Source organism: Phenylobacterium sp. (genome assembly GCF_036677185.1).
Lineage (GTDB): Bacteria > Pseudomonadota > Alphaproteobacteria > Caulobacterales > Caulobacteraceae > Phenylobacterium.
Genome location: NZ_JAKFEN010000010.1, coordinates 1 through 51,474, shown reverse-complemented (window position 1 = coordinate 51,474; position 51,474 = coordinate 1). Strand labels below are relative to the sequence as shown.

Sequence of the window (51,474 nt, the reverse complement as noted above, 5' to 3'; positions counted from 1 at the left end):
CCAGCGCGGGGGCGATCTTGGCGATGCTGTCTGAGCGGTTCATGCGGCTTGCCTTTCGGGTTGAGCGTCCGCGAGGGCCTGGCGCAGATAGGCGGCCATCCGGCGGTCGTGGGCTTGGTGGTAGGAAGGCTCGGCGGCGTCAGCTTCCAGGGAGGCCAGCAGGCGCTCGGCGTGGTCGAAACCGAACGGTGCGCCTCGCCAGCGGAACTCGCCGTCTGCGAAGCTGAAGGGGTTCATGACGACACCCACGTCGCTGCGACTGCGAAGCCCGCGCACAGGGCGCAGTCGATGACGAACCACGTCAGATCGAACGGGTGGCCGGGCAGGGTGAGCTGCAGGATGGCGAACGCGCCCCACATCGCAGCGCCGATGAGCATGGGAGCTTTCATCGTCCCATGCTCCACAGCCCGGCATAGAGAACGAACCCCAGGAACCCGAACAGGCTCGTCAGGGCGGCGGTGTGGTAGGCGAGCCAGCCCAGGCTCACCCGGCGAGCGGGGAGGTTCTGGACAAGGTCAGCGGGGTCCTTGCGGAAGGGGGCAAGCGCCCGCTGGTTGGTGATCGAGGTCATTGGACTGACCCCGCTAGGCCGCAGTAGCCGTCCAGCCGCACCTCAACAGGCTGGGTCGTGTCCACCCCGCCGGAATGCCACGCAGGCGGCTCGATGTCGGCCCAGCGCCATTGAGAACGCGTCCGCCACGCCATGCAGGCAGAGGCGATGCAGCGGGCGTGCTCGGGGTTCTCGTTGATACTGAGTTCGCCCGCCTCCTTGATAGCCGCGCGGTTGGCAGGCGGAATGTAGCCGGGTGGCGCTTGATCGTCGTAGCAGACGACCCGCGCGAACGGACACCACTTCGCCTTGGCCTCATCTTCGGTCATGCGTGAATCCCCACCAAAGGAGCGGGCGTTGCGACCTCTTGCCCATCCCAGCCCCACGCCCGGAAGAACTCGCGCGTCAGGTCGGCGTCGATCTCCACGAACTCCCAGTGATAGAACCCGCCGCCATCGTTGATCCTGACGAACCGCGCCCAGACATGCTGACCGACCGCGAAGCCCAAGGCCTCAGCCGCCGTCAGCACCATCTCGGCCTGCTCGGCCAAGTCATCGTCTAGGTCCGGGATGTCGGTCGGAAACGACGCCAGGACGTGCGAGCCGTGCTCGTTGCGCCCGTCGAGGAACACGACCGAGCCGTGCTTGAGGCGTTGCAGCAGCCCCGATCCATCGGCATGGTCGATGCTCATGACGACATAGCCGGGCGGGATGCCGAAGCCCTCGCGCAGCAGGTAGGTCACCAGCACCACTTCGTTCTCGCCGGTGATGCTTCCGGTCGCCGGGTCGAACTCGGACAGCCAGAGCGTGTCGCCGACCTCGTAATCCCGGTCGTCTTTGCGGAACTCAAACCGCTTCATGCGGGCTCGGATCGCCGCGAAGGGTTCCGGCCACGTCTTAAGCATGTGGACCTTGTGAGGCATCAGCCCGTCCCCTTGGCCTTGGCGAGCCCGGCCGCGATCATCAGCGCGCCGCGCACCTGACCGGCCGTGAAGCCGCCGATGGACTTGTTCCAGTGGTAGTGGCGCGCCGGGTTCTGGGTCATCACCAGCAGCCGTGCGTTGTCGGGCAAGCCGGAGAGGTTCAGCGCCTCCAGAAGGCTGGACGGGTCGTGCGAGCGCGTTTGGGCGTCCGCGCCGGGAAGGCTCTGGGACGAGCTATTCATGCGGGAATCTCGACCAAAGGAGCAACAGCAGCCAGGGTGACGGCGGCTATGAAGGCGGCTTCGAAGATGGCGCGGGCGAGGGTCATTGGGCTGCGGCCTCCGCGACTGGCGTGTGATCGGGGCAGTTGGCCGCGAGGTTGGCGACCGCGATGGGTGCGCCGGGCTTTCCCCACCAGCGTCGGGCGTCGGCCCGCACCTGATCGGTCAGCTTGCGATGGCAGTCCGCCGTAGCGCAGTCGGCGGCGCAGAAGGTCTTGTCGCGGAAGCAGATCACGACACGCGCTCCAGCAGCTTCGCCAGCAGGACGGCGGCTTCCTCGGCATCCTCCTGGCTGTCAGTCCAGCCGAGGATTTCGTCGGCCTGATAGACGGCGGTGAACTCGTCGGGTTCGGTGTGGAAGGCGACGGCGCCCGTCCAGGCGAGGTTGTCTTCCCAGAACGTGACGCGCATGGCGCCATCCTCGGTCACCGCCCAAAAGTAGCGGTCGCGCGGGTAGGGCGTGGACAGCGGCGATCCGTTGACGACGTGAAGCTTGCCGTTCCAGTCGAGGGGGGAGGTCACCAGCGGTCCTCCCTGTCGCGAGGGTCCGCCCAGCGGTCTTCGCCTTCCTGGCGGTAGCTCTCGAGGAACCGCACGTCGCAGCACTTGAGGCAGGTGATCTTGAGGAAGCCCTCAGACCGGCCGCCCTCTTGCTCGCTGTCGTACGAGCCGCAGTTGGGGCAAGCGTCCATCACGCGGCCTCAGCGTCATTGGCGCCGCTCAGCGTCACGATGCTGAACGGGCCGTTGGAGGCCATCTCGGTCGCTTGGGCGCAGGCGCTCTCGCCGTACCGGGCGATGTCGGCGGCGTCGAACTCCGCGCGGAGCGCGGCGTCGGTGCATTCGCCCTGGTCGGCGGTGAGGGCGATGATCCTCAGGGCCATTTCGCGGATCAGGTTCGCAGAGTGGGTGTCGGCGAACTCGGCCCACTTAGCTTCGCAGTTGGCGAGGAGGTCGCGCCACGAGGTCCCGTAGATCAGGAACCCAGGCGCGCTGATCCCGCTGCCCTGCGGCTGGAAAAAGGCGTGAACGAGCAGGCCTGCCCGACGATGCGCGCCGAGAGTGGCGTTGCAGGCGGCTTTGGCCCCGACGCTGGCGGCGAAGGTGTCGAAGGCGTCCAGCGCCTCGGCGATGGTGAAGTCCTTGGTCATGACGCCGCGAGCCCAGCCAGACGCTTCATGTCGGCCATCGCCACTTCGTTGCTGTCATGGAAGCGAGCGGGGTTGATCTTGTAGCCGCTGGCCTCGTAGATCAGCCGCGCCGCGAGGTCGGTGTTGTGGAACGCCTCCAGCGCCTTGCCTTCGGGCCCGGCCAAGGTCACGACCCACCCGGCGCGGCAGTGCGTTGTATCGCAGGTATGCCAGGACGACATGTCCAGCGCCTTCGGCTGCGAGACCGCCTCATAGACCAGGGCGTGAATGTCGGGGATGGCGGGAATGGGTGGCGAGCCCATGAAGCCCGGTGTAGACTCTGGATCACCTCGCAGGCCCTCCTTGTTGTACAAGAAGGCGACATGCGAGCAGCGCGAGCAGTCCGAGCAGCCCGAGCAGCGCGAGCAGCGCGAGCAGCGCGAGCAGCCCGAGCAGTCCGAGCAGCCCGAGCAGCGCGAGCAGTCCGAGCAGCCCGAGCAGCGCGAGCAGTCCGAGCAGTCCGAGCAGTCCGAGCAGCCCGAGCAGCGCGAGCAGCGCGAGCAGTCCGAGCAGTCCGAGCAGTCCGAGCAGTCCGAGCAGCCCGAGCAGCGCGAGCAGCCCGAGCAGTCCGAGCAGTCCGAGCAGCCCGAGCAGCCCGAGCAGCGCGAGCAGCCCGAGCAGTCCGAGCAGTCCGAGCAGCCCGAGCAGCCCGAGCAGCGCGAGCAGTCCGAGCAGCGCGAGCAGCGCGAGCAGCCCGAGCAGCGCGAGCAGTCCGAGCAGTTGACGCAATCTCGGCAATCCTGGAGGCTGTCGAGCGCGGCCTGAGCCGCTTCCTCAGAGCCGAAATAGGCGACCGAGCAGCGGTTGCCTTCGGCGTCTTCAATCCATTCGTTCATGCGTCTTCCCATGGGCTTGATGTTGATGGGGTCCGAGGTCAGGCGGCCTCAACCGGGGTGGCGTTGATCGTCACCAGCACCGTGTTGACGGCGGTCCCCGACTCCTTGAAGGAGCCGTCCGGCAGCGCCTCGCAGGCGCCGCCGCTGTTGAGGATCAGGTCGCGAACCTCCCGATAGAGCGGCGTATCGCGGTAGGTGACCGCCGCGCTCATGATCGAGACCAGCCGGCCGCCCGGCTTCAGCATCTTCACGGCGTGCAGGACATGGCGGGCGTCCTGCTGCTTGGAGAAAGGCGGGTTCATCACGGCCCGGTCAAAGGGGCCGCCCAGCTCGATCACATCGGTCCGCAGGAAGTCGGCGCAGACCGCTTCGGGGTCGACCGTTTCGCGCAGCACCTCACAGAGCGACGGATGGATTTCGACGCATCGGACGTCGCCGCCGGCATCCCGCGCCTTCCGCGCCAGAGAGCCCTCGCCTGCGCTGGGTTCCAGAACCGACATGCCGGGCTCGATCATGGCCTTGGCGATGACGACCGGCGCCAAGGCCTCGGGCGTGAAGAACGCCTGGAAGTCCTGCTTGGTCCTGTCCCGCAGGTCAGGGACGACGCCAGTCAGCAGGATCGGATCGAGCACGTCGTCGGCGTCGAACGGGAACAGGTGGGCCTTGGCCTTGCGGTCCCACTTGCCGCCCGCGAACTCGAGGGCCTTGTTCGTGGCCTCGTAGAGCTTGCGGTCGAGTTGGCCGACGAGCCGCAGCGCGGGGCCTTCGGTGGAGGCGCGGTCAAGCACCTCCAGAACGTCTTGGTTCAAGCGCATCTTACGCAGCCTCAGCAGGGGTGGCTTCAAACGCGATGGCGACCAGAGCCAGACACGCCACAGCAGCAGGGTGAGCCGCAGCGCAGTCGTTCGGCGGGACCGAGAGCAGGTCCTTCATCGCCGAGTTGATCTCACGCGGGCAGGGAAGGTTGGCAGCGTTGGAAAAGCCGCGGTCATAGGCCTCGATGGCCCGCTGAGCGGTCGGCCCGTACCCGGCCCGCTGCAGGTCCAGACACGCTCGGTAGTAGCGCCCGCGAGGCGATGCGGCCCAGGCGAGCTGCTTGGCCATCAGGGCGCGGGCGGCTTCCTCGATCTCAGCGTCGGAGCGCGGTTCCGGCGGGCCGGAATAGTCCTGCATCCCGCCGAAGCTGACACCGCTGTTACGGGCCGCGCGGGTCTTGAGGGCGACGACGTTGGTTTCGTCGCGCTGGCGCTCACGGGCGATGTAGGGCGCGAGGTCAGCGGGGGCGGCGTCGAAGGTGAATGAGGTGCTGGTCATGTCTGGCCTCGGTGAGGTGATGACCAGAGTGTGCGATACGCACTCGCGCGCGTCAACAATAAAAGTGCAAGACGCACGCGATTAACCCGCGCGAACTGCGTCAGCGACGGCTCGCCTGGTTAGGCGGCGGTGTTGCGGACTAGGCTGAGGCCCTGGAGTACCTGGCGCTGGCGACGCGCATGGTCGATCCACATTTCCAACAGCGCGGGGGGCACCGCGCCGGGATCTACATCAAGGATCGCGCCGGGCGTGGCGTCCATTATGTCGGCGATCTTGCGCAGCCACTTGTCGGACAGCTCCCGCTTGCCGTCTTCCCAATCTTCGACGGCATCACTAGGAACGCCCAGCGATCCAGAGAGATCAGCTACCGTAAGACCTCGGAAAAGCCGCCAGGGCCGCAGGAAATGCTCGGCAGCGCCAAGCCTCGCCTCTTCACTGTGTTCGATGTCCGACGTCGCCCAGGACGGCGGGTTGCGCCCGTAAAGCAGCCATTCCTCGGCGACGCCGAAAGCTTCAGCGTATTGCTTGACCGCGCGGGAGATCGAGCGCGTGCCGTTTTCGTGCTGGGGGTAGGTATCGACGGAGAAGCCGTGGAACTTAGCGGCCGGCTTCGCCTTCTGGTGGCCAAGGTGTTCGCGAGCGGCCTTTAGCCGCCGTCCTTGCGCCTTCTGCTCAGCCTTCTTTTTCTCGTCGGGGTTCACTGCGGAAGTCTGCCGCAAAGGGCGCGTGCGTGAGGCACTTTTTCCATTGACGACCGCGAGTGCGTACTGCACTCTCTTTGAACATGAGAACCCACACAGAGATCATCGAAGCGGCGGGCGGCTATCGCGCCCTCGCGGAACGGCTGGGACTACCCAAGGACCGCGTGAGGTTCTGGGCGCGGCGCGGCGCGATCCCGCCGACCCAATGGGCGGTCGTCGCAAGCGCTAAGGTCGCCAGCCTCCGAGAACTCGCCGAAGCGGCGAGCGAAGGGCAGGCCGCGTGACCTACTTCGGCCCCAACCTTCCCAGGAACGTCGGCGTCAGCGCCCGAAAGAGCGCAATGGCTCCCCGACGCGCCTTGGATACGGCTGCGGCCTGCGAGGCTCCGCGTATCGGCATCACCGCCGCCAAGCTCTCTTCGTCCCGTAGTATCTCGGCAGCGGCGCGCAGGAAGGCATCGCCCTTCTTGCGTGAGACGGTGGTCAGATATGCTGACGCGAACACCCGCAGCAGCACGATTTCGGCGGACGGCGGGGGCAATTCGCTGGGCGCCGGCGGGTCGGCGATGTGCTGGGGTTCGGACATTGGCGCACGACACGCCATCGCCGGTGAATGGTTCCTGACGAAAGTTTCTAAATGCCTGCTTAACCGTAAGTTGCGGCAATCCGCCCCCCTGGCGTGCGCCTAGCCATGCTGTCGGGGGCTCACACATTCCAATCCACCTCCCAGTGCGCCCCCCCGGTGCTGGGAACGGATGCGCCCCGCGCTGCCGACCGTGGCCGCGCGGGGCTTGCTTCGCGCCTTACGACGCTCCGCGCCAGGGTGTGGAGCGGGCCCCTGGATTTCCATTCCCAACGTTCGGCGAGCTCTCCAGTGCCGCCGACGCGCGCAGCTTTCCCACTGCGCAGAGGCGGCTGGCTACGAGCCCCGGCCGGCCGCCTCACCCCATCCACCGGAGGGCAGGCCTCCATCAGTCGAGGACGCGGTCAAGGCCATCTGAGCCAGAGTCGCGTCCTCGAAAATCTCGTCGGCAAGGGTTGCAGCCCGAGCCGTGTGAGTGGCCGCCATGCGCAGCCATCCTCCTGCGATTGTCGGCGTTTCTCGCGCCGCCAGTCGGTAAGCGCCAGCCAATACGCCGTGCGCGATCATCTCTCTGACCTGTCCAAGGTCCTCGTCCAGCCCGTCTTCGCGTCCTCGCTCCATCTCTGCCCGGGCTCCCGTCCCGCGTCCATCCGTCGTGGTGAAACATGACGGATGTGACGATGCAGAGCATGGGGCGTGACCCGCATATTTTGTCGAAGCGCTTGGCCGCGTTTGTGAAGCGCCAGGGCTCGGCGAAAGAACTCTCCGACCGGATCGGTTGCGACGTCCGCACCGCCGAGAATATCCGCGAGGGGCATTGGCCTATCGCCCGGCACTGGCTTGGCCTGCTGCTGGCCTTCGGTAAGGATCTAACCGACGCTGTCTTTCACCCCGATGAGGCCGCCGCACGCCTCGAACTGGAGGTCGCCGCCCTTGACCAAGCGCTCGCACGAAAGCGGGCCGATCTCCTCCATGCTCAAAGCTATCTCGCTCGCCTGGAGAAAGTTCGTGCTCGGCCTCGCCAGGGGCCCGCCGAAGACCTGACGCGGCATCCCGCGCCCTAGACGCCCACCCCCATCATCCGCGGGGGCAAGGGCGGATGGAACAGGGGAGGGCGGGCCGATGGCCGCTCCGATAGGTCCAGATGACATCGTCGAGTGCATCAGCGGCAAAACGCTGACCATCGGCGCGGTCTATCGCGTGCATGAGGTGGTCGATGGTCCGGCCTGGTGTCCTTGCCACGGCGGATCGCCATTCGGGCTGAAGATCAGCGGCCACGCCAACAGCGACGGCGCCATCGGCTTCTGCGGCCTGAATTTCAAGCCCATCTATCCTGGTGGAGAGCTGACCAAGCTGCTGATGCAGCCCATTCCTGCCGAGCCTGAACGGGTGTCGGCATGATCCGCATCCCCTTCTTCGGCCGCCGCTTCACCGCCAAGGAATGGGCCGAGCGCACCTGCGCCCTGGCCGCTCCGACGCAGGTTGTCGGGCATGTCCGCGCCGCCCGCCGCAAAGCCGTGACCAACGGCCTCCTGGCCTCTGTCTCCCCTGAAACACGTCAAAGGGTAGAGGCCAAGCTGGCGGAAGCGGAGCGGGCGCGATGAGCCCCCTCGCCACCCGCATCCTAGAACTCGACGCCCAAGGCTTCAGCCGCGTCCAGATCGCCGAACGTCTCGGCTGCACCCGGGTCTACGCCTGGATGGTGGTCAAGGCCCATGGCCGCCCGATCCCGCCGAGTGGCCACCACGACCGGCATGGGGTCAGCCCGCGCAAGCGCCGTGTCGGGCGCGCCTCGCAGCCTCGCGATCTTTCGGGAGCCGGCGCATGAGCAGCTACAAGAACGGCAACGACCCCGGCTTCTGGGAACTCGCCACCTTCGACCGCCTCGCCGAGCAATACGGCGGTGCGCGCGCCAAGCGGATCATGCTGGGCGAGGACACCAAGACCAACGCCGACATCGAAGCTTGGCGCCGCCTTGGCCAGCGGAAGGACGCGGCATGAGCGCCGAGCCCTTCTTCGACCTTGCGCCTCCGCCGCGCCTCACCATGCGGACCATCGCCTTCCGAGTCGCCGAGAAGCACGGCTTGACCCTGGACGACCTCCGCTCGCCGAGCCGTCGCCGACCGCTGGTCGTCGCGCGTCAGGAGGCCATGCACGAAATCCGTCAGGCCACCACGCAGAGCCTCCCGGCTATCGGCCGCTTCTTCGACCGCGACCACACGACCGTCATACACGCCCTTGAGCGCCATGCGGCGAGGCTCCAGGCGTGACCGCCTCTCCACTGCTTCACACCCCCTACACCCGCGCCGAGAGCACCCACATGCTCCGCGCCCGGCTCGGCGGCGTCCTAGACCTCCTCTGCGCCGCAGTCGGGTACGACCGGCTGCAGGCTGTCCTGTCGAGCGAGATGCGGTCCTTGGCGGCCCGTGAGCGTGAAGCCGGCCGCGCGCCGAGAGGATGGATCGGATGAGCCGGTTCCTATCCATCAATTTCCCGGCTCCGGCTGAGAGTAGGGCGGTGGCCGCGTGAGCGTTGTGATCCACCATGGCGACAGCTGGGAGGTGCTGAAGGGCATTCCAGACGGAAGCGTGGACTCCTGCTGCACTGACGCGCCCTACGCCTTGGTCGCCACGCTGAAGCGCTTCGGGGCCGACAACGCCGCGCCGGTGAAGGCCGGGAAGACGGGCGTCTACAAGCGCTCGGCCGCTGGATTTATGGGGAAGCGCTGGGACACTGGTGAGGCAGCTCACAATCCTGCGTTCTGGGCTGAAGTCCTGCGGGTCCTGAAGCCCGGCGCCCACCTGATCGCCTTCTCCGGCACGCGCACCCAACACCGACAGGTCTGCGCCATCGAGGATGCCGGTTTCGAAATCCGAGACACCGTCCTCGACCTGATCGCGTCGGACACCCTGGCGATGACCTTCTTCGCCTCGCTCACTGACGAACAGCAGGGCGCCTTCGCCCGTGTCGTGGAAGAGGCCGGCATCGGCGGAATGCTCGCCTGGTGTTTTGGGTCTGGCTTTCCGAAATCGCACAACCAGACCGGCGCGCATGAGGGCTGGGGTTCGGCGCTGAAGCCCGCCTTCGAACCGATCTGCCTCGCCCGCAAGCCGATGATCGGGACCATTGCGCAGAACCTCGCAGCCTTCGGGACCGGGGCGCTGAATATCGACGGGTGCCGGGTCGGCACGGCAGACGACTTGAACGGCGGCGCCTACACCGAGGGCCGCCAGCCGCGAGCAATGGCCCCCGGCGGCGCGGCGAGAAGCGCCCAGCCTGGAGCCTACAGCCCGCCTGCTGGCCGCTGGCCTGCCAACGCCGTCCATGACGGCTCGGATGAGGTGATCGCGGCGTTTCCTGAGAGCGATGGGGCTCAGGGGCGGGTCACTGGTCGCGAGCCCTCGACAGGCGAGCGCTACATTCTGAGCGGACTTGCGGGAAACCACGCGCCGCGCGAGCCGCGCGCCGACTCCGCCTCCCGCTTCTTCTACACCGCCAAGGCCGACGCCACAGACCGCCTCGGCTCCAAGCATCCAACCGTTAAGCCAACCGACCTCATGCGCTGGCTGGTCCGACTAGTCACGCCGCCTGGGGGGACAGTCCTGGACCCGTTCGCTGGCAGCGGGTCGACTGGTGTCGCCTGCATCGCCGAGGGCTTCGACGCCATCCTGATCGAGCGCGAGGCGGAATACGTCGCCGACATCCGCCGCCGCATCGCGTGGGCCCAAGGCGAAGGCCGCTTGACCGCCCAAGAGATGGCGAAGGCCCCTGACCTGACCCACGACGACCTCCCTCTATTCGGGGGCCAAGCCGCATGAACCGCTGTCCCCACTGCAACCAGCCGATGCCGATCAACGCTTCGGCCCGGACCGGCTTCCGAGGCGTTCCGCTCGAGATGAGGCTCCTCGCCTCCTATGAGATCGACAAGGTCTCAGGCTGCTGGAACTGGATCGGCGGGCGTCGCTCTAGGCGATACGGCCAGATCTACGCCTTCGGTCGCCGGATGAGCGCGCACCGCGCCTCGTGGATGCTGAACCGAGGCCCCATCGCGGCGGGCCTGGTTGTTTGCCACCGCTGCGACAACCCGCTCTGCGTCAATCCAGATCATCTTTTCCTCGGCACCCAAGCCGACAACGTCGCCGACATGGATTCAAAAGGGCGGCGAGGGCGGGTGCGCGGTGAAGCGGTGAACACCGCCAAGCTGACCGCAGAGCAGGTCCTAGAGATTCGCGCGCTGTTTGGTCGGTTGCCGCACCGGATGATTGCGGAGCGCTTCGGGGTCACCAAGAGCCAGATCGACAAGATCAGGTCAGGGGTTTGCTGGGCGCATGTCACCGCCGACAACCCTGAGAGCTATCATCCCAAGGGCGCTGATCCAGTCGCGCCCACGCCTCTGTTCGATGAGGCCGCCTAATGCCCGACGGAACCCTCGACCTGCGCAACGTCAAGGCGGTGGCATGAGCAAGCGGCCATCCTTCCAGTTCTATCCGCCCGACTGGCGCAGGGACGCAGACCTTCGGCTCTGCTCCATGGCGGCCCGCGGCCTGTGGATCGACATGCTCTGCCTGATGCACGAGGGGGAGCCCTACGGCCACCTCACGGCCCACGGCCGGCCGATGAAGCCAGAGCAGCTGGCGAAGCTTGTCGGAGAGCCGGCGGCCTCGGTGAAGCGCTGGCTCGCCGAACTGGCGGATCACGAGGTGTTCTCGGTCACCGAGGACGGCCTGGTGTTCAGCCGCCGCATGGTGCGCGACGAGCAGGTCCGCGAGGCGCGTGCGCTGGGTGGTCATGCCGGTGCGGCCCACGGCGCGAAGGGCGCCGAACACGGAGCCAAGGGTGGTCGCCCGAAGAAGGTGGAGGGGGGGGCAGACACCGAAACAAGGGGGGATAATAAACCCCCCTTAGAACCCCCCCCTTCTTCTTCATCTCCGTCTTCTCAAGGTTCCGAAGATGAATCTTCGGGCGTCGATGACGCCGAGCCGGGCTTCGATCCCGACAAGGCGACCTGGGAAATGGGCGTGAAACTGCTCAGGTCGCAGGGCAGGGCCAGCGAGAGCGCCGCCCGCGGCTTCATTGGCAAGCTGCTGAAGGATCGGCCAGGGCTCGTCGCGAAAGACCTGCTGCCGGCGGTGACCGGCGCCCTGGCGAACAAGACCGGCGATCCGCAGGCCTATCTCACACGCGCCGCCGACGGCATCGCCAAACGCCGCGGCGAACACGTCGAACCGAAACGCGTGGGCTTCGTCTGATGGCCAGCAAGGAACAGAAGGCCCGCGAGGTCGGCATCGAGGTCCGCCCGCACATGGCCGACTACCGCACGCCGTGCCCGTCGTGCTCGCCCAACCGCCGCAAGAAAAAAGACCCCTGCCTGCACGTCACGATCACGTCAGAGGCCGTCAAGGCCTTCTGTTTTCACTGCGATTTCAAAGGGACCTACACCGATGACGATCAGCGAAGGGATGCTTTCCGTCCTCGAAGCGCGCGGGATCGACATCGAGCTGGCCAGCCGCCTCGGGTTCAGCAGCGCCAGGCGCGGGGATGGTGAGGCCTTGGTGATCCCCTTCACGCGGAACGGCGACGTCGTGCGCCGCAAGTACCGGCGCTTCGACATCATCGAGGGCGGCAAGGGCCCGAAGTGGTCCCAGGATCCCGGTGGCTTGAAGCTGGCCTTCAATGAGGACTGCCTGCGCAACCAGTCCCTGTTCGGCAAGCCCCTGATCATCACCGAGGGCGAGTTCGACGCAGTCGCGGCGATCCAGTCCGGCTTCGAGAAGACCATCAGCGTTCCCGATGGCGCCCCGGCCCCCGGCGATCGGTCGATGGAAGACCTCGAGGCCGCCAAGAAATACGATTGGGTGTTCGACCAGATCGCGCTGTTCCACAAGGAGCAGGTTCCCGAGATCATCATCGCCTCGGACGGCGACGCCAACGGCGCGGCGATGCTGCAGGACCTGTCGGTGATCTTCGGCCGCTACCGCTGTAAGTTCCTGACCTACCCGAAGTCGCGGAAGGACCGCGGCCGGGAGCGCTGCAAGGATCTGAACGAGGTTCTGGAGGACTACGGCCCGAAGGGTGTGGTCGAAACCATCGCGCGCGCCCAATGGCTGGCGGTCCCCGGCGTGTTCAAGATGAGCGAGCTTCCGCCGCTCCCGACAATGGCGATCTATGAGCCGCGCCATGAGCTGCTGCGGGCCAACCTCAAGGTCCGGCTCGGGGACTTCTCCGTCGTCACCGGGACGCCGGGGTTCGGGAAGACCACCTTCGTCAACGACCTGATGTGCGGGATCGCCTACGACAACGGCCTGAAGATCGCATGGGCGTCGTTCGAGCAGGAGCCGCAGCGCGATCACCGCCGCGCCCTCCGTGCCTGGCTGAACGGCCGGCCCGAGCACAACCAGGACCACAACGAACTCCACGTCGCCGACAAGTGGATCGACGCGGCCCACGTTTTCATCGTGCCGAGCGAAGACGAGGACGCGACCCTCGAATGGCTGCTGGAGCGGATGGAGATCGCAGTCGTCCGCCACCACGTCAGCATCATCGTTCTCGACCCCTGGAACGAGATCGAACACAGCCGCCGGCAGTCGGAAACCGAGACCGAGTACATCGGCCGCGCCATCCGCGCCCTGAAACGCTTCGCCAAGGCTTTCCGCGTCCACATAACCGTCGTCGCCCACCCGACCAAGAGCACCAAGGACGGGGAGGGCAACTACAAGATGCCGACCCTCTACGACATCTCGGGAAGCGCCAACTGGTACAACAAGTGCGACCTGGGCGTGATCGTCCACCGGGAGAACGAAGACCACACGATCATCAAGGTCCAGAAGTCCCGCTACCACGAGACCATCGGCGTGCCTGGTGAGGTTCGCATGTCCTACTCCAAGGACGAGCGGCGCTTCATCGAAGTGGAGCGCGCAGCATGACCGCCCCCAACATTCCAGCCGTCGAGACGATCTACAAAGGCAACCGCTACCGTTCACGAACAGAGGCAAAATGGGCCGTGTTCTTCGATCTGGTGAAGGTCCCCTACGAGTACGAAGTGCAGGGCGTTGACCTGCCCAGCGGGCGCTATCTGCCGGACTTCTGGCTTCCAACGCAGGAGGTGTGGTTCGAGGTCAAGGGCAGTTGGGACGCTGTCGGCGGTCTCTCGAAATACGCCGAGCTGTGCGCGATGAGCGGTCACTTCGTGATCGTGGCGGCTGGGGCGCCCAGCGCTGTCGATAACATGCTGGTCCTGCGACCGAAGCCCCTGTTCCACGGCGGTGTCGCGATCACCCTGCCGCTCGAGAACGTGGATGCTCACCTGCACGCTGGCGAGTGCCGGTTCCTGCTGCGAGGCGATGACCTGGCCTTTCGAACCCCCGCCGGCATCCGCTACGGGAGAGGCGGGCATTGGGAGATTTCCCTCATCGACCGCGCCGTTGAGGGCGGCTGCCGGGACTGCGACCGTCAACTCAACGAGGCCGGCTTTTCCCGGTTCGAACACGGCGAGCGCGGCGCGCGGGCCGGATGGGAGCGTCGAGCATGATCCCGATCTGGCGAGCCCTTGCCGACGGCCTGATCAATGCGGCGGAACAACTGCCCAAGCGATCCGCTGGCGCACGACACCTCAGGGACGCCGCGGCCTCGCTTCTGGATGCGGACCAAGCCCTTGAGCGCGAAGGCTCTCCCGCCCCCTCCGAAACCGTGAGAGTAGCATGACCGACTGCCCGAAGCCCGGCGAAATCCGCGTCATCAACGGCCAGCAGTGCCGCTTCATCGAGCGCGAGCTTGAGGGCGACGTCTGGGAGGTTCTGGAGCCCGCAACCATCGCCGTTCGATCCTACTCGATGCCGTTCACCCGCATCCCCTGCACCATGGACGAAGCCGATACGGAGCTGCCGATAGAGGCGCTGCACGACGAGGTGACCGCCAAGTACCCGAATATCCTCGCCGCGCTTCACGCCTCGGAACTCTCTGAGGACGACCGATGATCCGCTTCACCACCTACCTCATCCTCGCCGTTGCGGGGTTCTGCGGTCTCGTCGCGGCCGTCGCCCTTGCTGGGTATCTGCTGGCGGCCCCGGCCCGTGCGGAACCCCGGCTGATCGTGTGCGAGAGCCCGGGCCTGATCGACGGTGACACGATGGTCTGCGCCGGCGAGCGGGTCCGGCTCTGGGGAATCCAGGCGCCGGAACGGGCCGACCCTGGCGGACCCGCTGCAACCCGCGCCTTGGCCGAGATCACCAAAGGTCAGACCGTGATCTGCATCGCCCGGGGCCGATCGTATGAGCGTGTCGTGGCTCAGTGCTTCGTCGGGGACATGGACGTCGCCGGAGAGATGGTGCGCCGCGGGCAGGCGGTGGATTGGCCGAAGTTCAGCCGGGGCCATTACGCGGGGATCGGGCGATGAGCATGGACGACGACTGGTCCGACTTCCCCGTGATCCTTGGGCAGGGCTCCTGCCACACCCTGACCGACGACAGCGGCCGGGTGTTCGGCGACAAGGCCGCCAGAATCCGCGTCAGGCCCAAGCCGCGGCCCATCGGCTTCCACCTGCCGCCGAAGACGAAGGGTTCGGGCCGGTGACCCAGGTCTTCTGCCGCTACGCCACCGCCTCGACAGAGGCCTATGTCGTTCATCCGGGCGGCCAACACGAGCGCGTCACCGACCCGCCGCGCGACCTCTGCGCCTGGGCTCAGTTCCACCCGGCCTCGGCCGAAAAGCTGACCGACACCCCGCCCTGGCTCCAGCGCAACGCCCTCGCCGGCCATCTCATGCGGGCGGCTGACTGCGCCACCTGTCCCTGTTTCGAGCGTGGAGAGCCTGTCGAATGACCGCCGAACTCAAGATCGAGCTGCCCGACGCCGAGCGTGGTCTCTCCCCCGACGAGGAGCAGCGCCTGAACCGCCTTCTGGCCAGGGCCGGGAACAAGCGGCTGACCGGGGACCAGCGGAAAGCCGCGGCTGAAGAGCTCGCCCGGATGGAGGGGAACCTGCGCGCCCGCCGCGACCAAGCCTGGCTCGCAGCTTCGGCCCTGGAGACCATCGCGCTCGCTGAAGGCCGGGGAGAGGACGTGGACCGTGGACGGTCGGGCCAGATTCGGGCGCACAACCGTGACGCCCTGCTGTCGCTTCTGCGCGCAGGCCGGCTGACCCTAGACGAGTTCGACATCGGCCACGCCTGCCGAGAACTCTACGAGCGCCAGTCCGAAGACCTGGGAGCGATGAACTATGGGGACGCCGGCCGCGCAGACCACGACAACGCCCAATTCGTCCACGCTAGGCTCCAGCGCGCGAAAGCCACGCAGCGCGTACCGATGATCGAACGCGCTATCGCCGTCGACTGCCGAGATGAACCCGCCTCGCTCCAGATGTTCCGCGCCGTGATCGGCCGAAACATCCCGCTCAGCGCGTTCGGGCTGCGGGACGCTTTTGATCGCCACGTCGCGGCCTTGAAGCGCGCCCTTGCAGTCGCTGATCGCTTCTCTTCGGCCACAAAAACAGACGCGCGTTAACCCCCTGTTAGTTGACGGAAAAGCGTAACCGTGCAAATACGGCATCAGCGCGATTGCGCCGGAGGGGTTCGACAACCCCCCGGGCCCGCGCAAAGTTCCATTTCAGCCGCAACCCACCGGGCGCTCTGACGAGCAGCGGCGACCAATCGCGCCCAGCCACGTCGCTCAACCTCAGCAAGGCAAGCCAGCAGGCCCAAGGGCCGACAGCCGGGCTTAGCCAGTAACCCTGCGCACTGAGGCTGCGGCGCGAAACCATAGACGGCGAGGTGTCCCTTGATGGCCACGAAGCCTCGCCCCAAGGCCATCACCAAGCCGATCATTCTCGGCATGATCGCCGAGGCCCTTCGATCCGTCGAAGCCCGTCGAAAGACCATGGCCTGGTTCACGCCCTACCTGACACGAGAGACCTAGGGGGCTTTCCAGTCGCCCTTGAGGCGGGACTTGAACGGCTTGCCGCTCTCAACCGCTTCCGCCCTCGCCATGGGCGGCGTCCCGATGGTTGTGAGACCAAGGCTGGTCGCCGCGCTGCGCTCGATCAGGTCGCGAACCGCGTCGGCCTCAGATCGAAGGCCTCGACTGGCCCGGTAGGCTTCCAGCTTCACTCGGTGTTCGTCGGACAGCTTGATATTGAACGGCTTCATACACACAGAGATACACGTGTGTGTACGCGGCTACAACCTCCGATCCGAAAGCCAGGAAGCCGCAAGGTCTGGCAGGAGCGATCCATGACCGATAGCACCGAGACCCGGCGCGTCGAAATCTACGGCCTGACCGACGCCGCCGGCGAAATTCGCTACATCGGCAAGGCCAACAACGCCGCCCAGCGCTTCAAAGGCCACCTTAGGGAGTGCCGCCGCCGCAGCCCTCTGTACGACTGGATCGCCAGTCTGCGGGCTGGGGGAACACTTCCGTCCTGCGTGGTCCTGACGACATGCGACGAAAGCGCGTGGCAGGACGAAGAGCGCAGGCTGATCGCATGGGGCCGCGCGCTCGGATACCGACTACTGAACCTGGCCGACGGCGGCAATCAGCCCAATTGCTCGCCAGCAGCGCGCAGCGCCAACGGACGCCGATTGGCGGAGAAGATCCGCGGCGACGACATGTTCCGGCGCATCTGGAGCCTTAAGCGCGACCTGTCGAGACTGGTCCGCGACGGACTGGTAAGAAACGCCACGCGGGCAAGGCTCCGCGCAGCGGCTGCGGAGAACCCCACGCTCTTCGGGGTCTTCCGGGATTTGCCGGATCGCGCAGAGGACGAGGCTGGAGAGCCCATCGGCGGCTACGGCCGACTTGCAGGAGGACGCTATGGCGCCCCACAGCAAGCCAGGGCCTGACGATCCCGACACCCCGTCAGCGAAGATGGGCCGGCCACCCGAGCGACCCGCTCCGACTGACGCTGGAATGCTGGAGCGCATCTGCGAACGCCTCATCGGCGGTGAGAGCATGAAGACCATCTGTGGCGACGAGAGCATGCCTGCCGCGACGATGGTTTATCTGGAGATGTCCCGGAACGTCGAGTTCCGAACCGCTATCACGTGCGCGAGAGAGGCGCAGCAAGAGGCCTTGATCGACGAGACCGTCGACATGGCGGACAAAGCGACGGTCGAGGATCATCAGGTCGTCAAGCTGCGCATCTGGGCGCGTCAATGGAGAGCGGCCAAGCTCGCCCCGAAGAAGTACGGCGACAAGCTGGAACTCGGCGGCGCGCTCACGGTGAACCACGAGGCGGCGCTTGCCGAGCTCGAATAGCCCAGAGCTCTCAGAGCGCGAGCGGGCGGTTCGCCAGCGCCTGAAGGACGACTTCACCCACTACGCCGCCAAGTGCCTGAAGATCAGGACCAAGAGCGGGGCTATCGAGGCGCTGGAGCTCAACCAGGCGCAGCGCTATCTCCACGAGCGACTAGAGGGCCAGCGGGCCAAGACGGGCAAGGTCCGGGCCCTGGTTCTTAAGGGCCGGCAGCAAGGGATCAGCACATACATCGGCGGCCGGTTCTACTGGCGGGCGAGTCATCGGCGCGGGGCCTGGGTGTTCATCCTCACCCACGAGCAGAGCGCGACGGACAACCTGTTCGGGATGGCCAACCGCTACCACGAGCATTGCCCGGCCTTGGTGAAGCCTGCGACCGGCGCGGCGAACGCCAAGGAACTGGCCTTTCCGGGGCTGGACGCCGGGTATGGCGTCGGCACGGCGGGAACCAAGGCCGTCGGGCGGTCCAAGACGATCCAGATGTTCCACGGCTCGGAGGTGGCGTTCTGGCCTCACGCGGCCTCGCACTTCGCCGCGGTGATCCAGGCCGTCCCGGATCTTCCCGAGACGGAGATCATCTTGGAGTCGACGGCGAACGGTCTCGGCGGCGAGTTCCATGAGCGCTGGCAACAGGCCGAGGCGGGGATTGGCGACTACGAGGCGATCTTCATCCCGTGGTTCTGGCAGGACGAGTATCGCCGGCCGGTTCCGGTTGACTTCGCGCTTGACGACGATGAGCGAGAATACGCCGAGGCGCACGGCCTCGATCACGCCCAGATGGCTTGGCGCCGGGCCAAGGTCGCCGAGCTGAAGGACCCTTTGCTGTTCAAGCAGGAATACCCGGCCACCGCGGCTGAGGCGTTCCAGCTCACCGGCCACGACAGCTTCATCAAGCCTGAAGCGGTGCTGAAGGCGCGCAAGGCCGACCTTGAGGGGATTGGTCCGCTGGTGATCGGGGCAGACCCGGCGCAGATGGGCGATGACCGCTTCTCGCTGGCCTGGCGCAGGGGCCGCAAGGTCGAGAAGATCGAGAGCAAATCCAAACTGGACACCGTGGCCGGCGCCAACTGGCTGCGCACGGTGATCGACACGGACAAGCCCGCGCGCGTCTTCATCGACGTCGGCGGCTCGCCTGGAGTCTACGATCTTCTTCACTCCTGGGGCTACGACAAGATCATCGTCCCGGTAAATTTCGGCTCGACCCCGATGGACCCGGTCGAACTACTGCCGGACGGCACGAAGCGGCCCGGCCCGAAGAACCGCCGCGCCGAGATGTGGCAGCGCTCACGGGACTGGCTGGACGAAGAGGGAGGGGCGGACATCCCCGACCTCGACAGCCTGCAGTCCGACGCCTGCGCGCCGGGCTACTTCTTCGACACCAACCAACGCCTCTTGCTGGAAAGCAAGGAACACATGCGAAGCCGGGGTCTGCGGTCCCCGGATGAGTGGGATGCGGTCGTGCTGACCTTCGCCGAGCCGGTGAGGGTCGAGCAGACCAAGCCCGCCGCGCCCCGCCACCACGTCGCCGGCGGCTGGATGTCATGACCACTCTCCGCGACAACCAACAACTCACCATGGCCGTCGTCGCGATCCTGATCGAGCGCCTGGGCGGCTCCGTGATGATCACCGACGCCGAGCTCCGGGCCACGAAGGTCACCCTGCATTCCCAGGTGATCGACTGTGATCTGCACCTCGAGACCCATCCGCTGACCGAAGACGACGACCTCGCCACGATGCGACCTGCCGGGAGGGCCTGATGAACGCCAAGACCCTCGACCGAGCCGCCTGATGGCCGACAAGCCCAAGTCCGCCGGAAAGCCCGACGACATCCTCGCCGAGGCCATGGACGCCTTCAAGCTGGTCGAGGAGCAGGAGGCCGAGAACCGCCGTGAAGCGCAGGACGACATCAGGTTCGCCAGGCTCGGCGAGCAATGGCCCGACAAGGTCAGGAAGGACCGCGAGCTTGAAGGCCGCCCCTGTCTCACGATCAATCGTCTTCCGGCCTTCATTCGGCAGGTCGTCAATGACGCCCGCCAGAACAAGCCGGCCATCGTCTGCCACCCGGTCGACAGCCAGGCCGACCCTGAAACGGCTGAGATCTTCAACGGGCTGATCCGCAACATCGAGCAGTCCAGCGACGCCGAGGTGGCTTACGACACGGCCCTGGACTTCGCGGTCACCGGCGGGTTCGGCTATTTCCGGATCAACACCCGCTACACCCACGACGACGCCTTCGACCAGGACCTGGTCATAGAGCGTGTCGCCAACCCCTTCAGCGTCTACGGCGATCCCAACTCCACCGCGGCCGACAGCGCCGACTGGAACACCGCCTTCGTCGTCGACACCATGCCGAAAGAGCAGTTCCAGGCCCGCTGGAAGGGCGCTGAAGCCGTCGACTGGTCCACCTCCGACTATGCCGGGCTAAAGGCGCCTTGGTTCGAGGGCGACCGCGTCATGGTCGCGGAATACTGGAAGCGCGAGGAGATCAAGCGCCAGATCGTCGCCCTTTCGGACGGCCAGGTCATGGACCTCAAGGCCTATGAGGGCCAGAAGGCGCTCTTCGACTCGCTCGGCGTCACCATCATCGGCCGGCCGCGCGACGTCGCCGCCCACAAGGTCGTCCAGCGCATCATGACCGGGGCTGAAGTCCTGGAAACCGTCGAGTGGGCCGGGAAGTACATCCCGATCGTCCCGGTCTACGGCGAAGAGCTGCACATCGACGGTCGCCGGGTCCTGCGCTCCCTGGTCCGGGACGCCAAAGACCCGCAGCGGATGTTCAACTACTGGCGCCCTCTGGCGCTGGACACTCCACTTCCGACCCCGAGCGGCTGGACCACGATGGGCGCCGTCGAGATCGGCGATCAACTGTTCGACGAGACGGGCCAGCCCTGCAACGTCATTGGCAAGAGCCCGGTCCACATCAACCGCCGTTGCTTCCGCGTCGAGTTCGACGACGGCTCGCACATCATCGCCGATGCCGAGCATCCGTGGCGCGTCGAGGAGCGCGCCGGGCGCACGGCTGCTGGCTTCACATGGCAGACCCGAGACGTCACGACCGAGGAACTGGTCGCCGCCAAGCACTTCATCCCCGTGGCGCGCCCTGTCGAGTGCGTCGAGGCCGATCTTCCGGTTGATCCCTACGTCTTGGGCCTGTGGCTCGGCGACGGCCACACCATGTCGGGCCGGATCACCCCTGGCGACGAAGACCTTGAGGAGATCGTCGCCAACGTCGAGGCTGCGGGCTACCGCATCGGCACGATGAACCGGAGCGGTGACCGCCACATCACCTTCACGCCGCTCGGCCTCCAGACGGACCTCAAGGCGGCCGGCGTCCTGGGCTTCAAGCACATTCCGGCCGAGTACCTGCGCGCCTCCGAGGCGCAGCGCTGGGCTCTGCTGCAAGGCCTGATGGACAGCGACGGGTCGATAGCGACCGCCACCAAGGCCTGCGACTTCACCACGACGTCCCCCGCGCTGTCCGACGCGTTCGGCGAGTTGCTGCGCACGCTAGGCATCAAGGCGAAGGTGGTCGTCCGCCAAGGTCGCGCTTCCAAGCTCGTCGGTGGCGGCAACCAGCTTCTCCAGGTGCGCCAATTCTACTTCAGCGCCTACGCCGATGAGCCGGTGTTCAAGCTGCGCCGCAAGGCCGCGCTGCTGGGCGGTCGGGTCGAGCATCGCCGCCGCACGAAGCGGCACGGCATTGCCAAGGTCTCGCGGGTCTCCAGTGTCCCGGTCCAATGCGTCGCCATCGACGCGCCGTCGCACCTGTTCTTGGCCGGCGCGGGCATGGTCCCGACCCACAACACGACCTCGACGGAGCTCGTCGCGCTGGCGCCCAAGGCCCCGTTCATCGGCCAGGTCGGCCAGTTCGAGACCGACGGCGCGAAGTGGGCCACGGCGAACACCCAGACCCACGCCTTCATTGAGTATGACGCCAAGGGCGGCGCCCCGGCGCCGCAGCGTCAGCCGTTCGCTGGCGTGCCCGCCGGAGCCCTTCAGGAAGCCCTCAACGCCTCTGACGACATGAAGTCGATCATGGGGATGTACGACGCGTCCCTGGGCGCCAGGAGCAACGAGACCTCGGGCCGCGCCATCATGGCCCGCCAGCGCGAGGGTGATGTCTCCACGTTCCACTACGTCGACAACCTCTCCCGCGCGATCCGCCACGCGGGCCGCATCCTCATCGACCTGATCCCGAAGACCTACGCCGCGCCGCGCGTGCTACGCATCCTGGGCCCCGACGGCAAGCCTGACATGAAGCAGGTCAACCAGGAGCATACCGTCAAGGAGCGTGGCAAGGACGGCCAGGTCAGGGAAATCACCAAGATCTACGACCTGACCACGGGGAAATACGACCTCGTCGTCAAGGCCGGGCCGTCGTTCACCTCGCGGCGCGAGGAAGCCGCCAACCAGATGATCGAGCTTATCCGGGCGCACCCGGCCATGGCTCCGATGATCGGCGACATCCTGGCGGAGAACCTCGATTGGCCCGGCGCCGACCAGATCGCCAAGCGCCTCAAGGCCATGCTGCCGCCGAACCTGCAGGCCGAGGACGACGAAGAGGCCCCGAACCCCCAGGTGGAACAGGCCAAACAGGTGATCCAGCAGTTGGGCGCGGCGCTGAAGCAGGCCAAGGAAGAGGCCGAGGCCGCGCAGAACGACAACGACACGGCGGCGAAAAAGTTGGCCCTCGACGCCACGAAAGAGCAAGTCGCCGCCGCGCTCAACGCGCGCAAGCTGAACCTCGAAGAGCGCCGAGTCGAGATCGACGGATTCAATGCCGAGACCAACCGCATCAAGGCCCTGAACACCAAGGACAACCCGCTCGACGCCGAGGCGACCGCCCAACTGGTCGCCAAGATGGTGCTGGAGACCTTGCTCTCGCCCGACATCCTGGAAGGGAAGGGCGGGGCGGACTTCGACGCCGACAGCGACGGTTGGCAGAACGGCTCGTCGGTCCGGTTCACCCGAGGCCAACCCGAGATCATCGCTGAAGCGCCGTACGCATCCGGTGGCGGCTTCGACGAACCACCCGAACCCCCGCCCGCGCTCTTCGACGAGCCCGAGCCGGAACCCGAGTTCTAACCACCCACCAAGTTATCCACGCCGACCGAACCGGGCCTGACCCGGCGCGGCGTCGTGGCCCATCGCCAGCAAACCCGAAGAGGATTGGCACAATGACCGACCAAGCGACCGAAACCGCCGAAGCCGCCATCGAGGAGGCTCCGGCCGACGTCGCCGCCGGTTCCGAGACCCAGACCGACGACCAAGACCAGAACACCGAAGGCGAGGACGGAGTCGACGGCAAACAGCCGGACGACCAAACCGAAGCCGCCGCGGTCGAGCTGGACGAGTTCGAATGGGAAGGGGCCAAGGTCCAGCTGCCGAAGGAGATCGCCGAGCTGATCAAGCCGGCGCTGCTGCGGACGCAGGACTACACCGTCAAGACCCAAGAGTTGGCCGAGACCCGCCGGGCACTGGAAGCGCGAGACGCCTCGCTCAACCAGCAAGCCGAGGCGATCGAGGCCCTTCGGGTCGACCATGGGCGCGTCGCGTCCCTGGAAGAGCGGGTCGCGGAGTTCGCCAAGCTGCCCTGGGACGAGCTCAGGGAAGCCGACAAGGACACCTACCGCGATCTCAGAGACGAATATGCCGAGGCGAAGGACAAGCTCGCCACGGCCAAGACCGAACTCTCGACCAAGGCTGATGGCCTCCGTTTGGAGCGCGAACGGGCGACCGCGACCGCGCTGCAGGAGACGGGCAAGGAACTCGCCAAGTCGATCAAGGGCTGGAGCCCGCAAGTCGCCCAGCAGATCGTGGAGCACGCCACCACCGAGTACGGTGTCGATCTCCAGGAAATGCGGGAACTCGCCGACCCGCGCATCTGGCGTGCCCTCCACGATGGCATGACCGCGCAGGCCGAACTCGCAGCCCTGAAGGCCAAACAGACCAAGGCGCAAGGCCACCAAGCCGCCCAATCGACCACGCCGGCCGCCAGGGTCGGCGGCGGAACCGCCCCCCACGCGCGCCGCACCACGGACGCCAGCGGGGACGGCCTGTCGACGGCGGAGTGGATGCGTCGCGAAGACGAACGTGAAGCCGCGGCGCGCAAGCGCGCCTGACGGCACTTCCTCACCCTTTGCGGCGCCGCGGGCGCCGGGAGTAGACCACCATGACCAACACGCTGCTGACCTCCACCATGGTCACCCGCAAGGCCCTGAAGATCCTTCACCAGAAGCTGAACTTCGTGGGCTCCATCACTCGGGAATATGACGACAGCTTCGCCAACACCGGCGCCAAGATCGGCGACAGCCTGAAAATCCGCCTGCCCAACCGCTACACCGTGCGGACCGGCAAGACCCTCCAGGCGCAGGACACCGTCGAGGCGAGCGAAACCCTGACGGTCGGCACCCAGAAGGGCGTCGACATGAACTTCAGCTCCGCCGAACTGACCCTGAGCATCGACGACTTCTCGGAACGGGTCATCGAACCCGCGATGAGCGTGCTCGCCGCCGGCATCGAGGCCGATGCGCTCTCGATGTACAAGGACGTCTACAATCAGGTGAACAACCAGGGCTCGGCGGCCACCTTCGCCAAGGTGCTGGCCGGCCGCAAGCAACTGGTCGACAACCTGATCCCGCCCGGCGACCGCCACGTGGTCCTGAACACCCAGGACAACGTCGATATGGTCGATGGCCTCAAGGCCCTGTTCAACGACCAGACCAGCCTCGCCAAGCAGTTCCGTGAGGGCTATCTCGGCCGCACCGCCGGGTTCGACTTCTCGGAAAACACCCTGCTTCCGAGCCATGCCCGGGGCGCGGAGAACACCGCCTATACCACCGACACCACCACGGCGCAGATGCCGTCCAGCGCCACCGCGCTCTCGACCCTGACCTTCGCGTCGGGCTCGGGCGCCGGGGTCAAGGGCGACATCTTCACCATCGCCGGCGTCTATCGCGTCCATCCGGAGACCAAGGTGTCGACGGGCGTGCTGCAACAGTTCGCGCTCACCGCCGACATCGCGTCGGGGGCGACCACGGGCATCGGCATCACGCCGGCCATCGTGACCTCCGGGCCGCGCCAGAACGTCACCGTGACCACGACCTCGGCGACGGCGGCCACCACCTGGGCCGGCACCGCCTCGACCAACTACGGCGTCTCGCTCGCCTACCACAAGAGCGCCTTCGCCCTGGCCACGGCCGACCTCGTGATGCCCAAGGGGGTCGACTTCGGCGCCCGCGAGGTGTTCGACGGCATCAGCCTGCGGATCGTGCGCCAATACGACATCAACAACGACAACCTGCCTTGCCGTGTCGATGTCCTCTACGGCTACAAGACCATCCGTCCGCAACTCGCGACGCGCCTGGCCAACAACTAGGCCTGACGGGGCCGCTCTTCGGGGCGGCCCCTTTCGTCGTTTCCGACACATCTCGAACTCGAAAGGAGACAGCAGATGGCTGTCAATTACATCGGCGACAACGGCCCGGATGGTCACGTCCTCGGCTATTCCACCACCACCAAGATCGGCTTCTACGGCGGCACGCCCATCGTGCAGCGTTCCGGCGCGGCCCAGGCGACCTCCCTGGTCGGCACGGCCTCTTCCACGGCGCTCGACACGGCCACCAAGGCCGCGCTGATCGAGGTGATGAACACCCTGGCCGCGCTCAACCTCTACAAGGGCGCCGCCTGATCCATGCCGAGTGACGAGAAGCCCAGGAAGGTCGTCTTCTGCACGCCGACGGTCACTCGGCCGTTCCCGGAATACCTCGCCGCCTTGGAGGCCTCGCTACCGGCCCTCGAGGCGGCGGGCTGGGAGCATCAGGCGGTCTTCGAGGCCGGATGCCCCTACATCTCCTCGGCCCGCGCCACCCTGCTGCGCAAGGCGCTGGACGCCAAGGCCGACGTCATCGTCTTTCTCGACCACGACCTCTCCTGGCGGCCGACCGATCTGCTGAAGCTGATCGAGACGCCGGGAGAGGTGGTCGCCGGGCTCTACCGCTACCGCAAGGACGAGTTCGAGTTCATGGGCCACCTGGCCGACGCCGGGGGCCGCAAGCCCTACTTCCGCCAGGACGGCGTGTTGGCGGCCGAGCGCGTGCCGGCCGGCTTCCTGAAGATCACCAAGGAGGCGGTCGACCGCTTCATCGGCCATCACCCCGAGCTCTGCTTCGGGGCCCGCTACAGCCCATCGATCGACCTCTTCAACCACGGCGCTTTCGATGGCGTCTGGTGGGGTGAGGATTACGCCTTCTCCCGACGGTGGCGGGCGCTGGGCGGAGATATCTGGGTTGTTCCGGACCTCTCCCTGACCCACCACGATCCCGACAAGTCCTACCCCGGCAACGTCCATGAGTGGCTGACCGCGCAAGAGGCCGCCGAGACCGCCGACCCATCCCAAGCCGACGCCCCGAGCGCGTCCGCAGCAGCCTGAGAGCACCTATGGCCCGCCCCCAAGTCTTCAGCACCGACACCTACCTCTACAACGTCGCCACCGGCGAAAAGCGCCTGTTCCCGCAGGGCGAGACCGACCCTGGCAACGCCTGGTCGGAGAAGAAGGGCGGCGACACCGCCGGCGCCGGGACCACGGCCCAGGCGATGAAGGATCTCATCGCGGCCCAGGACCAGATCGAGGCGCTGCAAGCCAACCTCGCGACCCAGGACGCCTCCATGGCCCAACTCTCCGGAGAGCGCGACGACGCCGTCGGCAGGGTCGCCGGCCTGGAGCAGGACGCCATCGCCGCGGCCAAGGAGCGCGACGAGGCCTTGAGGTCGGCTTCGGACTACATGGCCGAGCGCGATCACGCCCGCAGCGAAGCCGCGACCCGGACCAAGGAGCGCGACGAGGCCAAGGCCTATGCCGCCGAACTCGAAGCCGAACTCGCCAAGTTCGACGCGGCCGACAGCAAGCCGAGCGGCGGCTCGAAATCCAAATCCGACCCGAAGTAGCGCTCACCCCGCCTTCGCCCGTCCCAGCCGCCTCCGGGCGGCTTTTTCATGCCCTGAGGTGACCCATGAAGCCCTTCGCGCCACTACAGGACACGACGGTCGAGCTCTCCGTGACGACCGCCAGCGCCAACGTCAAGCTGGGCGGTCAGCCGATCACCGGCGAGTTCCAGATCCGCCTTTTCAACGCCGGATCGCAGACCGTCTATGTGCAGATCGGGGCGAGCTCCAGCGTCCTGGCCACGGTCAATGACCAGCCCATCGCGGCGGGCGCGGTCGAGGTCCTGACGGTCAACAACCGCGAGCAGGACGGCGGGCCCTGGTATCTCGCCGCGCTCACCGGGGCCAGCACCTCGACGCTGGCGATCACGACCGGGCATGGCGGCCTCGCCGGCTACGGCGGCAGTGCGGCGGCGGGGATCAGCACCGCGGCGCTCGAGGCTGGTATCGGCGGCCCGACCGATGGAGCCGCAGCGGCTGACGACAGCAACGCCAGCCTGATCTCGCTCTTCAAGCGCTACCTCGCCCGCTTCACGACCTTCATGGCCGACACCACTCCGGTTCCGGTGGAAAGCGGGGTCTACTTCGTCAGCGTGACGCCGACCATCGACACGGCGATCTATGCGGCGGCCGACAGCCTGTTCAACTCTACGGTCATCACCAACGCCACACGCCAGAACGACATGGGCGCGGTGCTGCAGAGCGTGACGGTGATCGACAAGGACAAGGAGGCCGCCGCGATCTCGCTGGTGTTCTTCTCGTTCAACGTGACCACCTGGGGCGCGGCCAACGCCGCCGAGGCCCTGACCGACGCCGAGAGCGTCTACATCCTGGGTCAGGTCGATATCGCCGCTGCGGACTACAAGGCCCACGCCAACCAGAGCGTCGCCACCAAGGTCGGGCTCGGCATCTCGCTCATCCCGGCTTCCGGCACCCGCAACGTCTATGTCGCAGCCTATGTGACCAGCGGGACGCCGACCTATACGGCGGCCACCGATCTGCTGTTCCGCTTCGGAATGCTGGGCTAGAGCCGATGTCCCGCCTGCTGATCGGATCTCGCAGGGCGGCCCTGCTGTACGGCGCACCCGCCGCTGCCGCGGCTGCTCCGCTGGCGGCCCCGGTCAGCATCGGCACGGCGTCTCAGAACTCGGGCGTCGGCACGACCCTGGCGAAGACGCTGACCGACAATGTCGCCATCGGCGATCTGGTCGTGGTGTTCGGCAGCTCCAGCGGCTCGCAAAGCATTTCGGCGATCACCGACACTCAGGGCCACACCTACACCCAGGCCACCAGCCAGAGCAACGGCGCCAGCACCTGGCGCAATCGGATCTATTTCACCATCGCCACGGCGGCGATGACGTCGGGCGTCGATAGCGTCACGCTCACCTGGGGCAGCTCCACCGGCTACAAGCAGATCCACATCTTCAAGGCCTCGGGCATCCTCGGCCCGACCGCCTCGGCGCTGGACAAAGCGGCTTCGGCCACCACGGCCAGCGGCAACCCGACGACGACAACGGCGACCCTGGCCCAGGCGCGATGCCTCGCCATGGCCTTCACCATCGTGATCACAGGCGTCGGCGAGACGATCACCGACAACGGGTCGTGGGCGGCTCTCACCGACGGCGCGGCGGGCGGCTCGGCTTTGGCCGCCATCCATGCCGCCTGGTACGAGACCGCCGCGACGACGGCGGTCACCCACGCCCCGACCCTCAGCAACACGGCGCGCGAGACCAACACGCACGTCGCCGTCTTCAAGGGGGCTTAGGATGCGCGCTCGCTTCCGCATGAAGGCCTCCGGCTACGCCAGCGCGACGGCCGCCGCCGCCACGGCCTCCTTCACCGCCTCGCAGATCGAGAACGGCGCCGTTGAAGACGTGCTGATCGGGACCGTCGTCGTCACCGGCTACACCGGGGCCTTCACGGTTGTCTTGGACAGCACCTTCTCCGGCCTGATCAAGGCGGTCGGCGACAAGATCTACACCGGCGCGGTTCCGACCAACGGGCAGGGAACGCTAGCGATCAGCGGTCACGCCCTGCTGACTGACACCGGAGCCACCCCGACCTTCTCCGACACCTGCACGATCATCAGCCCGGCGTTCGAGGCGGTTCCGTTCGGAACCACGGCCTTCGGCTCCTGGGCCGAGACCGACCCCGCCGCGCTTGGCATCGGCCAGCAAGGCGATCCGGCCGCGCCGGGCTATGACGACTACGCCATCGCGGGCTGGGGCTCGCCGTCGATCTTCAACCGCTTGTTCGGCACGGAATATCTGACGATCTGCCCGTGGAAAGACCCCACGGTGGCGCGGCTGGCGACGGGCGATTTCCGGGGCATCAAGGAGGTCTATGTCGGGGCCGACGATCCGGGCGTGCTGGCGAACTGGCTGAAGATCGAGACCACGGCCAACCACCCCGTCTACCAGAACAACGGCTTCATCGCCCCGATCCGTTCCGCCGACAAGCAGACCTCCGGCAAGTCCGAGGTCCGCGCCATCGCGGTTCCGTGGGTCGGTCGGCCCTTCGTCCTGCAGGGCATCCCCGACCCGATCAACGACGACAACAACGGTCTCTCCCGCGTCAACTGGTCAGACAGCATGTGGTCGCTGCAGATCGGCGTCGACAAGACCGGAACCGCCATGCCGCATGGCGTGGTCTATTGGGACCCGACCAGCGGCAGCGACGCGGCCGATGGCCTGACCGACAGCACGCCGGTGCTGACGGGCGATGTCGCGATCACCAAGCTCAAGGCCCAGCACGCGGCACAAGGCTTCTCCGGGACCAATGTCGGCGGCGGGACCATCTATGTCTGCGCTGGCGTCACCCATGCTTTCGGGGTCAACACGCCTCCTGCAACGCCGCATACCTGCGATGGGCTGTGGCTGACCATCCGCCCCGCACCGGGCCTGACCAGCAGCCAGGTCCGCTTCACCTCCTGCACCGCGCAAGGCTTCTATGCTGAGAAGGTGCAGTGCATCGGCTTCGAGCGCACCTGCAAGTTCGTCTACGGCAAGCCCGGCGGCTTCCCCAACACCCAGACCTATGGCGCCTCGCGTGAAATCGATGTGGTGTTCAACGGCGGCGACGGGGTCGACGTCAACGGCCAGACGACCGGGGTCATGTTCGCCGAGTTCGGCAACGGCTTCACCGAGCACGTCAACACCCTGCCGCCGGACCAGCAAGTCACCGCGCCGCAGAAGCACTCCACGCAATGGAACCTGACCCGCACGACGCTGGGCCTGAACTTCGTTCCTGACGGCTTCTGCGACCAGCAGGACGTGTGGGGCAACGCCAAGGTGCTGATCAAGTGCGGAGCCAAGAACGGCTTCGATCTGCCCGGCGGCTCCCACGTCGACACTCTGCAGTATTTCCGCAGCCCCGAGAACGGCTCCTATATCCGCCAGGTCGTCGTCGAGGACTACGACGCCACCGATGGGACCGGCTCGCAACTGCTGCTGGTCAAGGACGGTATCGTCAAGGATGCGGCCTTCGTCCGAACGCATCTGACGCTGGCGGCCACCGCCCCGGCCAACACCAACGCCGCCTACTTCATGTCCGACATCGACGCCCAGACCGGGCCGGACCTGGGCGGCAATGTCCTGTTCATGCACCCCCGGATTTCCGGCGGCGTGCAACTCTGGCCGCAAACCCTCGAAATCCCCAACGTCCGGGTGGTCATGGAGGCGGGCCAAAGCGGCGGGGGGCTGGAGACCACCTTCCGATACGGCAAGATGGTGTTCCACCCCGGCGACACCACGGAGCCGGAAGTGGGCCTGCCCGTGGCCGACGCCATGAACACCCTGTTCGGGTCCAACCTGCTTTCGCGCTGGAACGCGCGGACCCAACAGACGGTGTTGCGTGACTCAGCCGAGAGCGTCAGCGGGTTCCTGAACTCCATCGTCGCCAACTCGACCTTGATCCCGGTCACCGGCCGCGCCGCGCCGATCTTCGATCCGATCGGTCTTGACGGGGTTCTGCCAACCGTCGACCTCAACGGCGACAACACGACATCGACCTCCGGCTCGACCCTCTATCACTCCACGGCGCCCTCCTCGATCCGCGCCAACAACCCGGTCGAGGTCTTCATGCTGATCAACCAGCGTGAGCTTGCGTCCCAGACCTCCAACCGCCGGGTCCTGGCCTATGGGTCATCGACCAACAACGGACGCTCGCTGCTGCGCGTCGTCTCCGGCGGAGTGAACAAGGCGCAATGGGGCATCGGGACCAACGCTGCGCCGGTCTACCTCACCGCGCCGGGCGACTTCTCCAACGTCTGCGTCCTGCACTTCTACTACACCCCGACCGGGCAGGCTTATGGCGTCGGTCTCTTCAACGCCGCGGACTCGGCCTATGGCGAGAACAACTACACCCGAGGAACGGTCGTGGGCACGGTCAACACCGGCTCCACCCGCTTCGTGGTCGGGGGCGATGTCTCCTCGTCCGGCGGCAATCAGAACTCGTGGTGGAAGGGCGGGGTCAACGACATCGTAGTCGTCAACCGGGTCTGCACCGAGGCGGAACGCCAGTCGGCCGTCGAATACCTGTTGAGCCTGGCGGTCCTCTAGAGGTCGTCCGCCATAGCGGCTGGAATGGCGAAGATGTTGTCGCCGGCCACGAACTCGCCGCCGGAGACCAGGGCCAGGGGGGAAACCAGCCCCTTGGTCTTGGTGAGCTGATAGAGCCGGTAGCCGTCCAGGGAGCGGAGGAAGTCGGTCAGGGCCTTGCCGCTGCCGTCATAGACGCCGTACTCGACGCAGATGGCCGGTGGCGCCGGGCCGTGCAGGATGGTTTCGCAGCCCTTGAGGACTTCAAGCTCGAAGCCCTCGACGTCGATCTTGATCATCCTGACCCGGTCGGCGCCTTCGGCCTGCAAGACGGCGTCGAGGCGTTCGACGCGGGAGGGTGAGCCGTCGGTGGACCCGGCCTGTTCAATCATGGACGGGCTGGTGCGGTCGGTGAAAATGGTGGTGGCGCGGCTGTCGACGCCGAGCCCGTGGTTGAAGGTCTTGATATTGGTGAGGCCGTTGACCGCGATGGAGTCGGTCAGCAGCCGGTGACGCAGGGGCAGGGGTTCGAAACTGAGAACGCGGCCGGTCTTGCCGACCAGCGTCGAGGCGTAGAGGCTCATCATTCCGACGCTCGCGCCGGCGTCCACGAAGACGTCACCGGGGCGCAGCAGCTTGCGCATCACGTCCAGGGTTCCGGGCTCGTAGAAGCCGTAGCGGTAGACGCTGGCGCTCTCGCCGTAGTCGAGGAACAGGTCGAAGTCGTAGATCGTCGGGCATTGGATGCGGCCATGAACGTCGGGCAACAGGCGCGTCGAGAGCCACTTGGCAATGCTGGTCCGCTTCGGGATGCGGGTCTTGTTGACCAGCAGATGGGCCAGGGCATGGGTGAAGACCAGGCGCTGCCGGGACGGGCATTGCGGTTGATCCGTCTCGTCGGTCTCGAGCGCTGCGGTCAGATCCATGAACTTCTCCCCGAGGGGGCGGAATCCAACCCCTAGCTGTGAGGCAAGTCAAGCCTGGACGCACGGGCCGCCGCGGGACTATTGTCGGTTGCAATGGGGCGTCAACACTTCCTGACACTGGACGCGCTGCGCGGGGTCGCCGCGCTCGCCGTGCTGGTCTTCCATCGCCGCTGGACGATACCGGGCGGTCCCTACACCCACCTGGAACACGCCAACCTGGCGGTGGACCTGTTCTTCCTGCTCTCCGGCTTCGTGATCGCCTTCGCCTACGAGGACAAGCTTCAACGCGGCCTGGGGTTCTGGGCCTTCAACCGCATCCGGGCGATCCGGCTCTATCCGCTGCTGATCCTGTCGGGCGTCGTCAGCCTGATTTCCGCCCTGGTGGCGGGTCTTAGCGGCGAGGTGGCGTCATCGGCCCTGCTGACTGGCTTGGGGCTTCCCGCGCCATCTGGGCTGGTTTCCGAGCCGTTCTATCTCAATGGCCCGGTGTGGTCGCTGTTCTTCGAGATCATCGCCAACCTGATCTATGCGCTGACGGTGCGGCGTTTGACCGATCGATGGCTGGTCGCGGCCGTTGTCGGGCTCGGCGCGGCCTGGGTCTACATGCTGGCGACCCAGGGCCTCAGCGTCGGGTTCGCGTTCGAAGGCTTCTGGTGGGGCATGGTGCGGGCCTTGTTCCCGTTCTCCGTTGGGATCGGGCTCTACCGGCTGCACAAGCGCGGGATCGGCCGCTGGGTCCGTCTGGGCTTCTGGCCGCTGGCCGGGGTGGTGCTGTTGAGTTTCGCCCCGCCGAGCTTCGTCGGGTCCACCGTCTACGCCGCGCTCTGCATCGCGGGGATCTATCCGCTGGTCATCATGGCCGGCGCCAACTCTGAACCATCAGGCCGGATCGCCGGCATCGCCGCCCTACTCGGCGCGCTGTCCTATCCGGTCTACATCCTGCATTACCCGCTCTACCGCATCGCCGACGTCGCCTTTGCAAGCCTGGGCGCCCACAAGCTGTTCATGGTTCCTGTCGCGGGCGGCTTGATCTGCGTCATCGCGGTTCTGGCGCATCACCTCTACGACGTCCCGGTTCGCCGGTTCCTGACCGACGCCGCCAAGCGACCTGTCGTCGCGCGCGCCTAGGCTCACCCCCACTCGACCGGATCACCTCATGAAACTCGCCCTGGCCTGCCTGGCGCTGCTGGCGCTCGGGCTCCCGAGCCATGCCGCCACGCTCGCCGCCTCGCCGACCACCCTCGACGCCGCGGTCTACGCCGCCAAGTCCGGCGACATCATCGCCCTTCCGGCCGGGGACTACGCGCCGTTCCGGGGCAAGTCGCGCGTGGGCCTCACCTTCAAGTGCGCGCCAGGCGCCATCATCAATGGCTGGTACTGGCAGAACGGCAAGGATCTGACCTTCGACGGCTGCACCTTCAAGCCGGCGGTCTATCAGGGCTTCCGCATCGACGGTGTCGACGGCCTGACGATCACCAATTCGAAGTTTGTCGACACCGGCCTCAAGGTGGTGAACGGCAAGCGGGTGAGCGTGGATAAAACCGTCTTCCTGCGCAGTTCGACCGGCGTCTCTGGGACCCACGTCTACGGCCTCAGCGTCACCCGCAGCGCCTTCCGGCTCTCCAGCTCGGACGGCATCCAGTGCGGCGGCTGTACGGACGTCGTCATCGACCACAACACCTTCGACGGCACCGAACGTCCGGGTTCGCAGCATCCCGACTTCGCGCAGTTCTGGTCGCTGGACGGGGTGATCACCGCTCGCGTGCAGATCACCGACAACGTCGCCGTAGGCAATAGCCAGGGCTTCTGCTCGTTCAATGGCGCCGCCGGCGGCATCGAGGACGTCTACATGGCCCGCAACCGGGTCTGGACCGGCATGAAGTGGGCCGCGGCCTTCGTCAACGGCCGTCGCATCGTCATGGAAGATAACGAGTTCCGCGCCATCACGGGCGCGCTCGCTCAACCCGCCATCGACGCGCGGATGGGCACGGTGATCGAGTTCCGGGGCAAGAACACCATCAACGGCCTGCCGATCACGGCGAAACAGATCGTCCTGAAGTAGGCGTCTGCCCGGCTCTTAGCCGACCGAACCACCCCACAGCCGGGAGAGACCCATGGCGATCTCGACGTTTTCCGAGCTGAAGACGGCTGCGGCCAACTGGCTGGAAAGATCTGACCTCACCGACCGCATCCCGGAGTTCATCGCGCTCGGCGAAGCGGTGATCAACGCCCAGCTGAAGATGCGGACCGCCGAGAGCGATGCGGCCCTGACCGGCGTCGTCAACTCGCGGCTGATCGCCCTGCCGGCCGGCTACCGCCAGCCCCGGGCGCTGTGGATCGTGCGCTCGAGCGGGGCGCGGGAGGCGCTTCGGCCCACTCTGCCGGAGCTGCACTTGGCCGACACCGCCTCGGGCGAGCCGCGGTCCTGGTGTGTCGATGGAACCAACATCGCTTTCGAGCGCCCCTGCGACCAGGCCTACAGCTTCGTCCTGCGCATGGTCGGCGGCCTGGCGCTGTCCGACGCCTCGCCCACCAACCTGATCCTGACCAACTACCCCAATCTCTACCTGTTCGCCGCCCTGAAGGAGGCCGGACCCTTCCTGCGCGACAACGACCTGATCTCGATGTTTGAGGCCAAGTTCGAGAGCGCGCTTCAGGACGCGATCACGATGGAAGGCCGGGCCCGCAAGCTGACCACGCTCTCCACCGAACTCGCCGGGATGAGCCGCCACGGCTCCGGCTACAACGTCGTGACCGACCAATGATCTTCATCGCGCCGGTCCCGACCAATGCGGGGCCGTTCGGAGAAATCCTCGAAAACCTCCGCAGCGCCGTCATGGAACTGCAGCAGCCTACCCAGCCCGGCCGGGTCTTCGCCTGCGCCAGCGCCGATCTCCCGTCAGCAGCGGATTGGACCGGGGCCGTGCTGCGCGACACGACCATCAACATCCTGGCGGTCTCCGATGGGACTTCGTGGATTAGACAGGACACGGGAGCCGCGATCTAATGCCCTCCACCTATTCGGACGAACTCGGCATCGAACTTCAGGCGGCGGGGGAAAACCTCAACACCTGGGGCGATCCGAAGCTCAACAACGCCCTAACCAGGCTCGCCAAGGGCGTCGCGGGCTTCATCTCCGTCGCCCTGACAGCCGACGTCGCCCTGACGTCGTCGAACACCTCCACCACGCCGGCTGATTTCCAAGCTCGCCACGCCCAGCTCAAGTTCACCGGGACCGGTGCCTATACCGTCACCGTTCCGTCGTCCGCCAAGTCCTACCTAGTCTGGAACGCCTGCACCGGAACCCTGACGCTCACCACGGGCGCCGGGACGACGGCGGAAATCGCGACCGGTGAAGTCGTCTCGGTGATGTGCGACGCGACCAACGTCAAGAAGGTCAAGGTCACCGACTATGGCGCCTCGCGGCTGACCAGCATCGCCGACCCGACGAGCGCACAGGATGCGGCGAGCAAGGCCTATGTCGACGCTCAGGCCTTTTCGCCCGCCCTTCCGGGGCAAACCGGAAATGCTGGCAAGTTCGTCACCACGAACGGAACCTCGGCGTCCTGGGTTGCTCTTGCCGTCGCCGATGTGGCGGGGGCGGCGACCGCCGCAGCGCCGAGTTTCACCGGCGGTCAAACGCTCAGCGGTGGGATGACCCAGACCGGGTCCACCAAGAGCAGCGTCACCGCCGTGGCGGCCCTCGACATCGACCTGTCGCTCAACGACTATTTCACCAAGTCGATCAGCGGCAATTCGACCTTCACCTTCTCCAACCCGACCGCGTCGAAGGCTCAGGCCTTCGCGCTCGACCTGACCATCACCTCTGCGGCGGTTCCCACCTGGCCCGCCTCGGTCAAGCACGCCAGCGGCATCGTGCCCACGCTGGGCAACGGCCGCCACGTCCTGGGCTTCATCACCTTCGACGGCGGGACGACTTGGACGATGATTCCGGGGTCAAGAGCCGCGTCATGAGCCTTCGCGCCATGATCGCGTCGTGGGGCGCCCCGGCGGTGGAGTTCGTCGGCAAGGCCAGCCACAACGAATTGACCTCCGGCGTCCCGCTACACGCCAACGCCCGCGAGGGCGACTACGCGCTGTTCCTCTATTTCCCGCCGCGCACCATCAGCGGCGGTTCGGGCACGGCTTGGAACATCGAGAACGTCATGGCCTCGACCGCCAAGCTGGCGCATCGCCGTCTGGAGCCGGGCGACCTCACCACGCCGATCACGCTGGATGACGTCTCGCCGGTGATCAGCCTGGTCTATCGCGGTCCCGTGGGGATTTCAGCCGAGCGGACTTCAGTGGCCTTCACCGGCACGTCGGTCACCATGACCGGCTTCACGAAGTCGGCCAACGCCGTGGCGATGATTGGGCTGCTGCATGGCGATGGGGACTTGGGTATCCTCTCCATGACGGTCGGCCTGCCGTGGGCAAGCGGCGAAATTCAAGGCCCTGACGCCTGGTTCGAGGGCGTCTATTACCTCAACGACATGGCCGGCTATACGAACGGCGCGGGCATCGGGGTCAATGGCTCGGCGGTCGTCGCCAACAAGTATGCCGCCGTCTACGAGCTGCTGTACTGATGCGCCAGTCCCTCGACATTCCTCCGGGTCTCAGCGGAGACGACACCACCTTCGTCGCCGCCGGCCGCTGGGCTGACGCCTCGAATGTCCGCTTCCATCGCGGTCGACCGCAGGTCGTGGGCGGCTGGGAAAGCCTGACCGCCGATCTGCTCACAGGGGTCTGCCGCACCGTCTTCAACTGGACCGACCGGACCCCGGCGCTCAACATCGCCTTCGGAACCCATTCCAAGCTGCAAGTCTGGGTGGGCGGCGGCCTCTACGACATCACGCCCACGCTCGCCATGCCTTCGGTGCTGCTGGGCGCCGACCCGCTCGCCGTCGTCAACACCACCCCGACTGTCACCGTCACCCACCTCGGCCACGGTCTCACTACCGGCGCCACAGTCGTCATGTCCGGCGCGGCGGCGGTCGGCGGGATCACGCCGAACGGCTCATATGTGATCACCGTGACCGGTGTGAACGCCTATACGGTCACCCATGGCTCCAACGCCACCTCCACGGTCTCGGGGGGCGGATCAGCGGTTCGGATCGCGCCGCAGGTCGCCTTCGCCGCCGGATCGATCGATGGAGCTGGCGGGGCTGGATACGGCGTGGGCGCCTATTCCACGGGAGAGTATTCCGAGCCCTCGACGGCGGACTATTTCCCCCGGACCTGGGCGCTGGCGGCCTGGGGAGCCAACCTGCTGGCCAATCCTCGTGGCGGGACCATCCACGCCTGGACCAACGCCACCGGAACCCCTGCGGCCCCGCTGGCCAACGCGCCCGCCAATGTCAGCCACATGCTGGTGGCGCCGCAGGACATGGTGTTCGCGTTGGGCTGCAACGAGGAGGTCTCCGGCGTCTTCAACCCGCTCTGCATCCGCCACTCCGGGGTACGGGCCAACACGGTCTGGAACACCTCCAACAGCACGACGGCCCGAGAATACATCCTGCCGGGCGGCGGGCGTATCGTCGGGGGCCGCGCCGCCGGCCGATATGTCCTGGTCTGGACCAACCACGCCCTGTTCCTCGGCGACTTCGTTGGTTCCCTCCAGCAGCCCTGGCGCTTCGAGAGGGTCGGCGACAAGTGCGGGCTGATCGGCCCCAACGCCGTTGTGGTCGTCGGCCAGCGGGCGTTCTGGATCGGCCCGGACCTGCAATTCTACACCTATGCCATCGGTGGCGCGGTCGAGCCTCTGGAATGTCCGATCCGCGAGGCCTTCGCCGACAACCTGACCCCGGCCCAAGCCGACAAGATCATGGCGGCCTCGATCTCCGCCTTCACCGAGGTGCGCTGGGACTATCCAGATGGTCGCGACGGCACCGAGAACAGCCGCTACCTGCTGCTCAACATCAAGGATGGCTCCTGGTCGCGGGGCATCATGGCGCGCACCGCCTTTGTCGACGCCGGGCCGAGCGACTTCCCCATCGGGGTCACGGCGGGCGGGGCCATCTTCTGGCATGAGCGCGGCCAAAGCGCCGACGGCTCGGCCTTCTCCTGGTTCATCAAGACCGCCGACCAATACCTCTCCGAAGATCGGTTGATGATGGTTCGCGGCGTCTGGCCCGATCTCGCCGACCAGGTCGGCCCGGTCTGGATCACGGTGGAAAGCCGCTTGAAGCCGCAAGGCGACGTCACCACCAAGGGCCCGTACTCGATGGCGGTTGGCGACGACAAGACCGATCTGCGGGCCAATGGGCGGCTGTTCAACGTCACCCTGGCCGGCAATTCGGCCCCGACCTACACCCGGCTCGGCCGTCTCGCCTTCGATGTCGCGCCCACGAGCATGAGATGAGTTTCGACACCGAATGGGCCCGTTGTGCGCCCTGGATCGGGGCGGCGCTGGAACACGCTGGCCGCACTCACAGCCTGGCCGACGTCAAGGCGATGGTCGAGGCCCGCGAATGCCGGTTCTGGGCCGGCCGCGAGGCCGCGATGGTCACCGAGATCATCGAGCACCCGCAGTCGACCGACCTCATGCTCTGGCTGGCCGGCGGCGACCTCGACGAACTGAAGAACGAACTGCGGCCGATGGCGGAAGCCTGGGGCCGGGAACATGACTGCAAGCGGTCCCTGATCGTCGGCCGCGACGGCTGGGTCAGGGCGCTCCGAGACGAAGGCTATTCGCCGCTCGCCCGGCTGGTGATGAAGGAGTTGAACGGATGAGCTTGAAGCTAGGCGGCGGGAAGTCCAAGGGGTCGACGACCTCGACGGAGACCTTCAACAAGACCTCGACGCCCGTGGTCCCGGACTGGCTGATGTCGACGACCCAAGGCCTCAACGCCAAGGTCAACGAACTGGCCGGGGCCAATCCCTACGACCTCGTGCCCGGCCATGACTGGCTGCAGGGCAAGGCCTACGATACGGCCAAGGGCCTCGGCGGCGATACGAAGTGGCTCGACGACCTCATGGGCGCCTCGACCCCCACGGTCGGCGCGGCGAGCCTGCTGGACAATCTCGACGCCTATCAGAACCCCTACCGCAAGAACGTCACCGACGCCGCCATGGCCGACTTCGATTTCGACGCCGGCAAGACGCGGGCGCAGCAGGATCTCGACCTCGCCAACAACAGCGCCTTCGGCGGCTCCGGCGCGGCCCTGACCAAATCGGCCACCGAAGAGGGGCTGTCGCGGTCGCGCAACAGCCAGCTCTCCAAGCTGCTGTCGGACATGTTCACGACCAGCGCCGGGCTGTCCGGCCAGGACGCCGACCGCCGCCAATCGGCCAGCGCCGCCAACGCCAGTCTCGCCCTTCAGGATCGCGCCCAGAAGGCCAGTCTCGGCTTCGGGGCCGACGCCAACCAGCGGGCCAATGTCGGGGCGCAGATGGACATCGGCGGCGTCCTGCGCGACATCGCGACCCAGCAGAAGCAGGCGCCCTTCGATCTCGCCGAGTGGGCGATCTCGGCGCTCGGCGGCCTCAACCCCGGCCTGTTCATCGGCGAGAACAGCCAGGGCACGTCGAGCGGGACCGGAACCTCCAAGGGCAAGACCTCGAATTGGGGCATGGATGTCAGCGCCGCCGACATCGGCAAGCTGATCGCGGGGATGGGGTAAGCCATGGCTCTTAGGTTCACGCGGGCGCCTGAGCCCATGACCGTCGATCCGTCGATGGTCAACTACATCGACCCAGAGAAGACCCGCCGCAGGTTCCGGCCGGACAATCCCGACTTCCTGCCGCAGCTCGGCGAACAGCCGGCCCAGGCGCCGGAGCCGTGGAAGCCCGGCCTGGCCCTGCGGGTCGGCAGCGCGCTGCAGGGGATCAGCAAGGCCGATCTCATCAAGGAGCACGAGGCCGAGGTGATCGCTGCCCAGAACCGCGCCATGCAGCAACAGCTCATGGCGAAGGTGCTGACCGATCCCCGCGAAAAGCTCGCCTTCCTGGCCGATCCGAAGAAGTGGGCCGAGAAGGTCGCGTCCAACTATGAGGCCGCCACCCTGGCCGAAGGCTCCACCCGCCGCCGGCCCGGCTACGAGGACTTCACCGCGCCGACCACGGAAATATCCGGCGACAGCGTGGTCAAGTACGATCCGAGCGGCATGGAGATCTTGGGCAAGCGCGACCCGTCCTTCACCGAGGAGAACCGGGCCGAGAACGCGGCGCTCAAGATGCTGCTCGACGAGCGCCGACTGAAGGGCCAACTCAACCGCTGGGGCGCCATGAACGAACAGGGTGAGGCCCGCGTCGGGCTTTCCCGGGCTGCAGGGGCGCGCGCCGCGGCGAAGGCTGGCGCCAGGCCTGCTGCCGGGGGCCGCGCCGCACCAGCCCGCCGTGTTCTCGGCTCCACCTTGCCCGAGGGGTACTAGACCATGCCGCAGATCGGTGAGACCCGCACCCGCAAGGATGGCTTGGCGAAGGCCACCTGGGACGGCTCCAATTGGGTCGAGATGGAGATTGGCGGCCTTCAGGGCGGGGCTGATCACTCCGTCGAGTCCGCAGCGCCTGGCGCGGCCTTCTTCGGTGCGGCGTCCTCACGGCCCAAGATGTTCGCCAAGACCGAACAGGAGCTGATGAGCCTCGACGGCGACGCCAAGACGGCGCAGAGCCTGCGCGCCGACGCCAATCGCTTCCGCGACCTCAACCGCCAAGTGCCCACGGGTGAGCTCGGCGGCCTGCCCGTCGTCCGCGACGTCCGGGCCATGTTCGACCCCAAGGTGGGGGAGATGAAGGCCATCGTCGAGAAGATGACGCCTTCGATGCGCGAGGCCGGCTCCGGCGCCATGTCCGACCGCGACGTCCAGATGTACCGCGCATCGGTTGTCGGCCTCGACAAGGTCGGCCCGACCAACTCGGCGCTCTCCGGCGTTATCGAGGCCGGAGCCCGGCGCACGTCCGACTATACCGCCTTCAAGAACGAGTGGGCGCGGCGCCACAACACCCTGGTCGGATCGCAAGAGGCCTGGGACGACTACGCCGAGGCCAACCCGCTGTTCGAGGCCGGAGAGACCGGGACCAAGGTCCGCAAGGCCACGCCCTGGCGTCAGTACTTCGGGCTGGAGACCCTGTCGACGCGCCCGACCGCGCCCGCCGGCCCGAGGAAGCCCGCCCTGCCGCCGGCGGTCCGCGCCGCCTACGCGATCCAGCAAGCCAAGGCTAAGGGCGCGTCCGGGCCGCTGGGGACGGAAGCCAACCCATTTGTTGCTCGCGACCAGGCGACTTTCGATCAGCTCGCCAACGATCCTAAGCATCGCGGCAAGTTTATCTACGCACCCAACGGCGATTTCGGGGTGATCGAGTAATGGCCTTCAAGGTGCTCAAGCCGGCCGGCGGTGAAGTCGCCGCTGCGCCCGCCTCGCCCAAGTTCCGCGTCATCAAGCCTGCGGCGAAGGATGAGGGCTCGGTATTGCAGCCCATCAGGGATTTCACCGACCCCATCAAGGCCTCGATCTCATCCATCGCCAGGGGCTATAAGACCGGCCAGGACCCGCTGCTCGGCGCGAAGCTTGTCGGCGCCCCGCTGTCCCTCCTCTCGGGCATCACGAACCAAGTCACGGGACCCGGTGGCCGCGCGCTCGCCAAGGCCGGCCTGCCGATCTATTCGAAGACCCCCGCGCCATGGGACGACAACTTCGGCGAGGCCCCGGAGCTTCTGCAAGGCGATGACGCGGCCCAGGCGTTCAAGGGCATCCTGGACACCGCCCTGTCGGCGGTCAGCTCCGGGCCCGCCAAGGCCGGTCCGCCTGCGCCGAAATATGCCCGCCCGCTGAAGCCGGAAGTCCGCGCCGCGCGCGCCATCGCCAAGATGAAGGAACTGGACGCCCAGGCCGGCCCGCTGCCGGTGTCAGCGCCCGGCGCCCTGCCGGTTCACCGCGGCGGCGAGAACCTGACCGCCATGGCCGAGGTGCTGGCGAAGTCGCCGGGACCTGGCCGCCGCATCATCCGTGAAGGCCTGCGCGACCACGCCGCCGGGGCCACTAAGCGCGTCAAGACCGACATCGCCACCGAACTCGGCGGCAAGGGCGACTATTTCGACACCCTCGACACCCTAATCACCACCCGCAAGGCCGAGGCCAACAGCGGGATCAAGGCCATCGAGACCACGCCCGTCAAGCTGGACGAGAACAGCATCACGGCGCTGCGTTCCGACCTTGCCAAGACTGCGATCAAGGAGCGAATCCAGAACGCACTTGCCAGTCCTGACGCCGAGGTCCGCGCGCAAGGCGAGCGGCTGGCGAGGATCAGCGACGACTTTCGACGCGGCAAGCTTGATATCTCCGAAGACGGCGTGGTCGGCAAGACGTCGTTCACCTATGGCTTGCCCGACGGCGGGCAGATCGTGGGCGCGGTGAACGGAAAGGACTTCCGGGTCTACAACTCGGCATCCGGCGCGCCGGGGCAGGGTGAGGGGACGCGGGCTTACGCAGACCTAGCGACCAGGGCTGTTCGTGGCGGCGGCGCGCTTCAGAGTGACGTTGAAGTGTCCGCGTCTGCGGCGCGCGTCTACGAGAAGTTGGCCGAGCAGGGTTTCAAGGTGGAGAAGAACCCTGCCGCGACGCCGCGCGACGGTGGCGGCTTCGAATCCAAGGGCTGGGTCTACCGCGTAACGGGCGCCCCAGCGGCTGCGCTACGAAGCGACCCGATGGCCATCACCCTTCGCGACGCCCAGGACATCAGCCGATCGCTGCAGCAGTCGGCCTCGGCGGCCTACAGGGCGGGCGACGGGGGCCGTGGGGAGGCCCTGAGCGGTCTCGGCAAGGCCATCCGCTCCAACGCCGCCGACCCGGCCCGTGGCGGCGTCCAGGGCTATGCGGAATGGCTGAAGAAGTTCGGCGACGACATGGACAGCGAGGCCGCGCTGGAATTGGGCAAGGGCATCTTCGGCAAGGGTGCGGATGCACCGGTCGTCGCCAAGCAAGTCGGCGACATGAACGACACCCAGCGCGCGCTCTTCCAGAAGGGCGTCGGCGAGGCGCTGCTGGACCGTGTCCGCGGTTCCCGTGGCGATGTCGGAGCCATGCGCGATCTCCTGAAGTCCGAGGAGTTCGGCGACCGGGTCGCGTTGGCCTTCCCCGACGACGCCTCGTTCTCGCGTTTCATGGACAGCGCCGCGCGCCGGGTCGCCGAGCAGGACGTCTCCAACCGGCTGATGGGCGGATCGCCGACCTATCCGCTACAGGCCGCCCGCGCCGAGTTGGAAGCCGACGCCGCTGGGGACGCCATTGGCGTTTTCGGTGACGTCGCCACGCTCAATCTCGGCGGGCTGACCCGCAAGGGGCTCCGCAAGCTGATCGAGTCGGCTCCGAAGAAGAGCCGCAGCGTTATCGGCGATCCCGAGGCGAACCTGGCGGCTTCAAAGGCGCTGATGTCGCCGGAGGAAGAAACCCGGCTGCTGAACCTGCTGCAGATCCAGCGGATCCGCCGCGCACAGCGGCTCGCATCCGCTGGGCGAGCGGCGCCACCTCTTCTGCAGACAGGCGCGGCGCTCCCAAAAGAGCAGTAAGCCGCCCGGCCGCGAGCCAGACCAGGCACCCGAGGACCACAGCCACTTCAACCAAGGGATCATCCGTCAGGGTGACGCCCCACGCCATCACGCCGGCCCAGAACAGCCAGTGGAAGATCGATCCCCAGCGGATCGGAACCCGCCGCTCGGCGACTTGGAACTCTGCGTCGATCTGATCGCGGTCGCTCATCGCCGCGAATATCCCACACCCCGCTGTTTCAGACCAGCCCCGCCACATCCGACCGACGGAGTGATCGCCAGATGAGCCCACGCGCCGTGCCCAACCGCCGCCAGCAGCCCGAACAGGACCGGGACTGCCTGACCAATGATCCCAGCATGGCCGCGGCGATCCTCGATCTCGCCTCGGCGATACGGGAGGGAACGGAACGCATCGGCCCGGCCGTCGACGCCGTGGCCCACCTCGGCGACGCCCAGAAACGGCTCTGCGACTTCCTGGTCCGACGCCGAATGATGATCATGGCGGCGGTTCTCAGCGCGGTCACAGCCGTCGGGGCCATCAGCCCCAACGCCGCGGCCTTGATCAGCGCCTTTCTCCAAAACCTCGGCGCGAGTTGACCCGATGCGCTGGCGCTTCCTGCTGCTGGCCTCGATCTTCTACTGGATCTCCCCACCCTGGACCCTATGGGCCGCGGTCCCGATCCCCCTCTATCCCTGGCAAGTGAATGTCGCGCTGATCTCGGAATCGGAGCTGCTGATCACCTCCTTCATCCCTCGATACCGCGACAAGCTGACCTGTGAAGCCGGGCGCTATGCCGAGGTCGAGCTGGTCAAGACGCTAGGCGGGCTCGTCGAGGCCAAGGGCGAGCTCTGGACGCTCTACGGGACGTGGTGTGGGCTTGACGGGGTGCAGACCTAATGCCCGCCCCGCCCATCAGGTTGGAGATCGCCCAGGAGGCCATCGCGAGGGTCGAGGCCCTGCTGCGCCAAGGCTACGTCCCGAAGGGCCACGGCGGCGGTAAGAGCGCGGTTGAAGCCGCCGCTCAGCAGGCCGCCGAAGACGGCTGGGTCCGGTCGCCCAACACCTTCACCGGGCGCTTGGACAGCGCCAAGAGGCTTTACGGCCTAGAGCCCGACGCCACCCTCTACCGGCCATCCCGCCCGCAACAGCCGACACCCCGGCTTCAGATATACGACGCTCCGCCACCGGAGCCGCAGCACTCCATGCCGCGCGGCGAGCCGGTCTCGGTGCTGGTCATCCCCGATAGGCACAACGACCCGCGTCACCCGCACCGCCTGGCGGTCTCGACCTGGCTGGCCCGACTGGGTTCCGAGCGCCGACCGAAGGTGGTCGTGGACCTCGGCGACAGTATCACCATGGATAGCTGCTCACGCCACGACAAGAACGACACCCTCAAGGGCCGCATGAAGCCCTCGATCAAGGCCGACCTCGACAACCATCTGGCCAGCCTGCAGGCCTTCGAGCGGGGTAGGGACGCCGATTGGAAGCCCCGCCGTATCAAGACGCGCGGCAACCACGAACAGCGCCTGTGGGCCTTCGAAAACGAGCATCCCGAGAACGACGGGAGCCACACCAACATCTATTCCGAACAGCTCCTGCAATTCGGCTGGCAGGAGCGGCCCTTCGGCGAGTTCGCATATGTCGAGGGCGTCGCCTTCACCCACACGCCGATCAACGGCATGGGGCGGCCGATGGGCGGCAAGACCTCGACACACCGGGCGGGCGCCATGCTGACGGCGCCGCTGGTCCATGGCCACACCCATCAGCTCCAGATCTTCAACGACGCCAAGATGGGGCCGCAGGAGCGCATCTCCGTCATCCAGGCCGGCTGCGCGCTTCCCTGGGGCGAATATGAGCACTACGCCGCCGTGGGCCCGGGCGGATGGTGGTGGGGCTGTCTGATGCTCACCTGCTGGGCCGGGCAGATCACCGACGTTGAGGCGATCTCGATGCTGACGCTCGAGCGCCGGTTCTCGGACGGCACGGGCGACCTCGCGGCCTAATCCGCCGCCTGCCCGCCGCGGCCACAATCTCACATCGAAGGAGCCCCACCATGGTCCCGCACCCCCATGCGTTCCTGATCGACCCGCTCGTGGGCCGGGAAGGCGCTTACGCCAACCACCCCTCGGATCGTGGCGGCGAGACCATGTGGGGCATGACGATCGCTCAGGCCCGCCGCTACGGCTACAAGGGCGCGATGCGCGACATGCCCCGCAAGGAGGCGTTTCGGATCTACGACGAGCGCTATCTGATCGAGCCCGGCTTCCATCACGTCCTCATCCTCTCCAAGGCGATCACCGAGGAGCTGTTCGACACCGGCGTGAACATGGGCGTCTCCTGGCCGGCGATCTTCCTGCAGACCGCGCTCAACAAGCTCAATCGCCGCGGCAAGGACTATCCGAACGTCAAGGTCGACGGCGACCTCGGTCCCGCCACCCTTCAGGCGCTGGCCCGGTATCTCCGCGCCCGCAAGGCGCAGGACGGCGAGGCGGTGATGCTCAAGGCCCTCGATATTCTCCAGGGCGGCCGCTACTTCGACATCACGCCTGAGGACGACCAGAACGAGGACTTCTTCTTCGGCTGGCTGCGCAATCGCATCGGCGTCCTCGCGTGATCCCCATCGCCATCGCGTTCGGCCAGGGCTTCGCCGAAGGCCTCGGCCTCTGCGCCGCGGTCGCGCTCGTGGCCTTCCTCTACCTCCAGATCGCCAAGACCATCACGAAAGGAACACGTCGATGACCTCTGAAATCCTGCGCCGGCTGCTTGTCGCCGGGGCCGCTATCTCCGCGCTCGCCGTCGGCGGCTGCGCCAGTCTGACCGGGGCGCAATCCCAGATCCCGTCCCAGATCCTCGACAATCTCGCCGGTTGCTCGCGGACCTACACCGCTGCGATAGGGGGTCTGCTGCCCCCGGCCGGGAGCCTGCATATCCAGTGCGAGCCGACCAAGCCGCCCGCACCGGAATGAGCCGCTTCACGGGCCACCTCGGGCTGGTCCTGCTGGAGTACTCCACGGGCCGGCCAGTCCTGCGGGATGACCGGTGTCTCTGGTATCTCCCCGAGCCCCTGCACTACGAGCGGGGCGCGGAGGGATCGGGCGACCTCGTGAGCGTGCCGGCCTTCGATCCGACCGGCTGGACCGACGCGCAGCTCAGCACGATCCGCACCCGTGGCGTAACCGACCTGGCGTCCATCCCCCGGATCGCCCGGCGGTTGCTTCCCCCGGACGGCCCCTATGTGAAGGCCGCTATCCCGCATGACGATCTCTACGTCACCAAGGGCCATGGTGGACGCTTCACCCGCAGGGAAGCTGACGACATACTGCTGGAGGCGATGGAGGTTCTGGGCGTGCCGGCGTGGAAGCGGACGATGGTCTATCGCGCAGTTCGTCTGGGCGGACAGGCGGGCTGGGGGACGTAGCCCTGGACCACTTCCTGTTCTGGATGGCCTGCTGCACCGGAGGGGCCTCGATCATGCTGTTGATCGGGCACTGGTTGAGCAAGGGGTAATGTAAAGCGAAAGCCGTTTTGCTTTACACGATTTGGCGATGCGTTAAGGCCCCGCTGGCTTCGGCTGGCGGGGCCTTTTTGCTGTTAGGAACGGACGATCACGTAGCCGCGCGTCTCCAGGCGCTCGATCATCGACGCCACATCTAGGATGTACCCGTCGCGGTAGCCTTGCTCTCGGCCGTCCTGGTTCGCCGCATGGAACTGGTCTAGCTTCCCGTCGATGGACGCCCACGCCTCGGCAAGCGCCTCAGTCGCGCTCAGGCCAGGATCGCCATACCACGCGCTCATCTTCCGGCCCTCCCGCGCGGACCGAAGGCAATCATCCACGCCACCACAGCAGCGGCAAGCAGAAGACCACCACCGATTGCGAAGCCCATCGTAAAGATAGCCGAGGCGCTCATCTTCCGGTCCTATTCAGCGGGAGAGAGGGCTTGGAAACCGTCTTCATGCTGCCCGCCAAGCCCCTCGCCGTCTTCAGGCTGCGGGTCTTGGACATGCCAGCTAGGCGCAAGGGCCTTATGGATGTGGACGAGGCGCGGCGGCGTTTCGCCGGGCTCGATCCCCGCCGGGATGTACCGCGTGCGCTCGCCCCACATGCTGCCGTAGCCAACCAAGTTCTCGGCGGCGATCAGCGCCAGGGCGTCAGCCTCGGAAATGTCGCGCCAGGCCAGGTCCGGCTCGAGGGTGCTGTGAAAGAATATCTGCACGTCTGCGTTTTCCATGCTGTCGGCGGTCCTATTCAGTAGGGGAGAGGATCAGGGCTCGCGTCTCGGCGTGGCGGGCGTCGATCTGCTCACGGGACCAGCCGCCCTCAAACCGGGGCTTGCCGTCGCTGGGCAGTGCGCCGCCAAAGTCATCGCCCGCATTGTAGGCGATCACGACATCCCACCAAGACGCGCCGTCGAGGCCGAAGTCCTGGCCTGGGATGTTGCCCTTGTCCAGCCACTCGAACCGGTGCTTGGCGAAGGCGATCTCGGTGTCAGTCCAGACCCGCTTTTCCATACCCACAGCATAGCACGAAAGCCTTGCGATTCCAGCGGTTTCGGGTATTGTTGAGGGGCTGCGGCGGCGTGGAAAGCAGACACGCAGGCTGGCCTTCGAGGGCGTTAGTAGGGTGGTGCCGAACGCGCGTGATGGGGCCGGCTGGCTGATTGGATCAGAAAACTAGATCAGCGCCGACCAAGCGCGGACGCGGGGCCGGAGTTCCGCATCAGACAGCCGGACTAGCGCCCGGCCCGCAGCATCTTCCCCGCCAAGCCCTACCCAAACACCACCACATATCCCAAGATAGCCAGCACCAGAAGAAAGCCGACAACGATCCGGTCAGGCATCGGCTTCGCTGGCGTACAGGTTTTCCGCGGTGTGGCCCGCGAGCATGTGGGTGCGAACCATCTCCTCGACGGCGCCGGCTTTCTCCGTCTCTTGATAGCATCGGCTCTGGCACGTCCCGCCGTCCTGCGGGTGTTTGTAGGAGCCCCATAGCCACTTGTGTTCGACTACTTGGCGCAGGCGGTTGATTTCGGTGACGGTGTATGCGCGTTTCATATCGAGGACCCTCCAAGGGCAAGTTAGCTCTGTAGATCGTGAGGGGCTAGGTCTATCCCAGACCAGCCGTGCGACGCGCTCCAAGTAGCGCGACCCGCTAGCTCTCAGCCTCTTTGACGGCGAGGTACATGGGCTTGTGCGGCGGCCGATCTTGAACCGGCGTCCGCTGTCGCCAGTGGTCAAGATCGCGGAGCCGACGCTTTCGCCCGCAATGACCGCTGATGTAGCCCCCAACGCCGAAGCCCCGGTAGCTCATCAGCTCCTCGCGGGGGCTCTCGCGATAGCCCTCATCGCGCCAGCGCACCTTCGGGTGCGGGAAGGTCAGCGGGCGCGGGAACTCGCGAGCCTGCTCCTCGGCGCGATCTCTGACGGTGTAGCGGTGACGCTGCCATGTGTGACCCATGAGCCGAACGACGGCAAGCGGGCGCTGGCGCAGACGGGGAACATAGAGCTTGTGGGCGATGAGGCTCATAGGTTTGACACTCACGGAAATATCCAAACGAATCCAGTGGGACGTTTTTGGCGGTTTGACAGTCCAAGGCATTGAAATTCCCTGTGACTGCTATTCTCACCCGGCCTACCATCTCGTTTTCCTGGCATTGATAGTGCTGGGCTTTTCGGGGTGATTGTCAAACCCGTTCAGAAGGTTTGACAGTGGACGTTCGCTTTTCGCTCTCCTCGACCGCCGCCATGGCCTGATCGGCGAGTCGTTCCTGATCGACCGACTCTGTGTAAAGCGCGACTTCGGCGAGCGTCTTGTGGCCGGTGATGGCCTTGATCTGGTGTTGGGTGCAGCCGGCCTCGGCCAAGCGCCGGGCGCCAGCCTTGCGCAGCCCGTGCGGTGAAGACCTCGGAGGCAATCCAGCTTCCAGCGCCGCCGCCGCGAACCAGTTGGTGAAGCTCTCCGGAGTGAAGGGTCCGCCCGTCCGGGTGATGAGGAAGGTCAGGTGATCGGCCGGGGTCAGCCGGATCGCCTCGGCGAGCTTCGGGTGCAGCGGTATCCAGAGCTTGGTTTGTCCACCGCCCTTCTGCTGGGCGACGTGGATCTTGCCGCCCCTGACGTGCTGGCGGCCCATCTTGACCACGTCGGAACGGCGCTGGGCGGTGTAGAGTAACAGGGCTAGGGCCAGCCGTTCGCGGCTCCCGGCGGGCCAGTAGGCCTCGAACGTGGCGATGTCGTCGTCAGTCCAGGCCCGGAACCCTTCGCTGCGGCGGCGGGACTTGCTCTTGCGGAGCCCCTTCATGGGGTTGTCGGGCCGGTAGTTACGCTCGACCGCGAAGCCCATGAGAATGTTGAGGACGCGGCGGATATTCGTCGTGACGCCCGGCTTGTCGGCAAACTCGTCCAGATATTCGCGGACGTGTTTCGACTGCATCCCCGCGATGCTCTTTTCCCCGAACTTCGATCTGAACCGCTCAATGGCGTGGCGGTAGACGTAGCGCGTGCTTTCCGCGTGCGTCTTGAACTCCGTCGAGTTGTAGTAGGCCACGATCAGGGCCGACATGGTTCCGGGCTGGGTCCGCTCGGTCGCGACCACGCGCGGGACCGCCTGGCCGCTCAACGCCGCCTGGTAGGCCTCCATGAACTCCACAGAGCCCGGCAGGCCCGGCAGAGCGACCCGCTTGGCTCCTGGCCTGCGGAAGTAGTGTCGCGCCCGCCCGTGGCGGTCTGTGAACGCCTGGACGTAGCGCAGGCGAAGGACGGTCACGTCAGTCCCAATCATTGGCCGGTGCCCCATCATCTGGCAGAGCGTCGAAGGCGCTGTCCAGAGCGTTCCTGTCCCAGACCTTGCGGCCGTCGATCCGCTTGGGCCTGGGCATCCGTCCATCAAGGACCAGCTCATCGAACTTGCTGGCGGACACGCCGACATAGCCGGCCGCCGCCTCGCGCTGCAAACCGCGCGGGGCCAAGGTGGGCGGCAATGCAAGCGCCGCCCGTCCCATCAGCTCTGTCCACCGGAGTGCTGAGGACCGTGCAGGATGGGCAGGGTCCTATCCTGCTTGCGGCTAGCTCGGTAGGCCATCTACCCCCCTCCTTCTACTAAGAGAGCTTGACGGGCGATGCAGCACGGCTCGTCAGGGTACATGTTGCCTGGGCAGGGCTGGCCCGTGCCGTTGTAATTGGTGATCCCAAGGCAGCAATCGGGGACGACCCGCCTCAACGCCCCCTCCAGCCTTCCAACGAGGGCTTGGAGACGTTCGAGTTCGCCCAGTACTGCGCACACGTCGTCGTGGCGCATGTGGCTCCAGCCGATCCCGTCGCGGTCGACGTGCTCTGCGAATGTGCAAGTCGCGCGGGTCAACCGCTCTACGGCTGTACGTTCTTGTAGAGGTTCATCCTTCATCAAGCGTCTCCCTGGTGGATTGGGTTGGGGTTTCCTTTTGGCCTCCCGTACCGAGAGCATGTGGCGCAAGCGCGCCATCATCGGCGCTGTTCTCCGGTGGAGGGGCGCAGCGGCCGGCCTTGCGGATCATGTCGTGCCAGCGGTCCAAGCGGCCCAGCTTTAGGGCGCGGCGGTCGGCGATATTCATCTCGGAAAGTCCGAAATGCTCGATGACCTTGTCGATGTTGGCGAGGGTGTCGGCGATCTCCTCGGTCAGCCAGACACGGTTGGGCTTTCCGGTGATAGGCTCGTGTTGCTCGAACCCCTGGATGATGCAGCGCGCCGCCGCCGACCCGAGTTCGCTCTGCTCCTCGATGAGCTTTCCGAGGATGGCCAGGTCGAGCGGATCGGTCGTCGGCTCCCACGGGTTCAGAGGCTTGTCGTCCACGAGAGCGCTCACGTGCCTTCTCCATCGGAATGTTGAGATTGGGGATCAGCGAGGTCCGAAGGACCCGCGCCGCACGGCTGGAACCTGGAGGAACCCCCTCCTTCCAATACGACGAGGGGATCTGGAAGGGCGGCGATAG

The 51,474-nt window shown here is 66.5% G+C and carries 77 protein-coding genes; 51 read left to right on the top strand and 26 right to left on the bottom strand.

The features are described 5' to 3' along the window. Positions 1-39: 39 nt before the first annotated feature. The 15 genes from V6M51_RS01465 to V6M51_RS01395 form a co-directional block, all read right to left on the bottom strand. Positions 40-237, bottom strand: coding sequence for a hypothetical protein (locus V6M51_RS01465; protein ID WP_332764015.1), 198 nt, complete (start codon positions 235-237; stop codon positions 40-42). Then, positions 234-389 carry a hypothetical protein gene (locus V6M51_RS01460; protein ID WP_332764013.1) on the bottom strand — a complete coding sequence of 52 codons (156 nt, stop codon included), beginning with the start codon at positions 387-389 and terminating at the stop codon, positions 234-236. Before V6M51_RS01460 ends, V6M51_RS01465 begins: the two co-directional genes overlap by 4 nt. After that, entirely contained in the window at positions 386-571 is a 186-nt protein-coding gene (locus V6M51_RS01455; RefSeq protein ID WP_332764012.1) for a hypothetical protein, read from the bottom strand. The genes V6M51_RS01460 and V6M51_RS01455 overlap by 4 nt, the downstream gene beginning before the upstream one ends. Continuing rightward, positions 568-879, bottom strand: a complete 312-nt coding sequence (locus V6M51_RS01450; RefSeq protein WP_332764010.1) for a hypothetical protein — start codon at positions 877-879, stop codon at positions 568-570. The genes V6M51_RS01455 and V6M51_RS01450 overlap by 4 nt, the downstream gene beginning before the upstream one ends. Next, positions 876-1,472 (bottom strand): DUF3850 domain-containing protein, encoded by a 597-nt coding sequence (locus V6M51_RS01445; protein ID WP_332764008.1) that lies wholly within the window; start codon positions 1,470-1,472, stop codon positions 876-878. The genes V6M51_RS01450 and V6M51_RS01445 overlap by 4 nt, the downstream gene beginning before the upstream one ends. Then, positions 1,472-1,714 carry a hypothetical protein gene (locus V6M51_RS01440; protein ID WP_332764007.1) on the bottom strand — a complete coding sequence of 81 codons (243 nt, stop codon included), beginning with the start codon at positions 1,712-1,714 and terminating at the stop codon, positions 1,472-1,474. Before V6M51_RS01440 ends, V6M51_RS01445 begins: the two co-directional genes overlap by 1 nt. Positions 1,715-1,796: 82 nt before the next feature. Continuing rightward, positions 1,797-1,988 (bottom strand): hypothetical protein, encoded by a 192-nt coding sequence (locus tag V6M51_RS01435; RefSeq protein WP_332764004.1) that lies wholly within the window; start codon positions 1,986-1,988, stop codon positions 1,797-1,799. Beyond that, positions 1,985-2,275: a hypothetical protein gene (locus V6M51_RS01430; protein WP_332764002.1), complete on the bottom strand. Its 291-nt coding sequence runs from the start codon at positions 2,273-2,275 to the stop codon at positions 1,985-1,987. The genes V6M51_RS01435 and V6M51_RS01430 overlap by 4 nt, the downstream gene beginning before the upstream one ends. After that, on the bottom strand, positions 2,272-2,445 hold the full coding sequence (locus tag V6M51_RS01425; protein WP_332764001.1) for a hypothetical protein: 174 nt from the start codon (positions 2,443-2,445) through the stop codon (positions 2,272-2,274). Before V6M51_RS01425 ends, V6M51_RS01430 begins: the two co-directional genes overlap by 4 nt. Then, a complete protein-coding gene (locus tag V6M51_RS01420) occupies positions 2,445-2,903 on the bottom strand; it encodes a hypothetical protein (RefSeq protein WP_332763999.1) in 459 nt (152 codons plus the stop codon). The genes V6M51_RS01425 and V6M51_RS01420 overlap by 1 nt, the downstream gene beginning before the upstream one ends. Continuing rightward, entirely contained in the window at positions 2,900-3,205 is a 306-nt protein-coding gene (locus V6M51_RS01415; protein WP_332763998.1) for a hypothetical protein, read from the bottom strand. Before V6M51_RS01415 ends, V6M51_RS01420 begins: the two co-directional genes overlap by 4 nt. A 22-nt stretch (positions 3,206-3,227) precedes the next feature. Continuing rightward, positions 3,228-3,671 (bottom strand): hypothetical protein, encoded by a 444-nt coding sequence (locus V6M51_RS01410; RefSeq protein WP_332763997.1) that lies wholly within the window; start codon positions 3,669-3,671, stop codon positions 3,228-3,230. A gap of 145 nt (positions 3,672-3,816) precedes the next feature. Next, complete coding sequence (locus V6M51_RS01405; RefSeq protein ID WP_332763996.1) at positions 3,817-4,587, bottom strand: methyltransferase; 771 nt, start codon at positions 4,585-4,587, stop codon at positions 3,817-3,819. A gap of 7 nt (positions 4,588-4,594) precedes the next feature. Next, entirely contained in the window at positions 4,595-5,092 is a 498-nt protein-coding gene (locus V6M51_RS01400; RefSeq protein ID WP_332763995.1) for a hypothetical protein, read from the bottom strand. Between the two features lie 119 nt (positions 5,093-5,211). Beyond that, positions 5,212-5,793, bottom strand: a complete 582-nt coding sequence (locus V6M51_RS01395; protein WP_332763993.1) for a helix-turn-helix transcriptional regulator — start codon at positions 5,791-5,793, stop codon at positions 5,212-5,214. An 83-nt stretch (positions 5,794-5,876) separates the two neighbouring features. Between V6M51_RS01395 and V6M51_RS23820 the strand changes: the two genes are divergently transcribed. Continuing rightward, positions 5,877-6,077: a carph-isopro domain-containing protein gene (locus V6M51_RS23820; RefSeq protein ID WP_442957831.1), complete on the top strand. Its 201-nt coding sequence runs from the start codon at positions 5,877-5,879 to the stop codon at positions 6,075-6,077. Between the two features lies 1 nt (position 6,078). Here V6M51_RS23820 and V6M51_RS01390 read toward each other — a convergent pair whose 3' ends face one another. Then, positions 6,079-6,378, bottom strand: a complete 300-nt coding sequence (locus V6M51_RS01390; RefSeq protein ID WP_332763991.1) for a hypothetical protein — start codon at positions 6,376-6,378, stop codon at positions 6,079-6,081. 662 nt (positions 6,379-7,040) lie between these two features. Between V6M51_RS01390 and V6M51_RS01385 the strand changes: the two genes are divergently transcribed. From V6M51_RS01385 to V6M51_RS01300, 18 genes are all read left to right on the top strand, one after another. Then, entirely contained in the window at positions 7,041-7,439 is a 399-nt protein-coding gene (locus V6M51_RS01385; RefSeq protein WP_332763989.1) for a hypothetical protein, read from the top strand. Positions 7,440-7,497: 58 nt separating this feature from the next. Continuing rightward, on the top strand, positions 7,498-7,776 hold the full coding sequence (locus V6M51_RS01380) for a hypothetical protein (protein ID WP_332763987.1): 279 nt from the start codon (positions 7,498-7,500) through the stop codon (positions 7,774-7,776). Beyond that, positions 7,773-7,979 (top strand): hypothetical protein, encoded by a 207-nt coding sequence (locus V6M51_RS01375; RefSeq protein ID WP_332763985.1) that lies wholly within the window; start codon positions 7,773-7,775, stop codon positions 7,977-7,979. The genes V6M51_RS01380 and V6M51_RS01375 overlap by 4 nt, the downstream gene beginning before the upstream one ends. Next, entirely contained in the window at positions 7,976-8,203 is a 228-nt protein-coding gene (locus tag V6M51_RS01370; RefSeq protein WP_332763983.1) for a hypothetical protein, read from the top strand. The genes V6M51_RS01375 and V6M51_RS01370 overlap by 4 nt, the downstream gene beginning before the upstream one ends. Next, positions 8,200-8,376 (top strand): hypothetical protein, encoded by a 177-nt coding sequence (locus tag V6M51_RS01365; protein ID WP_332763981.1) that lies wholly within the window; start codon positions 8,200-8,202, stop codon positions 8,374-8,376. The genes V6M51_RS01370 and V6M51_RS01365 overlap by 4 nt, the downstream gene beginning before the upstream one ends. Further along, positions 8,373-8,645, top strand: coding sequence for a helix-turn-helix domain-containing protein (locus V6M51_RS01360; protein WP_332763979.1), 273 nt, complete (start codon positions 8,373-8,375; stop codon positions 8,643-8,645). Before V6M51_RS01365 ends, V6M51_RS01360 begins: the two co-directional genes overlap by 4 nt. Beyond that, positions 8,642-8,845, top strand: a complete 204-nt coding sequence (locus V6M51_RS01355; RefSeq protein WP_332763977.1) for a hypothetical protein — start codon at positions 8,642-8,644, stop codon at positions 8,843-8,845. Before V6M51_RS01360 ends, V6M51_RS01355 begins: the two co-directional genes overlap by 4 nt. A gap of 55 nt (positions 8,846-8,900) precedes the next feature. Further along, positions 8,901-10,193, top strand: coding sequence for a DNA-methyltransferase (locus V6M51_RS01350; protein WP_332763975.1), 1,293 nt, complete (start codon positions 8,901-8,903; stop codon positions 10,191-10,193). Further along, positions 10,190-10,789, top strand: a complete 600-nt coding sequence (locus tag V6M51_RS01345; protein WP_332763973.1) for an HNH endonuclease signature motif containing protein — start codon at positions 10,190-10,192, stop codon at positions 10,787-10,789. The genes V6M51_RS01350 and V6M51_RS01345 overlap by 4 nt, the downstream gene beginning before the upstream one ends. Before the next feature lie 43 nt (positions 10,790-10,832). Further along, positions 10,833-11,624: a hypothetical protein gene (locus V6M51_RS01340; RefSeq protein WP_332763971.1), complete on the top strand. Its 792-nt coding sequence runs from the start codon at positions 10,833-10,835 to the stop codon at positions 11,622-11,624. 192 nt (positions 11,625-11,816) lie between these two features. Then, entirely contained in the window at positions 11,817-13,298 is a 1,482-nt protein-coding gene (locus tag V6M51_RS01335; RefSeq protein ID WP_332763969.1) for a bifunctional DNA primase/helicase, read from the top strand. Beyond that, positions 13,295-13,903, top strand: a complete 609-nt coding sequence (locus V6M51_RS01330; protein WP_332763967.1) for a hypothetical protein — start codon at positions 13,295-13,297, stop codon at positions 13,901-13,903. The genes V6M51_RS01335 and V6M51_RS01330 overlap by 4 nt, the downstream gene beginning before the upstream one ends. Before the next feature lie 169 nt (positions 13,904-14,072). Beyond that, on the top strand, positions 14,073-14,348 hold the full coding sequence (locus V6M51_RS01325) for a hypothetical protein (protein WP_332763965.1): 276 nt from the start codon (positions 14,073-14,075) through the stop codon (positions 14,346-14,348). Next, positions 14,345-14,767, top strand: coding sequence for a thermonuclease family protein (locus tag V6M51_RS01320; protein ID WP_332763963.1), 423 nt, complete (start codon positions 14,345-14,347; stop codon positions 14,765-14,767). Before V6M51_RS01325 ends, V6M51_RS01320 begins: the two co-directional genes overlap by 4 nt. After that, entirely contained in the window at positions 14,764-14,943 is a 180-nt protein-coding gene (locus tag V6M51_RS01315; RefSeq protein WP_332763961.1) for a hypothetical protein, read from the top strand. The genes V6M51_RS01320 and V6M51_RS01315 overlap by 4 nt, the downstream gene beginning before the upstream one ends. After that, positions 14,940-15,191 carry a hypothetical protein gene (locus V6M51_RS01310; RefSeq protein WP_332763959.1) on the top strand — a complete coding sequence of 84 codons (252 nt, stop codon included), beginning with the start codon at positions 14,940-14,942 and terminating at the stop codon, positions 15,189-15,191. Before V6M51_RS01315 ends, V6M51_RS01310 begins: the two co-directional genes overlap by 4 nt. Next, the gene (locus V6M51_RS01305; RefSeq protein WP_332763957.1) at positions 15,188-15,871 is read left to right on the top strand and encodes a hypothetical protein; all 684 of its coding nucleotides are present in this window, start codon (positions 15,188-15,190) and stop codon (positions 15,869-15,871) included. The genes V6M51_RS01310 and V6M51_RS01305 overlap by 4 nt, the downstream gene beginning before the upstream one ends. A 276-nt stretch (positions 15,872-16,147) precedes the next feature. After that, the gene (locus V6M51_RS01300; RefSeq protein WP_332763955.1) at positions 16,148-16,282 is read left to right on the top strand and encodes a hypothetical protein; all 135 of its coding nucleotides are present in this window, start codon (positions 16,148-16,150) and stop codon (positions 16,280-16,282) included. Here V6M51_RS01300 and V6M51_RS01295 read toward each other — a convergent pair. After that, complete coding sequence (locus V6M51_RS01295; RefSeq protein WP_332763953.1) at positions 16,279-16,512, bottom strand: hypothetical protein; 234 nt, start codon at positions 16,510-16,512, stop codon at positions 16,279-16,281. The two genes, V6M51_RS01300 and V6M51_RS01295, sit on opposite strands and share 4 nt — an antisense overlap. An 84-nt stretch (positions 16,513-16,596) precedes the next feature. Between V6M51_RS01295 and V6M51_RS01290 the strand changes: the two genes are divergently transcribed. The 13 genes from V6M51_RS01290 (at position 16,597) to V6M51_RS01230 (ending at position 31,120) form a co-directional block, all read left to right on the top strand. Further along, a complete protein-coding gene (locus V6M51_RS01290) occupies positions 16,597-17,205 on the top strand; it encodes a GIY-YIG nuclease family protein (RefSeq protein WP_332763951.1) in 609 nt (202 codons plus the stop codon). A 67-nt stretch (positions 17,206-17,272) separates the two neighbouring features. Next, complete coding sequence (locus tag V6M51_RS01285; RefSeq protein WP_332763949.1) at positions 17,273-17,620, top strand: hypothetical protein; 348 nt, start codon at positions 17,273-17,275, stop codon at positions 17,618-17,620. Beyond that, positions 17,604-19,163, top strand: a complete 1,560-nt coding sequence (locus tag V6M51_RS01280) for a hypothetical protein (RefSeq protein ID WP_332763947.1) — start codon at positions 17,604-17,606, stop codon at positions 19,161-19,163. Before V6M51_RS01285 ends, V6M51_RS01280 begins: the two co-directional genes overlap by 17 nt. Then, positions 19,160-19,375 carry a hypothetical protein gene (locus tag V6M51_RS01275; protein WP_332763945.1) on the top strand — a complete coding sequence of 72 codons (216 nt, stop codon included), beginning with the start codon at positions 19,160-19,162 and terminating at the stop codon, positions 19,373-19,375. The genes V6M51_RS01280 and V6M51_RS01275 overlap by 4 nt, the downstream gene beginning before the upstream one ends. 31 nt (positions 19,376-19,406) lie before the next feature. Further along, entirely contained in the window at positions 19,407-22,703 is a 3,297-nt protein-coding gene (locus V6M51_RS01270) for a portal protein (RefSeq protein ID WP_332763943.1), read from the top strand. Positions 22,704-22,795: 92 nt separating this feature from the next. Then, positions 22,796-23,740, top strand: coding sequence for a hypothetical protein (locus tag V6M51_RS01265; protein WP_332763941.1), 945 nt, complete (start codon positions 22,796-22,798; stop codon positions 23,738-23,740). A gap of 50 nt (positions 23,741-23,790) precedes the next feature. Next, a complete protein-coding gene (locus V6M51_RS01260) occupies positions 23,791-24,996 on the top strand; it encodes a P22 phage major capsid protein family protein (RefSeq protein WP_332763939.1) in 1,206 nt (401 codons plus the stop codon). A 75-nt stretch (positions 24,997-25,071) separates the two neighbouring features. Beyond that, positions 25,072-25,308: a hypothetical protein gene (locus V6M51_RS01255; RefSeq protein WP_332763937.1), complete on the top strand. Its 237-nt coding sequence runs from the start codon at positions 25,072-25,074 to the stop codon at positions 25,306-25,308. Positions 25,309-25,311: 3 nt separating this feature from the next. Then, the gene (locus tag V6M51_RS01250) at positions 25,312-26,049 is read left to right on the top strand and encodes a hypothetical protein (protein WP_332763935.1); all 738 of its coding nucleotides are present in this window, start codon (positions 25,312-25,314) and stop codon (positions 26,047-26,049) included. An 8-nt stretch (positions 26,050-26,057) separates the two neighbouring features. After that, the gene (locus V6M51_RS01245) at positions 26,058-26,564 is read left to right on the top strand and encodes a hypothetical protein (RefSeq protein ID WP_332763933.1); all 507 of its coding nucleotides are present in this window, start codon (positions 26,058-26,060) and stop codon (positions 26,562-26,564) included. A 65-nt stretch (positions 26,565-26,629) separates the two neighbouring features. Then, on the top strand, positions 26,630-27,589 hold the full coding sequence (locus V6M51_RS01240) for a hypothetical protein (RefSeq protein WP_332763931.1): 960 nt from the start codon (positions 26,630-26,632) through the stop codon (positions 27,587-27,589). 5 nt (positions 27,590-27,594) lie between these two features. Next, complete coding sequence (locus tag V6M51_RS01235) at positions 27,595-28,326, top strand: hypothetical protein (protein WP_332763929.1); 732 nt, start codon at positions 27,595-27,597, stop codon at positions 28,324-28,326. Between the two features lies 1 nt (position 28,327). Further along, entirely contained in the window at positions 28,328-31,120 is a 2,793-nt protein-coding gene (locus tag V6M51_RS01230; RefSeq protein WP_332763927.1) for a hypothetical protein, read from the top strand. Here V6M51_RS01230 and V6M51_RS01225 read toward each other — a convergent pair. Beyond that, entirely contained in the window at positions 31,117-32,025 is a 909-nt protein-coding gene (locus V6M51_RS01225) for an FkbM family methyltransferase (RefSeq protein WP_332763925.1), read from the bottom strand. The genes V6M51_RS01230 and V6M51_RS01225 overlap by 4 nt on opposite strands. A gap of 93 nt (positions 32,026-32,118) precedes the next feature. On the opposite strand from V6M51_RS01225, the gene V6M51_RS01220 reads away from it, so the two are divergent. From V6M51_RS01220 to V6M51_RS01130, 19 genes are all read left to right on the top strand, one after another. Continuing rightward, the gene (locus tag V6M51_RS01220) at positions 32,119-33,153 is read left to right on the top strand and encodes an acyltransferase family protein (RefSeq protein ID WP_332763923.1); all 1,035 of its coding nucleotides are present in this window, start codon (positions 32,119-32,121) and stop codon (positions 33,151-33,153) included. A gap of 28 nt (positions 33,154-33,181) precedes the next feature. Next, positions 33,182-34,087 carry a right-handed parallel beta-helix repeat-containing protein gene (locus tag V6M51_RS01215; protein ID WP_332763922.1) on the top strand — a complete coding sequence of 302 codons (906 nt, stop codon included), beginning with the start codon at positions 33,182-33,184 and terminating at the stop codon, positions 34,085-34,087. A 52-nt stretch (positions 34,088-34,139) separates the two neighbouring features. Continuing rightward, positions 34,140-34,790, top strand: a complete 651-nt coding sequence (locus V6M51_RS01210; RefSeq protein WP_332763921.1) for a phage adaptor protein — start codon at positions 34,140-34,142, stop codon at positions 34,788-34,790. Next, positions 34,787-35,032, top strand: coding sequence for a hypothetical protein (locus V6M51_RS01205; RefSeq protein ID WP_332763919.1), 246 nt, complete (start codon positions 34,787-34,789; stop codon positions 35,030-35,032). The genes V6M51_RS01210 and V6M51_RS01205 overlap by 4 nt, the downstream gene beginning before the upstream one ends. Then, entirely contained in the window at positions 35,032-36,000 is a 969-nt protein-coding gene (locus V6M51_RS01200; RefSeq protein ID WP_332763917.1) for a hypothetical protein, read from the top strand. Before V6M51_RS01205 ends, V6M51_RS01200 begins: the two co-directional genes overlap by 1 nt. Continuing rightward, positions 35,997-36,611 (top strand): hypothetical protein, encoded by a 615-nt coding sequence (locus tag V6M51_RS01195; protein ID WP_332763915.1) that lies wholly within the window; start codon positions 35,997-35,999, stop codon positions 36,609-36,611. The genes V6M51_RS01200 and V6M51_RS01195 overlap by 4 nt, the downstream gene beginning before the upstream one ends. Further along, entirely contained in the window at positions 36,611-38,386 is a 1,776-nt protein-coding gene (locus V6M51_RS01190; protein WP_332763913.1) for a hypothetical protein, read from the top strand. The genes V6M51_RS01195 and V6M51_RS01190 overlap by 1 nt, the downstream gene beginning before the upstream one ends. Then, positions 38,383-38,757, top strand: a complete 375-nt coding sequence (locus V6M51_RS01185; protein WP_332763911.1) for a hypothetical protein — start codon at positions 38,383-38,385, stop codon at positions 38,755-38,757. Before V6M51_RS01190 ends, V6M51_RS01185 begins: the two co-directional genes overlap by 4 nt. Beyond that, positions 38,754-39,647 carry a hypothetical protein gene (locus V6M51_RS01180; protein WP_332763909.1) on the top strand — a complete coding sequence of 298 codons (894 nt, stop codon included), beginning with the start codon at positions 38,754-38,756 and terminating at the stop codon, positions 39,645-39,647. The genes V6M51_RS01185 and V6M51_RS01180 overlap by 4 nt, the downstream gene beginning before the upstream one ends. A 3-nt stretch (positions 39,648-39,650) precedes the next feature. Continuing rightward, the gene (locus tag V6M51_RS01175; RefSeq protein WP_332763908.1) at positions 39,651-40,397 is read left to right on the top strand and encodes a hypothetical protein; all 747 of its coding nucleotides are present in this window, start codon (positions 39,651-39,653) and stop codon (positions 40,395-40,397) included. Positions 40,398-40,400: 3 nt separating this feature from the next. Next, positions 40,401-41,330, top strand: coding sequence for a hypothetical protein (locus tag V6M51_RS01170; RefSeq protein WP_332763906.1), 930 nt, complete (start codon positions 40,401-40,403; stop codon positions 41,328-41,330). After that, the gene (locus tag V6M51_RS01165; protein WP_332763904.1) at positions 41,330-43,531 is read left to right on the top strand and encodes a hypothetical protein; all 2,202 of its coding nucleotides are present in this window, start codon (positions 41,330-41,332) and stop codon (positions 43,529-43,531) included. Before V6M51_RS01170 ends, V6M51_RS01165 begins: the two co-directional genes overlap by 1 nt. Before the next feature lie 261 nt (positions 43,532-43,792). After that, the gene (locus V6M51_RS01160; protein WP_332763902.1) at positions 43,793-44,107 is read left to right on the top strand and encodes a hypothetical protein; all 315 of its coding nucleotides are present in this window, start codon (positions 43,793-43,795) and stop codon (positions 44,105-44,107) included. A gap of 4 nt (positions 44,108-44,111) precedes the next feature. After that, positions 44,112-44,408: a hypothetical protein gene (locus V6M51_RS01155; protein WP_332763900.1), complete on the top strand. Its 297-nt coding sequence runs from the start codon at positions 44,112-44,114 to the stop codon at positions 44,406-44,408. Continuing rightward, entirely contained in the window at positions 44,408-45,514 is a 1,107-nt protein-coding gene (locus V6M51_RS01150; protein WP_332763898.1) for a hypothetical protein, read from the top strand. The genes V6M51_RS01155 and V6M51_RS01150 overlap by 1 nt, the downstream gene beginning before the upstream one ends. Before the next feature lie 50 nt (positions 45,515-45,564). After that, positions 45,565-46,125 (top strand): glycoside hydrolase family 108 protein, encoded by a 561-nt coding sequence (locus V6M51_RS01145; RefSeq protein ID WP_332763896.1) that lies wholly within the window; start codon positions 45,565-45,567, stop codon positions 46,123-46,125. Beyond that, positions 46,122-46,250 carry a hypothetical protein gene (locus V6M51_RS01140; protein ID WP_332763895.1) on the top strand — a complete coding sequence of 43 codons (129 nt, stop codon included), beginning with the start codon at positions 46,122-46,124 and terminating at the stop codon, positions 46,248-46,250. Before V6M51_RS01145 ends, V6M51_RS01140 begins: the two co-directional genes overlap by 4 nt. Then, a complete protein-coding gene (locus V6M51_RS01135) occupies positions 46,247-46,477 on the top strand; it encodes a hypothetical protein (protein WP_332763894.1) in 231 nt (76 codons plus the stop codon). Before V6M51_RS01140 ends, V6M51_RS01135 begins: the two co-directional genes overlap by 4 nt. After that, a complete protein-coding gene (locus tag V6M51_RS01130) occupies positions 46,444-46,929 on the top strand; it encodes a DUF1353 domain-containing protein (RefSeq protein WP_332763893.1) in 486 nt (161 codons plus the stop codon). The genes V6M51_RS01135 and V6M51_RS01130 overlap by 34 nt, the downstream gene beginning before the upstream one ends. A gap of 173 nt (positions 46,930-47,102) precedes the next feature. Here V6M51_RS01130 and V6M51_RS01125 read toward each other — a convergent pair whose 3' ends face one another. The 8 genes from V6M51_RS01125 to V6M51_RS01090 all read right to left on the bottom strand — a co-directional run bounded on the left by V6M51_RS01125 (position 47,103) and on the right by V6M51_RS01090 (position 51,347). Continuing rightward, complete coding sequence (locus V6M51_RS01125; RefSeq protein WP_332763892.1) at positions 47,103-47,306, bottom strand: hypothetical protein; 204 nt, start codon at positions 47,304-47,306, stop codon at positions 47,103-47,105. 122 nt (positions 47,307-47,428) lie between these two features. After that, entirely contained in the window at positions 47,429-47,740 is a 312-nt protein-coding gene (locus V6M51_RS01120) for a hypothetical protein (RefSeq protein ID WP_332763891.1), read from the bottom strand. Positions 47,741-47,753: 13 nt separating this feature from the next. After that, positions 47,754-48,020 carry a hypothetical protein gene (locus V6M51_RS01115; protein ID WP_332763890.1) on the bottom strand — a complete coding sequence of 89 codons (267 nt, stop codon included), beginning with the start codon at positions 48,018-48,020 and terminating at the stop codon, positions 47,754-47,756. Positions 48,021-48,341: 321 nt separating this feature from the next. Continuing rightward, on the bottom strand, positions 48,342-48,563 hold the full coding sequence (locus V6M51_RS01110) for a hypothetical protein (protein WP_332763889.1): 222 nt from the start codon (positions 48,561-48,563) through the stop codon (positions 48,342-48,344). A 97-nt stretch (positions 48,564-48,660) separates the two neighbouring features. Next, positions 48,661-49,035 carry a hypothetical protein gene (locus V6M51_RS01105; RefSeq protein ID WP_332763888.1) on the bottom strand — a complete coding sequence of 125 codons (375 nt, stop codon included), beginning with the start codon at positions 49,033-49,035 and terminating at the stop codon, positions 48,661-48,663. A 157-nt stretch (positions 49,036-49,192) separates the two neighbouring features. Next, positions 49,193-50,146: a tyrosine-type recombinase/integrase gene (locus V6M51_RS01100; protein WP_332763886.1), complete on the bottom strand. Its 954-nt coding sequence runs from the start codon at positions 50,144-50,146 to the stop codon at positions 49,193-49,195. Between the two features lie 127 nt (positions 50,147-50,273). Then, positions 50,274-50,507: an XRE family transcriptional regulator gene (locus tag V6M51_RS01095; RefSeq protein ID WP_332763885.1), complete on the bottom strand. Its 234-nt coding sequence runs from the start codon at positions 50,505-50,507 to the stop codon at positions 50,274-50,276. A 390-nt stretch (positions 50,508-50,897) separates the two neighbouring features. Further along, entirely contained in the window at positions 50,898-51,347 is a 450-nt protein-coding gene (locus V6M51_RS01090) for a hypothetical protein (RefSeq protein ID WP_332763883.1), read from the bottom strand. Between the last annotated feature and the right edge of the window lie 127 nt (positions 51,348-51,474).

Bases quoted from the DNA above. Each gene is read 5' to 3' on its own strand.
- V6M51_RS01465 (WP_332764015.1), bottom strand. From the start codon at position 237: ATGAACCCCTTCAGCTTCGCAGACGGCGAGTTCCGCTGGCGAGGCGCA.
- V6M51_RS01460 (WP_332764013.1), bottom strand. From the start codon at position 389: ATGAAAGCTCCCATGCTCATCGGCGCTGCGATGTGGGGCGCGTTCGCC.
- V6M51_RS01455 (WP_332764012.1), bottom strand. From the start codon at position 571: ATGACCTCGATCACCAACCAGCGGGCGCTTGCCCCCTTCCGCAAGGAC.
- V6M51_RS01450 (WP_332764010.1), bottom strand. From the start codon at position 879: ATGACCGAAGATGAGGCCAAGGCGAAGTGGTGTCCGTTCGCGCGGGTC.
- V6M51_RS01445 (WP_332764008.1), bottom strand. From the start codon at position 1,472: ATGCCTCACAAGGTCCACATGCTTAAGACGTGGCCGGAACCCTTCGCG.
- V6M51_RS01440 (WP_332764007.1), bottom strand. From the start codon at position 1,714: ATGAATAGCTCGTCCCAGAGCCTTCCCGGCGCGGACGCCCAAACGCGC.
- V6M51_RS01425 (WP_332764001.1), bottom strand. From the start codon at position 2,445: ATGGACGCTTGCCCCAACTGCGGCTCGTACGACAGCGAGCAAGAGGGC.
- V6M51_RS01420 (WP_332763999.1), bottom strand. From the start codon at position 2,903: ATGACCAAGGACTTCACCATCGCCGAGGCGCTGGACGCCTTCGACACC.
- V6M51_RS01415 (WP_332763998.1), bottom strand. From the start codon at position 3,205: ATGGGCTCGCCACCCATTCCCGCCATCCCCGACATTCACGCCCTGGTC.
- V6M51_RS01400 (WP_332763995.1), bottom strand. From the start codon at position 5,092: ATGACCAGCACCTCATTCACCTTCGACGCCGCCCCCGCTGACCTCGCG.
- V6M51_RS23820 (WP_442957831.1), top strand. From the start codon at position 5,877: ATGAGAACCCACACAGAGATCATCGAAGCGGCGGGCGGCTATCGCGCC.
- V6M51_RS01390 (WP_332763991.1), bottom strand. From the start codon at position 6,378: ATGTCCGAACCCCAGCACATCGCCGACCCGCCGGCGCCCAGCGAATTG.
- V6M51_RS01385 (WP_332763989.1), top strand. From the start codon at position 7,041: ATGACGGATGTGACGATGCAGAGCATGGGGCGTGACCCGCATATTTTG.
- V6M51_RS01380 (WP_332763987.1), top strand. From the start codon at position 7,498: ATGGCCGCTCCGATAGGTCCAGATGACATCGTCGAGTGCATCAGCGGC.
- V6M51_RS01375 (WP_332763985.1), top strand. From the start codon at position 7,773: ATGATCCGCATCCCCTTCTTCGGCCGCCGCTTCACCGCCAAGGAATGG.
- V6M51_RS01370 (WP_332763983.1), top strand. From the start codon at position 7,976: ATGAGCCCCCTCGCCACCCGCATCCTAGAACTCGACGCCCAAGGCTTC.
- V6M51_RS01365 (WP_332763981.1), top strand. From the start codon at position 8,200: ATGAGCAGCTACAAGAACGGCAACGACCCCGGCTTCTGGGAACTCGCC.
- V6M51_RS01360 (WP_332763979.1), top strand. From the start codon at position 8,373: ATGAGCGCCGAGCCCTTCTTCGACCTTGCGCCTCCGCCGCGCCTCACC.
- V6M51_RS01345 (WP_332763973.1), top strand. From the start codon at position 10,190: ATGAACCGCTGTCCCCACTGCAACCAGCCGATGCCGATCAACGCTTCG.
- V6M51_RS01340 (WP_332763971.1), top strand. From the start codon at position 10,833: ATGAGCAAGCGGCCATCCTTCCAGTTCTATCCGCCCGACTGGCGCAGG.
- V6M51_RS01335 (WP_332763969.1), top strand. From the start codon at position 11,817: ATGACGATCAGCGAAGGGATGCTTTCCGTCCTCGAAGCGCGCGGGATC.
- V6M51_RS01330 (WP_332763967.1), top strand. From the start codon at position 13,295: ATGACCGCCCCCAACATTCCAGCCGTCGAGACGATCTACAAAGGCAAC.
- V6M51_RS01325 (WP_332763965.1), top strand. From the start codon at position 14,073: ATGACCGACTGCCCGAAGCCCGGCGAAATCCGCGTCATCAACGGCCAG.
- V6M51_RS01320 (WP_332763963.1), top strand. From the start codon at position 14,345: ATGATCCGCTTCACCACCTACCTCATCCTCGCCGTTGCGGGGTTCTGC.
- V6M51_RS01315 (WP_332763961.1), top strand. From the start codon at position 14,764: ATGAGCATGGACGACGACTGGTCCGACTTCCCCGTGATCCTTGGGCAG.
- V6M51_RS01305 (WP_332763957.1), top strand. From the start codon at position 15,188: ATGACCGCCGAACTCAAGATCGAGCTGCCCGACGCCGAGCGTGGTCTC.
- V6M51_RS01300 (WP_332763955.1), top strand. From the start codon at position 16,148: ATGGCCACGAAGCCTCGCCCCAAGGCCATCACCAAGCCGATCATTCTC.
- V6M51_RS01295 (WP_332763953.1), bottom strand. From the start codon at position 16,512: ATGAAGCCGTTCAATATCAAGCTGTCCGACGAACACCGAGTGAAGCTG.
- V6M51_RS01290 (WP_332763951.1), top strand. From the start codon at position 16,597: ATGACCGATAGCACCGAGACCCGGCGCGTCGAAATCTACGGCCTGACC.
- V6M51_RS01285 (WP_332763949.1), top strand. From the start codon at position 17,273: ATGCTGGAGCGCATCTGCGAACGCCTCATCGGCGGTGAGAGCATGAAG.
- V6M51_RS01275 (WP_332763945.1), top strand. From the start codon at position 19,160: ATGACCACTCTCCGCGACAACCAACAACTCACCATGGCCGTCGTCGCG.
- V6M51_RS01270 (WP_332763943.1), top strand. From the start codon at position 19,407: ATGGCCGACAAGCCCAAGTCCGCCGGAAAGCCCGACGACATCCTCGCC.
- V6M51_RS01265 (WP_332763941.1), top strand. From the start codon at position 22,796: ATGACCGACCAAGCGACCGAAACCGCCGAAGCCGCCATCGAGGAGGCT.
- V6M51_RS01260 (WP_332763939.1), top strand. From the start codon at position 23,791: ATGACCAACACGCTGCTGACCTCCACCATGGTCACCCGCAAGGCCCTG.
- V6M51_RS01255 (WP_332763937.1), top strand. From the start codon at position 25,072: ATGGCTGTCAATTACATCGGCGACAACGGCCCGGATGGTCACGTCCTC.
- V6M51_RS01250 (WP_332763935.1), top strand. From the start codon at position 25,312: ATGCCGAGTGACGAGAAGCCCAGGAAGGTCGTCTTCTGCACGCCGACG.
- V6M51_RS01245 (WP_332763933.1), top strand. From the start codon at position 26,058: ATGGCCCGCCCCCAAGTCTTCAGCACCGACACCTACCTCTACAACGTC.
- V6M51_RS01240 (WP_332763931.1), top strand. From the start codon at position 26,630: ATGAAGCCCTTCGCGCCACTACAGGACACGACGGTCGAGCTCTCCGTG.
- V6M51_RS01235 (WP_332763929.1), top strand. From the start codon at position 27,595: ATGTCCCGCCTGCTGATCGGATCTCGCAGGGCGGCCCTGCTGTACGGC.
- V6M51_RS01230 (WP_332763927.1), top strand. From the start codon at position 28,328: ATGCGCGCTCGCTTCCGCATGAAGGCCTCCGGCTACGCCAGCGCGACG.
- V6M51_RS01225 (WP_332763925.1), bottom strand. From the start codon at position 32,025: ATGGATCTGACCGCAGCGCTCGAGACCGACGAGACGGATCAACCGCAA.
- V6M51_RS01220 (WP_332763923.1), top strand. From the start codon at position 32,119: ATGGGGCGTCAACACTTCCTGACACTGGACGCGCTGCGCGGGGTCGCC.
- V6M51_RS01215 (WP_332763922.1), top strand. From the start codon at position 33,182: ATGAAACTCGCCCTGGCCTGCCTGGCGCTGCTGGCGCTCGGGCTCCCG.
- V6M51_RS01210 (WP_332763921.1), top strand. From the start codon at position 34,140: ATGGCGATCTCGACGTTTTCCGAGCTGAAGACGGCTGCGGCCAACTGG.
- V6M51_RS01205 (WP_332763919.1), top strand. From the start codon at position 34,787: ATGATCTTCATCGCGCCGGTCCCGACCAATGCGGGGCCGTTCGGAGAA.
- V6M51_RS01200 (WP_332763917.1), top strand. From the start codon at position 35,032: ATGCCCTCCACCTATTCGGACGAACTCGGCATCGAACTTCAGGCGGCG.
- V6M51_RS01195 (WP_332763915.1), top strand. From the start codon at position 35,997: ATGAGCCTTCGCGCCATGATCGCGTCGTGGGGCGCCCCGGCGGTGGAG.
- V6M51_RS01190 (WP_332763913.1), top strand. From the start codon at position 36,611: ATGCGCCAGTCCCTCGACATTCCTCCGGGTCTCAGCGGAGACGACACC.
- V6M51_RS01185 (WP_332763911.1), top strand. From the start codon at position 38,383: ATGAGTTTCGACACCGAATGGGCCCGTTGTGCGCCCTGGATCGGGGCG.
- V6M51_RS01180 (WP_332763909.1), top strand. From the start codon at position 38,754: ATGAGCTTGAAGCTAGGCGGCGGGAAGTCCAAGGGGTCGACGACCTCG.
- V6M51_RS01175 (WP_332763908.1), top strand. From the start codon at position 39,651: ATGGCTCTTAGGTTCACGCGGGCGCCTGAGCCCATGACCGTCGATCCG.
- V6M51_RS01170 (WP_332763906.1), top strand. From the start codon at position 40,401: ATGCCGCAGATCGGTGAGACCCGCACCCGCAAGGATGGCTTGGCGAAG.
- V6M51_RS01165 (WP_332763904.1), top strand. From the start codon at position 41,330: ATGGCCTTCAAGGTGCTCAAGCCGGCCGGCGGTGAAGTCGCCGCTGCG.
- V6M51_RS01160 (WP_332763902.1), top strand. From the start codon at position 43,793: ATGAGCCCACGCGCCGTGCCCAACCGCCGCCAGCAGCCCGAACAGGAC.
- V6M51_RS01155 (WP_332763900.1), top strand. From the start codon at position 44,112: ATGCGCTGGCGCTTCCTGCTGCTGGCCTCGATCTTCTACTGGATCTCC.
- V6M51_RS01150 (WP_332763898.1), top strand. From the start codon at position 44,408: ATGCCCGCCCCGCCCATCAGGTTGGAGATCGCCCAGGAGGCCATCGCG.
- V6M51_RS01145 (WP_332763896.1), top strand. From the start codon at position 45,565: ATGGTCCCGCACCCCCATGCGTTCCTGATCGACCCGCTCGTGGGCCGG.
- V6M51_RS01135 (WP_332763894.1), top strand. From the start codon at position 46,247: ATGACCTCTGAAATCCTGCGCCGGCTGCTTGTCGCCGGGGCCGCTATC.
- V6M51_RS01125 (WP_332763892.1), bottom strand. From the start codon at position 47,306: ATGAGCGCGTGGTATGGCGATCCTGGCCTGAGCGCGACTGAGGCGCTT.
- V6M51_RS01120 (WP_332763891.1), bottom strand. From the start codon at position 47,740: ATGGAAAACGCAGACGTGCAGATATTCTTTCACAGCACCCTCGAGCCG.
- V6M51_RS01115 (WP_332763890.1), bottom strand. From the start codon at position 48,020: ATGGAAAAGCGGGTCTGGACTGACACCGAGATCGCCTTCGCCAAGCAC.
- V6M51_RS01110 (WP_332763889.1), bottom strand. From the start codon at position 48,563: ATGAAACGCGCATACACCGTCACCGAAATCAACCGCCTGCGCCAAGTA.
- V6M51_RS01105 (WP_332763888.1), bottom strand. From the start codon at position 49,035: ATGAGCCTCATCGCCCACAAGCTCTATGTTCCCCGTCTGCGCCAGCGC.
- V6M51_RS01100 (WP_332763886.1), bottom strand. From the start codon at position 50,146: ATGGAGGCCTACCAGGCGGCGTTGAGCGGCCAGGCGGTCCCGCGCGTG.
- V6M51_RS01095 (WP_332763885.1), bottom strand. From the start codon at position 50,507: ATGGGACGGGCGGCGCTTGCATTGCCGCCCACCTTGGCCCCGCGCGGT.